42 protein-coding genes, 1 tRNA gene and 1 other annotated feature (1 of these 44 only partly in view) are annotated in these 57,671 nt (G+C 35.4%); of the genes, 40 read left to right on the forward strand and 3 right to left on the reverse strand.

The window, feature by feature from the left end; all coding sequences use genetic code 11:
* The 27 genes from G600_RS13595 to G600_RS14915 all read left to right on the forward strand — a co-directional run.
* Positions 1-1,593, forward strand: the 3' portion of a protein-coding gene (locus G600_RS13595; protein WP_051195334.1) for a pectate lyase family protein. It extends 654 nt beyond the left edge of the window; 1,593 of the gene's 2,247 nt are visible here — the last part of the coding sequence; its start codon lies off the left edge, out of view; the stop codon is at positions 1,591-1,593.
* 535 nt (positions 1,594-2,128) lie between these two features.
* Complete coding sequence (locus tag G600_RS15810) at positions 2,129-6,505, forward strand: pectate lyase family protein (protein ID WP_081669392.1); 4,377 nt, start codon at positions 2,129-2,131, stop codon at positions 6,503-6,505.
* A gap of 426 nt (positions 6,506-6,931) precedes the next feature.
* Positions 6,932-8,020 (forward strand): aspartate-semialdehyde dehydrogenase, encoded by a 1,089-nt coding sequence (asd, locus tag G600_RS0102760; RefSeq protein WP_027430561.1) that lies wholly within the window; start codon positions 6,932-6,934, stop codon positions 8,018-8,020.
* 355 nt (positions 8,021-8,375) lie between these two features.
* Positions 8,376-8,981, forward strand: a complete 606-nt coding sequence (gene yfbR / locus G600_RS0102765) for a 5'-deoxynucleotidase (protein ID WP_027430562.1) — start codon at positions 8,376-8,378, stop codon at positions 8,979-8,981.
* Between the two features lie 27 nt (positions 8,982-9,008).
* Positions 9,009-10,436 carry an ATP-binding protein gene (locus G600_RS0102770; RefSeq protein ID WP_027430563.1) on the forward strand — a complete coding sequence of 476 codons (1,428 nt, stop codon included), beginning with the start codon at positions 9,009-9,011 and terminating at the stop codon, positions 10,434-10,436.
* A 103-nt stretch (positions 10,437-10,539) separates the two neighbouring features.
* A complete protein-coding gene (locus tag G600_RS0102775) occupies positions 10,540-12,546 on the forward strand; it encodes a DNA topoisomerase (RefSeq protein ID WP_027430564.1) in 2,007 nt (668 codons plus the stop codon).
* A 27-nt stretch (positions 12,547-12,573) separates the two neighbouring features.
* Entirely contained in the window at positions 12,574-14,394 is a 1,821-nt protein-coding gene (gene glmS / locus G600_RS0102780) for a glutamine--fructose-6-phosphate transaminase (isomerizing) (protein WP_027430565.1), read from the forward strand.
* Between the two features lie 17 nt (positions 14,395-14,411).
* On the forward strand, positions 14,412-15,074 hold the full coding sequence (locus G600_RS0102785) for an LbetaH domain-containing protein (RefSeq protein WP_027430566.1): 663 nt from the start codon (positions 14,412-14,414) through the stop codon (positions 15,072-15,074).
* A 26-nt stretch (positions 15,075-15,100) separates the two neighbouring features.
* The gene (locus G600_RS0102790; RefSeq protein ID WP_027430567.1) at positions 15,101-15,601 is read left to right on the forward strand and encodes a GreA/GreB family elongation factor; all 501 of its coding nucleotides are present in this window, start codon (positions 15,101-15,103) and stop codon (positions 15,599-15,601) included.
* Positions 15,602-15,709: 108 nt separating this feature from the next.
* Positions 15,710-17,596, forward strand: coding sequence for an ATP-dependent helicase (locus G600_RS0102795; RefSeq protein ID WP_027430568.1), 1,887 nt, complete (start codon positions 15,710-15,712; stop codon positions 17,594-17,596).
* A gap of 61 nt (positions 17,597-17,657) precedes the next feature.
* Complete coding sequence (locus G600_RS0102800; RefSeq protein ID WP_034245350.1) at positions 17,658-17,975, forward strand: DUF1292 domain-containing protein; 318 nt, start codon at positions 17,658-17,660, stop codon at positions 17,973-17,975.
* A gap of 158 nt (positions 17,976-18,133) precedes the next feature.
* Entirely contained in the window at positions 18,134-18,589 is a 456-nt protein-coding gene (locus tag G600_RS0102805) for an Lrp/AsnC family transcriptional regulator (protein ID WP_027430570.1), read from the forward strand.
* Between the two features lie 82 nt (positions 18,590-18,671).
* On the forward strand, positions 18,672-19,619 hold the full coding sequence (locus G600_RS0102810; protein WP_027430571.1) for an AAA family ATPase: 948 nt from the start codon (positions 18,672-18,674) through the stop codon (positions 19,617-19,619).
* Positions 19,619-20,749: a DUF58 domain-containing protein gene (locus G600_RS0102815; protein WP_027430572.1), complete on the forward strand. Its 1,131-nt coding sequence runs from the start codon at positions 19,619-19,621 to the stop codon at positions 20,747-20,749. Before G600_RS0102810 ends, G600_RS0102815 begins: the two co-directional genes overlap by 1 nt.
* A complete protein-coding gene (locus G600_RS0102820) occupies positions 20,749-22,110 on the forward strand; it encodes a hypothetical protein (RefSeq protein WP_027430573.1) in 1,362 nt (453 codons plus the stop codon). Before G600_RS0102815 ends, G600_RS0102820 begins: the two co-directional genes overlap by 1 nt.
* Before the next feature lie 54 nt (positions 22,111-22,164).
* Positions 22,165-22,405 (forward strand) — a binding site (T-box leader).
* A gap of 150 nt (positions 22,406-22,555) precedes the next feature.
* Complete coding sequence (locus G600_RS0102825; RefSeq protein WP_027430574.1) at positions 22,556-24,217, forward strand: 2-isopropylmalate synthase; 1,662 nt, start codon at positions 22,556-22,558, stop codon at positions 24,215-24,217.
* A 166-nt stretch (positions 24,218-24,383) separates the two neighbouring features.
* A complete protein-coding gene (locus tag G600_RS0102830) occupies positions 24,384-25,007 on the forward strand; it encodes a Maf family protein (protein WP_027430575.1) in 624 nt (207 codons plus the stop codon).
* 1 nt (position 25,008) lies between these two features.
* The gene (locus G600_RS13610; protein ID WP_034245353.1) at positions 25,009-25,794 is read left to right on the forward strand and encodes a Cof-type HAD-IIB family hydrolase; all 786 of its coding nucleotides are present in this window, start codon (positions 25,009-25,011) and stop codon (positions 25,792-25,794) included.
* An 83-nt stretch (positions 25,795-25,877) separates the two neighbouring features.
* Entirely contained in the window at positions 25,878-26,534 is a 657-nt protein-coding gene (locus G600_RS0102840; RefSeq protein ID WP_169449135.1) for an IS607 family transposase, read from the forward strand.
* Positions 26,464-27,624 (forward strand): RNA-guided endonuclease InsQ/TnpB family protein, encoded by a 1,161-nt coding sequence (locus G600_RS0102845; protein ID WP_034245356.1) that lies wholly within the window; start codon positions 26,464-26,466, stop codon positions 27,622-27,624. The genes G600_RS0102840 and G600_RS0102845 overlap by 71 nt, the downstream gene beginning before the upstream one ends.
* A gap of 190 nt (positions 27,625-27,814) precedes the next feature.
* The gene (locus G600_RS0102850) at positions 27,815-28,081 is read left to right on the forward strand and encodes a glyoxalase (RefSeq protein WP_027430578.1); all 267 of its coding nucleotides are present in this window, start codon (positions 27,815-27,817) and stop codon (positions 28,079-28,081) included.
* 12 nt (positions 28,082-28,093) lie between these two features.
* The gene (rlmH, locus tag G600_RS0102855) at positions 28,094-28,573 is read left to right on the forward strand and encodes a 23S rRNA (pseudouridine(1915)-N(3))-methyltransferase RlmH (RefSeq protein WP_027430579.1); all 480 of its coding nucleotides are present in this window, start codon (positions 28,094-28,096) and stop codon (positions 28,571-28,573) included.
* Positions 28,574-28,760: 187 nt separating this feature from the next.
* Complete coding sequence (locus tag G600_RS0102860) at positions 28,761-29,756, forward strand: foldase protein PrsA (protein WP_027430580.1); 996 nt, start codon at positions 28,761-28,763, stop codon at positions 29,754-29,756.
* A 61-nt stretch (positions 29,757-29,817) separates the two neighbouring features.
* Complete coding sequence (locus tag G600_RS0102865; protein ID WP_027430581.1) at positions 29,818-31,752, forward strand: DNA gyrase/topoisomerase IV subunit B; 1,935 nt, start codon at positions 29,818-29,820, stop codon at positions 31,750-31,752.
* 45 nt (positions 31,753-31,797) lie between these two features.
* Complete coding sequence (locus G600_RS0102870; protein ID WP_027430582.1) at positions 31,798-34,104, forward strand: DNA gyrase/topoisomerase IV subunit A; 2,307 nt, start codon at positions 31,798-31,800, stop codon at positions 34,102-34,104.
* 103 nt (positions 34,105-34,207) lie between these two features.
* Complete coding sequence (argH, locus tag G600_RS0102875) at positions 34,208-35,584, forward strand: argininosuccinate lyase (protein ID WP_027430583.1); 1,377 nt, start codon at positions 34,208-34,210, stop codon at positions 35,582-35,584.
* A 493-nt stretch (positions 35,585-36,077) separates the two neighbouring features.
* Entirely contained in the window at positions 36,078-37,745 is a 1,668-nt protein-coding gene (locus tag G600_RS14915) for an EAL domain-containing protein (RefSeq protein WP_162141493.1), read from the forward strand.
* Positions 37,746-38,141: 396 nt separating this feature from the next.
* On the opposite strand, the gene G600_RS13620 is transcribed toward G600_RS14915, so the two are convergent.
* Complete coding sequence (locus G600_RS13620) at positions 38,142-41,114, reverse strand: YfhO family protein (RefSeq protein WP_051195335.1); 2,973 nt, start codon at positions 41,112-41,114, stop codon at positions 38,142-38,144.
* Between the two features lie 248 nt (positions 41,115-41,362).
* Here G600_RS13620 and G600_RS0102890 point away from each other — a divergent pair, with 248 nt between their 5' ends.
* From G600_RS0102890 to holA, 6 genes are all read left to right on the forward strand, one after another.
* Positions 41,363-42,010 (forward strand): helix-hairpin-helix domain-containing protein, encoded by a 648-nt coding sequence (locus tag G600_RS0102890; RefSeq protein ID WP_034245362.1) that lies wholly within the window; start codon positions 41,363-41,365, stop codon positions 42,008-42,010.
* A 23-nt stretch (positions 42,011-42,033) separates the two neighbouring features.
* Positions 42,034-42,723 (forward strand): response regulator transcription factor, encoded by a 690-nt coding sequence (locus G600_RS0102895; RefSeq protein ID WP_027430586.1) that lies wholly within the window; start codon positions 42,034-42,036, stop codon positions 42,721-42,723.
* 17 nt (positions 42,724-42,740) lie between these two features.
* The gene (locus G600_RS0102900) at positions 42,741-44,219 is read left to right on the forward strand and encodes a sensor histidine kinase (protein ID WP_034245365.1); all 1,479 of its coding nucleotides are present in this window, start codon (positions 42,741-42,743) and stop codon (positions 44,217-44,219) included.
* Positions 44,220-44,230: 11 nt separating this feature from the next.
* The gene (locus G600_RS13625; protein WP_051195336.1) at positions 44,231-45,130 is read left to right on the forward strand and encodes a GerMN domain-containing protein; all 900 of its coding nucleotides are present in this window, start codon (positions 44,231-44,233) and stop codon (positions 45,128-45,130) included.
* Positions 45,131-45,206: 76 nt separating this feature from the next.
* Positions 45,207-47,669 (forward strand): DNA internalization-related competence protein ComEC/Rec2, encoded by a 2,463-nt coding sequence (locus tag G600_RS0102910; protein WP_027430588.1) that lies wholly within the window; start codon positions 45,207-45,209, stop codon positions 47,667-47,669.
* Between the two features lie 64 nt (positions 47,670-47,733).
* A complete protein-coding gene (gene holA / locus G600_RS0102915) occupies positions 47,734-48,711 on the forward strand; it encodes a DNA polymerase III subunit delta (RefSeq protein ID WP_027430589.1) in 978 nt (325 codons plus the stop codon).
* Positions 48,712-48,896: 185 nt separating this feature from the next.
* Here the strand turns inward: holA and rpsT are convergent, their stop codons facing one another.
* Positions 48,897-49,175, reverse strand: a complete 279-nt coding sequence (gene rpsT / locus G600_RS0102920; protein WP_034245369.1) for a 30S ribosomal protein S20 — start codon at positions 49,173-49,175, stop codon at positions 48,897-48,899.
* A gap of 129 nt (positions 49,176-49,304) precedes the next feature.
* Positions 49,305-50,210, reverse strand: a complete 906-nt coding sequence (locus G600_RS0102925) for a DUF5688 family protein (RefSeq protein ID WP_034245372.1) — start codon at positions 50,208-50,210, stop codon at positions 49,305-49,307.
* Between the two features lie 187 nt (positions 50,211-50,397).
* Between G600_RS0102925 and G600_RS0102930 the strand changes: the two genes are divergently transcribed.
* The 7 genes from G600_RS0102930 (at position 50,398) to G600_RS13630 (ending at position 57,580) form a co-directional block, all read left to right on the forward strand.
* Positions 50,398-50,471, forward strand: a tRNA-Arg gene (locus tag G600_RS0102930).
* Between the two features lie 31 nt (positions 50,472-50,502).
* Positions 50,503-51,207 carry a pseudouridine synthase gene (locus G600_RS0102935; RefSeq protein ID WP_081669395.1) on the forward strand — a complete coding sequence of 235 codons (705 nt, stop codon included), beginning with the start codon at positions 50,503-50,505 and terminating at the stop codon, positions 51,205-51,207.
* A gap of 87 nt (positions 51,208-51,294) precedes the next feature.
* On the forward strand, positions 51,295-53,280 hold the full coding sequence (ligA, locus tag G600_RS0102940; RefSeq protein ID WP_027430593.1) for an NAD-dependent DNA ligase LigA: 1,986 nt from the start codon (positions 51,295-51,297) through the stop codon (positions 53,278-53,280).
* Between the two features lie 213 nt (positions 53,281-53,493).
* Positions 53,494-54,411, forward strand: coding sequence for a homoserine O-acetyltransferase MetA (gene metA / locus G600_RS0102945; protein WP_027430594.1), 918 nt, complete (start codon positions 53,494-53,496; stop codon positions 54,409-54,411).
* 170 nt (positions 54,412-54,581) lie between these two features.
* On the forward strand, positions 54,582-54,968 hold the full coding sequence (locus tag G600_RS0102950) for a hypothetical protein (protein ID WP_027430595.1): 387 nt from the start codon (positions 54,582-54,584) through the stop codon (positions 54,966-54,968).
* 728 nt (positions 54,969-55,696) lie between these two features.
* Positions 55,697-56,383, forward strand: coding sequence for a hypothetical protein (locus G600_RS0102955; protein ID WP_027430596.1), 687 nt, complete (start codon positions 55,697-55,699; stop codon positions 56,381-56,383).
* Positions 56,384-56,392: 9 nt separating this feature from the next.
* Positions 56,393-57,580 (forward strand): iron-containing alcohol dehydrogenase family protein, encoded by a 1,188-nt coding sequence (locus tag G600_RS13630; protein WP_034245375.1) that lies wholly within the window; start codon positions 56,393-56,395, stop codon positions 57,578-57,580.
* Positions 57,581-57,671 lie beyond the last annotated feature (91 nt).

Genomic DNA, 57,671 nt, shown 5'->3' on the forward strand with positions numbered 1-57,671 from the left:
ATGATGGACGGTGACATTTTAATCAAGGGCAGCAGCTCTTCAAAGAGACTAGCTTGTGGTGTTACATTTGAAGGTGTAGGCGAGGATGCAACTTGCGATGGTTGGGGTCTTCGTATTGCAAATGCATCAAATGTGGAAGTTAGAAACTTAGGTTTCATGAATTGTAATTCAGGTGAAGGCGATGATGTTGGATTACAGCAAAATGATGACCATGTTTGGGTTCACAACTGTGATTTCTTCTACGGAGATGCAGGCTCTGATGCAGATCAGGTAAAGGGCGATGGCGCTCTTGATACTAAGACATCAAGCTATATTACACATTCTTACAACCATTTCTATGACAATGGAAAATGTAATCTTCAGGGTATGAAGTCAGAATCTACTGAAAATTACATCACATACCACCACAACTGGTATGACCATTCAGATAGTAGACATCCAAGAATTCGTACTTGTACAGTTCACATCTACAACAATTACTATGATGGTAATGCAAAGTATGGTGTAGGTGCTACAATGGGTTGCTCAGTATTTGTAGAGAACAACTACTTTAGAAATTGTAAGTATCCAATGCTAAGCTCAATGCAGGGATCTGATATTGCTAATGGTACAGCTAATGCCACATTCTCAGGTGAAAACGGCGGTATTATTAAGTCTTACGGCAACACAATTGTAGGCGGTAAGGGCGTCATTACATATCAGCAAAATAGCCAGAGCTTTGACGTATATGAAGCAGCTTCTAGAAACGAGCAGATTTCATCATCAGTTAAAACAAAGCAGGGCTCTACAACATACAATAATTTTGATACAAACTCTTCACTTATGTATTCTTATACAGTTCAATCAGCAGAAGCAGCAAAAAATTCTGTAGTTGCTTATGCAGGTAGAATTAATGGTGGTGATTTTAAGTGGACATTTACATCTGCAGATGATGAGGCTTATGTTGTAAATGAACAATTAAAGGCAGCACTATCATCATATAAGACATCACTAGTTTCAGTGGGGGGTAACGCATCAGGCGTTAGTTATGAGGAAACTAGCGAAGAGACAACAAATGCAACTGAGAATACAACACAAACAACAACCGAAACTACTACAGAAACACAGACAGAGGCTACAACAAGCCAGCCAGAAACAACTGCTCCTAGCTCTACAGCAAGCAAGCTAGTTCTTTCTGCTAACGATTTAGCAACTGGTACTTATAAAAATGCTACAACAGTTGATGGCTTCAAGCTTTTAGCTAATAGCTCTAATAGTGTAGTAGTAGAAAGTGATACACAAAACTTTAAGGATATTGATTTTACAAGAAAAATTAAATTATCAGGCGTTGGAAATAATGCTTATAGAAGCATTGCATTTAACGCTGCAGGAGAGACTAAGGTAAAGATTTATGCTATTTCTGATGGTTCAAAGAAGCAGACACTTGCACTTCTTGATGCCAATGGAAATACAGTGGCAACAAAGAATGTATCTTACGAGAAGTTAGTTTCTATGACTTTAACAGTTCCATCTGATGGAGTTTATTATTTAGCTTCAACAACAGGTGCTATTAATATTTATTACGTAGAACTATCTAGTGGTTATGCATATTAATTTGCTTACAAGATTTTACTTCTCCTAATAAATGGGAGCGAAAGGGTAACCTTTCGCTCCTTTTTTTGAACGCAGTGTAAGCAATCCCCCGCTTCAAAAGCGTAAGCTTTAAGCGGGGGTATAAAGCTTACTAGTGTCAGAAGGGGTTAAAGCCCCTTCTGACAGGTGGCACAAAGTGCCACTGCGTTCATGAGGAAGTAGCGAAGCGGATTCCGAATGTCCGCTTTACGATAAGTCTATATTAACTTTTATAAAATTAAGGATGTTGCTTTTATATAATACAAAATTACTAGTAAAATTGCACAAATAAATTATAAAAATATATCAAAAAATATGCACAGTGCAACCCTACCAAAAGTATGATTCTTATTTAAAACTAGTACCTTGTCAATAAAATAGGTACCAAAGAACTAGCATAGTCCTATTTGAAGATATGGTAAATATTGATAATATAAATGCATTGATGCAGTTTCATATGTAAAAGTTGCACAATGAAAGCTACGGATAATGAATAATTTATTGGGAGGAAAACAAAATGATTGGTGCTTTTAAGAGAACGACAAGAAAGCGCCTTGCATCGCTTTTAGCTGTTGTAATGACTTTGTCTATTATCATTACAGCATCGATTGCGACAGCAAAGGCAAGTGTAGCGTCTGTAGTATTTACAGATGCCGCAGGTTATTTAGAGTCAGCATACGCTGAATGGACAAGCGTAGAGGGGGCTGACGGTTACGTTGCTTATGTGAAGGAGGCAACAAAAAGTGATAATTCGTATATTAAGTTAGACAACGAGCTTATTAGGGAGTATACAAATTATTGGAGAGTTGATGCACTTGGTTTATCAGCAGGTGAATATGTAATTAAGGTTGTACCTTATGTAAACGGCCAGGAAGTCAGTGATAAGGCTAGTGTTACAGATACACTTACAGTAACTGCTTATGATAGATCAGGTTTCGCATTTTCAAGCGATTCTACTTATAAGACAGGATCTGGTGCTTATAACGAAGACGGAACATTAAAGTCAGATGCTATTGTCTTATATATCTATGGCGATACAGCTAAGACTGTAACTGCAACAATCCAGACTGGTAAGAATAAATATACAGAAACTACTGGTTTACAGGCAATTATTGCAGCATATCAGAAGGGTTATGAAACAAGACCTCTTGATGTAAGAATTATTGGTAATATTGATGCTGATTCTGTTGATTCTTTTGGTAGTAGCTCTGAGGGTATTCAGATTAAGGGTAAGAATGCTTATTCACAGCTTAACATGACAATCGAGGGTGTAGGTGAGGATGCTTCAGTTCATGGTTTTGGTTTCTTACTTAGAAATGCAGGCAATGTAGAAATTAGAAACTTCTCAATCCTTTATTTCATGGATGATGGTATTTCAATTGATACAGACAACTGTAATATCTGGGTTCATAACATGGATCTTTATTATGGTAATGCTGGTTCTGATTCAGATCAGGCAAAGGGTGATGGCTCAGTTGATATCAAGGGTAATTCACAGTATGTAACAGTTTCATATGTACATTTTTATGATTCAGGAAAATGTTCACTTTGTGGTATGAAGTCAGAATCTGGTCCAAATTACATTACATACCATCACAACTGGTTTGACCATTCAGATTCAAGAATGGCAAGAATTAGAACTATGTCAGTACATTTATACAACAACTACTATGATGGAAATTCAAAGTATGGTGTTGGTGTAACAACTGGTTCGTCAGCTTTCGTTGAAAACAACTATTTTAGAGGATGTGCTAATCCAATGCTTAGCTCACTTCAGGGTACAGATGCTTTAGGTGATGGTACATTTTCAGGTGAAAACGGCGGCGTAATTAAGGCCTTTAATAATTTCATGGAAAATTCAGGCTCAGTAATTTACGCTAATACAGAAGACGGAAATTCAACTAGCTATGATGCTTACCTTGCAAGCTCAAGAGACGAAGTCGTTTCAGACAGCTACAAGACTTTAGTAGGTTCAACAAGCTATGATAACTTTGATACAACTAAAGACCTTGGCGTTGACGAGTCTAACATTGACGCGGCTGAAGATGTTAAGACAATCGTTACTGCAAACGCAGGTAGCCAGGGTGGCGGCGTAATTGATTACACATTTAGCGAGGAAGATGACAGTAGCTACGCAGTAGATAAAGAATTACTTGCACTTGTAAGAAATTACAAAAATACAGAATTAGTTTCAGTATTAGGCGTTAAGTCAGGTGCTTCAAGCGAGGAGACAAGTACAGAGGCTGAAACAGAAACAACTAAGGAAACAACAACTGAAGAGACAACAACAGCTGAGGTTGCTGCTGATACATCTGTTTCATATGTTCATAACTTCACTGCTGATGGAACAACTAGTGATTTTTATACAATTTCTGGTAATCTCTCAACAGATAAGGGAAAAGTTACATATAATGGTTTAAGCCTTACTAGCTGTTTAAAGATGGAATCTAAAACATCTATTACATTTAAAGCAGCAAAGGATGGTAAGTTAACTTTAGTATTTGGTGGTTCGACAGATGCTAATGGTAAGAAGGTCAAGATAAATGGTACAAGCTATAAAGTTGGTTCTTCTAATGTGCTTACAGTAGATGTAGCTGCTGGTACTGTTACAGTAACAAAGGGTGATTCAATCAACCTCTTCTATATGGTTTATTCATATGGTGATGCTGAGACTGAAACAACAACAGAGGCCGAAACAACAACAGAGGCCGAAACAACAACAGAGGCTGAGACAACTACAGAGTCTAAGGATGATGCAGCTTCAACAGCTTCAACAGTAAGTCTTGCTAACTATGATAAGACAAATACAACATATTCTGGTTCATATACAGATTTAAGCCAGGCTTCTGATTCAGATTTTGCTAATGCAATTTATGTATCAACATCTGAAGAATTAGTTAATGCTTTAGAAAATGTAGTTGCTGGTCAGGCAATTATTGTGGCTGACGGTAAATATAAGTTTAGCAGTACAATTCTTATTTCAGAAGCTAATAGCGGCAGTGAAGGAAATTATAAGATTTTACGTGCTGCAGATAATGCAACTGTAGTGCTTGACTTCTCTGCAATGGAAGAGGAATCTTCTAATAGAGGCGTTATACTTGATGGTGATTACTGGTATGTAAACGGCATTACATTCTATGGTGCTGGTGATAACGGTATGTTACTTTCAGGTAGTAACAACATTATCGAAGGTTGTATTTTTGAAGCAAACCATGATACTGGTTTACAGCTTTCAAGATATAATACAGCTTATGCTGATATATCACAGTGGCCTTCAAACAACTTAATTTTAAACTGTACTTCATTTGATAACTGTGATTTAAAGACACAGGAAAATGCAGATGGTTTCGCTGCTAAGTTAACATGTGGTGAAGGCAATGTATTTGATGGTTGTATTTCATATGCTAATTCAGATGATGGTTGGGATTTATTTGCTAAGAAAACTACAGGACCTATTGGTGTAGTTACAATTAGAAACTGTGTAGCCTTTGCAAATGGTAAGACTAGTTCAGGAACATCTTTTGGTAGTGGCGATATGAATGGATTTAAGCTTGGTGGTTCTGGCGTTGGAACTGCTCATTACGTATTTAACTGTTTAGCTTTTAATAATGGTGCTACAGGATTTACAGATAATAACAATCCTTCAAATCTTACAATTATGAACTGTACAGCAGCTTCTAATGGCGGTGGTGATTCAAGTAAGGCTAACTTTATGTGTTACAGATCAGCATCAGGAGCTCTTTATAAGAACCTTGTTTCTTATAACAATTCTGGCAGTGATAAGTTTACTGGTGTAATTTCTTCATCAGTTGTATCTTATAATAAGAAAAATTACATTTTTAAAACATCTCTTGGTGTTTCAGTTAACAATAGCAGCAAGCTAAGTAGCTTAGCTTCAGCAGCTTACACATTATCAGCTTCTTCATTTAAGAATGCTAATAACAACATTTCAGTAAATCAGGATATTGATAGTTTATTTAGAAATGCTGATGGCACAATCAATGTAAATGGTTTATATGAAACTGAAGCAACTAGTGATATTAGCTCACTTGGTGCACACTACAATGTAGCAAGTCAGAAGATTACACTCCTTTCTTCAAGCAGCACAGAGCCTGCAACAGAAGAGAGCACAGAGGCTTCAACAGAGGAATCAACAGAGGCTCCAACAGAGGAATCAACAGAAGCACCAACAGAGGCTTCAACAGAGGAATCTACAGAGGCACCAACAGAGGCACCAACAGAGGCAACAGAAGCTTCAACAGAGGAATCAACAGAGGCACCAACAGAGGCAACAGAAGCTTCAACAGAGGAATCAACAGAGGCTCCAACACAGGCTCAGGAAGAGACTTCAACAGAAGTAGCTGCTGACACGGATACTGCTTATGAGATGCTTGAAGGCGATGGCGTTACAGTTACAGGAACTGAAAAGCTTGTATTAAGATCTAGCGCATCTTTTGATTTATTCCTTGGTGTTAAGGTAGATGGCGTGCTTATTGATCCTTCAAACTATGTTGCTTACTCAGGTTCTACAATAGTTGAAATTAGCGCAGATTACATGGCTAGCTTATCAGCTGGTGTTCATGAATTTATAATCCTTTCAAAGGATGGTAGCGCTAGCACAAATGTAACAATCACTGCTAATGCTGCAGGTGAAGTTGCAGCTGATACAGATGTAGTTACTGCTAATGATGAAATAGTTTTAGCAGACACAACAGTAACAACAACTAATAATTCAGCAAACACAACAACTAACAATTCAGCAGATACAACAGCTACATCAACTTCACAAACAGGAGATACAGCTAATGTAATTCCTTACATCATCCTCCTTGTAATTGCAGGGGTTGCAATTGCAGTAGGTGTGGTAGTAAGTATTAAGAAGAAGCATAACTAATTACTAATTAAAGATAACAAGAAGAAAATATTGTGGGTCAATAATGTGTAGTAAAAAACTACAGCTAGACCATTAAAATTGCTTGCAAGATTTTACTTCTCCTAATATTTTTGAAAACGGGGTTTAAGACCCCGTTTTCTGTTTTTATGGTTGTTAAAAATGAAATTAATTCATGTAAAGAGCAGGCTTTAAATCAATGTTTAAAGTTGTGTTATTTTCGTATTGCCTAAGTAAATTTTTATGATAAAATTATATGGAAAATGGCTTGCCAAATAGCTTTTATTATGATAATATTCTTTAGTGAAAATACAAATGTCCGCCACAGAAAGACAAAAGGATAAAGAGTGTTTTTGAACTCTTTTATTGTATTTTTTAGGAATTATGTAGTAAATGTCTAAGTTAAGTGGCAGAGGAAAGAGGTAGACGATGAGTGAGAAATTAAGAGTTGGTATTCTTGGTGGTACAGGTATGGTAGGACAGAGATTCATTACATTACTTGAGAATCATCCTTGGTTTGAAGTAGTATTACTTGCAGCTTCAGGACGTTCAGCAGGAAAGTCTTATGAGGAGGCTGTTGATGGACGTTGGAAGATGACTACTCCAATGCCTGAATTTGTTAAGAAGATGCCAGTTTATGATATGGATAAGGATTTTGATAAGATCGTTGAGTCAGTTGATTTTGTATTCTGTGCAGTTAATATGCCAAAGAATGAAATCAAGGCTTTAGAGGAAAGATATGCTAAGGCAGAAGTTCCTGTAGTTTCTAATAACAGTGCTAACCGTTGGACAGAGGATGTTCCTATGGTAGTACCTGAAATTAACCCAGAGCACTTAGAGGTTATTGAGGCTCAGAGAAAGAGACTTGGTACTAAGAGAGGCTTTATCTGTGTTAAGCCTAACTGTTCAATTCAGAGCTATACACCAGCTTTAAATGCTTTAAAGGAATTTGGTCCTAAGCTTGTAGTTGCTACAACATATCAGGCTATTTCAGGTGCTGGTAAGACATTTGCTCAGTGGCCAGAGATGGTTGAGAACATCATCCCATACATTGGTGGTGAAGAAGAAAAGTCTGAGAAGGAACCTCTTAGATTATGGGGTGAAGTAAAGGATGGTAAGGTAGTTCCAGCTACAACACCACAGATTACTTGCCAGTGTATCAGAGTTCCAGTTCTTGATGGACATACAGCTGCAGTATTTGTTAACTTCGAGAAGAAGCCAACAAAGGAACAGATCATTGAAAAGTGGAGAAACTTCAAGGGAGTTCCACAGGAATTAGAGCTTCCAAGCGCTCCAAAGCACTTTATCCAGTACTTAGAAGAAGATGACCGTCCACAGGTTAAGTTAGATGTTAACTATGAGAACGGTATGGGCGTTTCTCTTGGTAGATTAAGAGAAGATGCTGTATTTGACTATAAGTTTGTTGGTTTATCACACAACACACTTAGAGGTGCAGCAGGTGGTGCCGTATTAATCGCTGAGTTACTTAAGGCAAAGGGCTATATTACAGCTAAGTAATTGTAGATTTAAGACTTTTGAATAATAAATTTTACAAAGGGCAAAGATAGGACTTTACACTAATTAAAAGTCTTATTCTTGCCCTTTTTTATTCTTAAAATGTCTTGATAAAAGCCTCGCTTTAGTTTAAACTTAAATTTAGATTTAGTTGAACGCAGTGTAAGCAATCCCCCGCTTCAAAAGCGTAAGCTTTAAGCGGGGGTATAAAGCTTACTAGGTGTCAGAAGGGGTTAAAGCCCCTTCTGACAGGTGGCACAAAGTGTCACTGCGTTCATGAGGAAGTAGCGAAGCGGATTCCGAATGTCCGCTTTAATTTAATAATTCATTTTTTCATAAATAATTAGGGAGGGATTTTATGAAAAGTAATCATTTCTATGCCATGTTGTCTAGAATGAAGTACATCAACCGTTGGGGTCTAATGCGCAACACTAGGGAAGAAAACCTTAGTGAGCATAGTTTAGAGGTTGCCTTCATTGCACACGCACTGGGCGTCATTAATAACGAAATTTTTGGCGGGACAATTAATGCCGAAAGATTAGCTATTCTTGCTATGTACCACGATGTTACAGAAATTATAACAGGAGATATGCCAACTCCAGTAAAGTACTATTCTCCAGTAATTAGAAATGCCTATAAGGAAGTAGAGCATGTGGCAAAGGACGAGATTTTAACAGGCTTGCCCCTTAATTTACGAAAGGTTTATGAGCCACTTTTACTTGAGACTAGTAAGGAAGAGGAGCTCTGGGCTTATGTTAAGGCTGCAGATAAGATTTCAGCCTATATAAAATGTATCGAAGAAATTAACACTGGAAACCTAGATTTTTCAAAAGCTAAGGAGTCTACTTATCAAGCTATTTTAAAGCTTGACTTAAAGGAAGCGAATTATTTTCTTGAAGAATATATTCCAGCTTATAGTCTCACACTTGATGAGTCTAAGAATGAGGAAGAGGATAATAACTAGAATATTTAGCTAGAGGGAGAAAGAATTATGCTACTAGGAAGAAGCACAGAATTAAGCAAATTAAACGATGGTTATACATGTAATGAAAGTACACTTACTATTTGCTATGGTAGAACAAATATAGGTAAAACAAGCCTTATGAGAGAGTTTATAAAGGACAAGGATGCTTTTTATTACCTTGCTTGTCAGGCATCAGAGGAAGAGCAGATAAGGCTTTTAAGAAAAGAAATGATAGAATCTAACCTCATTAGTAAGAGTGAGGATATGGAGATAGATTTTGATAAAGAAAAGGAAAAATTAAAGCTTCCAAAGAAGGATATGTATAGTGAATATGCACATTTGCTAAATAATATTACAAAGCTTTCAGGGGACACTAAGCTTGTAATCATTGAGGAATTCCAAAATATCGTCAAGTCTAACAAGGACTTTATGGCAGTAATTAATGCCATGGTTTCAGGTAAGCTCTTTGATGATAAGGTTTGCATAATCCTTACAAGTTCTTCTATTAGCTGGGTGGAAAATAGTATGGTTAAGGCAATCGGTGAGAATGCTAACGCAATAAGTGCCTTCCTTAAGCTAAAGGAACTTGATTTTGTAGATATAGTTAGAATGTTTCCAAAGCACTCTGTCCTTGATGATTTGGCAATTTATGCCATTACAGGAGGCGTGCCAGGTTATTTAAGTGAGTTAAGCGACAAGCTAAGCCTTGAGGAGAATATTATTGAAAATGTATTAAAGCCTGGAAAGTTACTTTATAACGAGGGAGCAAACTACATTAAAGAGGAGCTTCGTGAGACTTCTCTTTATAATACAATCTTATACTGTGTGGCAAACGGCGAGAATAAGTTAAACGAGCTACATATGCACACAGGCTTTGGTAGAGATAAGATTAGCGTTTATCTAAAGAATTTAATTGAGCGTGAAGTGGTGGAGAAGGTCTTTTCTTATGATATTGCTGGTAAAGAGCACACAAGAAAGGGCTTATATAACATAAAGTCAGGCTACACAAAGTTTTGGTTTAAGTACATTTATGCCAATGAATCAAGACTTTCAAAGCTAGGTGCTAAGGAATTTTATGACAAATACATCGCTCCAACAATTTATGAGTTTGCAGGAGAGGCCTTTGTTACTGTAGGTACTGAGTTTATCGAACTTCTTGATTCTATGGGCAAGCTTGAAATTAAGATTAACAGCCGTTCTAGATGGTGGGGTAAAGATGGCAATATTGACATTATTGTTAGCGATGCTGCCGGTAAGTTCTTAGTTGGTAAGTGCAATTGGTCTGATGAGGCCTTTAGTATGGAGGAGTATAATAATCTTTTGGAAAATGTATCTCAAGCCGAGATTAATGCAGATTATATCTATCTTTTTGCTAAGGAAGGCTTTTCAGAGGAGATTAATCAGTTATCCCGTCAAAACCCTAATATTAAGCTAATTAGCCTTAATGATTTCTAAAAGGATTTGCTTTAGTTTAAAGGATGGTTTTACATTTTTTTAAATTCGTTTTATAATCTTATGGCGCAGTCTAAGAAAATAATTAAATTAATTGGAGGAAATAATGGGAAAATCCGTATTTATAGCGGAGAAACCGAGTGTAGCCCAGGAATTTGCCAAGGCGCTACATGTTAGCTTGTCTAGAAGGGACGGATACCTTGAGGGTGGAGATGTGATTGTAACTTGGTGTGTTGGACATTTAGTTACAATGAGCTATCCAGAGGCCTATGATCCTAATCTAAAAAGATGGAGTTTAGATACGATTCCTTTTATTCCACAGGAATACAAGTATGAGGTTTTACCTGCTGTTAAAAAGCAGTTTGATATAGTTAGCTCTTTGCTTAACAGAGAAGATGTAGAAACAATTTATGTCTGTACCGATTCGGGACGTGAAGGAGAATACATCTATCGATTAGTCAGACAGGAAGCTAAGGTTACTGGTAAGAAAGAAAAGAGAGTTTGGATTGATTCTCAGACAGAGGAGGAAATCCAAAAGGGTATAAAGAATGCCAAGGACATTTCTGAATATAATAATCTTTCCGATGCCGCTTATTTAAGGGCTAAGGAAGACTACCTAATGGGTATTAATTTTTCAAGAGTCTTAACTCTTAAATATGGAAGAAATGTGGCAAATTACCTACACGAGGATAGAGCAAGTATTGCAGTTGGTCGAGTTATGACCTGCGTACTTGGTATGGTGGTTAAAAGAGAACGTGAAATTAGAGCTTTCGTAAAGACACCCTTTTATCGTGTTATAGGTAGTGCCAACCTTGAAGGACACAAGTTTGATGCAGAATGGAAGGTAAGTGAGAAGAGTAAGTACTATAACACTCCTTATCTTTATAATGACAAGGGCTTTAAAGATAAGGAAAAGGCTACTGAGCTTTTAAATTTTCTATCAGATCCTTTGCCACAAACAGCGGTGGTTGAGTCCATTGAAAGAAAGAAGGAGACGAAAAATCCTCCACTTTTATACAACCTAGCTGAAATTCAGAACGAGTGTAGTAAGCTTTTTAAAATCAGTCCTGATCAGACACTTAATATCATTCAGGAATTATACGAGAAAAAGCTTGTAACATATCCTAGAACTGACGCGAGAGTGCTCTCAACCGCCATTTCTAAGGAGATTAATAAAAATATTGCTGGTCTTCGTAATTTCGCCCCTGTGAAGGAATTTGCAAGCGAAATACTAGAAAAGGAAAGCTTTAAGGGCATTGAAAAGACAAGATATTGTAATGACAAGGCTATTACAGACCATTATGCTATTATACCAACAGGTCAGGGCTTTAATAATTTAGGCAGTCTCTCGCAGACAGCACTAAAGACCTATGAAGTAATATGCAGAAGGTTTTTAAGCATTTTCTATCCAGCAGCTATTTATCAAAGAGTAGCAATGAACTTAAATGTTAAGGATGAAAATTTATATGCATCCTTTAAGACATTAGCGGACGAGGGCTATTTAAAGGTAGCGAAGAACTCATTTTCAAAGGCTTCTAAGGCTAGTAAATCAGAAGAAGATGAAGCTGATGAGGATATTAATGATACAGCTTTCTTTGAACTATTGAAAAAGATTAGAAAAGGGGCTAATATAGACTTTACTGAGTTTAATATAAAGGAAGGCGAAACAAGCCCTCCAAAGAGATATTCTTCTGGTTCAATGATTCTTGCCATGGAAAATGCAGGACAGTTAATTGAAGATGAAGAACTCAGAGCTCAAATAAAAGGTAGCGGTATTGGTACTTCTGCCACAAGAGCAGAAATTTTAAAAAAGCTAGAGACAAAGAAATATATTTCTATAGCTAAGAAGACTCAGATCATTACTCCAAGCCTTTTTGGAGAGATAATTTATGATGTAGTGGCTAATTCGATTAAGGCCTTGTTAAACCCGGAACTTACCGCAAGTTGGGAGAAGGGCTTGACAATGGTTGCCAATGGCGACATTACAGCAGATGAATACATGGAAAAGATGAATGCATTTGTTGTTCGCAGAACTAATGGCGTTAAGATGCTTAATAATCAAGGCATGCTTTATGGCTTGTTTAATGAAAGCGCGAAGAATTACAAGAAATAGTGGCTATTATCAAGGAGGATATTTTTTATGTGTGGTATTGCAGGTTATGTAGGTAGTAGAGATAGTGCTGACGTTTTAATTGGCGCTTTATCTAAGTTAGAGTATAGAGGCTATGATTCAGCTGGTATTGCTGTTTCTGAAAATGGTTCTATTAAGGTAAAGAAGTGCCAGGGCCGTTTAAAGAATTTAGTAGACAAGATGGATAGAGAGGGTAAGCCAGTAGGTCACGTGGGTATTGGTCACACACGTTGGGCTACACATGGTGAACCATCAGATATTAACTCTCATCCACATGGTAATAAGAGAGTTTCAATCGTACACAATGGTATCATTGAAAACTATAAGCAGATTAAGGACTTCCTTTTAAAGGAAGGTTATAACTTTGTATCAGAGACAGATACAGAAACAGTAGCTAAGTTACTTGATTACTACTATGATGGTGATCCAATTGCTACAATTACTAAGGTTTTAGCAGAAATTAAGGGTTCATATGCCCTTGGTATTATGTTTAGAGATTTTCCAGATGTAGTTTATGCTGTAAGAAAGGAAAGCCCATTAATCGTTGGTATTGGTAAGGGTGAGAACTTTATTGCATCAGATATGACTGCAATCTTAGAGTATACAAGAAATTACATTTTACTTGAGCAAAACGAAATCGCAATCGTAGAAAAGTCAGGTGTTAAGGTAGTTGATATCCACGGTGAAGAAGTTTCTAAGGAAATGAACGTTGCTGATTGGGATATTGATGCAGCTCAAAAGGGTGGATACGAGCATTTCATGCTTAAGGAGATCCATGAACAGCCAGAAGTTGTTAAGACTACAATTACACCAAGAATTTCTAATCATATTCCTACATTTGAGAATGAAGGTATATCACTTGATAAGCTTTCAAGCTACAACAACATTTTCATAGTTGCTTGTGGTACTGCAATGCACGCAGGTATGGTGGGTAAATATGTTATTGAGAAAATGGCTAGAGTATCCGTTACTGTAGACATTGCCTCAGAATTTAGATATAGAGATCCTTTAATTAACGAGGGAGATTTAGTTATTCTTATTTCTCAGTCAGGTGAAACAGCTGATACAAAGGCTGCTCTTGAACTTGCTAAGGAGAGAGGGGCTGAAACTCTTGCTATTGTTAACGTTAAGGGCTCTTCAATTGCTAGAGCTGCAGATTATGTTTTATATACACATGCAGGTCCAGAAATTTCAGTTGCCTCAACAAAGGCTTACATGGTTCAGGTTTCAGTGATGTACTTACTTGCCTTCCAGTTAGCTTATGCAAAGGGTAAGATTACTAAGGAACAGTTAGTTGAATACACTAAGTTATTAGAGAACATTCCAGAGCAGATTGAGGAAGCTATTAATCTTAAGCCAGCTTGCCAGTTTGCAGCTTCAAAGCTTCTTAATGCAGATAGCTTATTATACATTGGTAGAGGCCTTGATTATGCCTTAAGTATGGAAGGTTCATTAAAACTTAAGGAAATTTCATATATTCATTCTGAGTCTTATGCAGCAGGTGAATTAAAGCATGGTACAATCTCACTTATTGATGACGGAATGCCAGTAATTGCCATTGCTACACAGAAGGACTTAGTAGAAAAGACAATTAGTAATATTAAGGAAGTTAAGGCTAGAGGCGCATTTGTCGTACTTATAGCTGCTCCTGGCGTTGACGTTGAAGATGGCGTTAGCGACGTAACAATTTGCCTTCCAGAAGCTAATCAGCTACTTATGCCTATGGTTGCAGCTGTTCCATTACAGCTTATTGCTTATTACACATCAGTACTTAAGGGTAATGACGTTGATAAGCCAAGAAACCTTGCTAAGTCTGTTACAGTAGAATAAAAGCTTTGGAGGACAATATGAATTTAACAATTGATAATTTATTTGATTTAAACGAAACAATCGCTAAGGATATCTTTAAGGGTTGCACATACCCTTGGGAGGTCCTAGCTAAGATTGGTGACTTTATTATAGAACTTGGAAAGACACTTCCAGCCGATGAATACGAGCTTAGAGGTGAAAATGTATGGGTACACAAAACTGCTAATGTTTTCCCTTCAGCCTACATCGCAGGTCCAGCTATTATTGGCAAGGACGCAGAAGTTAGACACTGTGCATTTATTCGTGGTAAGGCCATTGTGGGTGAAGGCGCAGTAGTTGGTAACTCAACTGAATTAAAGAATGTAATTCTCTTTAATAAGGTTCAGGTTCCTCATTATAACTATGTTGGTGACTCAATCCTTGGTTTTAAGGCTCATATGGGAGCTGGCTCAATTACAAGTAATGTTAAGTCTGATAAGAAGCTTATTGTCATTAAAAATGGTGACGAAAGAATAGAGACTGGCATTAAAAAGATTGGTGCCTTCCTTGGTGATAATGTAGAAGTTGGCTGCGGTAGCGTACTTAATCCAGGTACAATTGTTGGTAGAGAATCTAACATCTACCCACTTTCAAGTGTACGTGGTGTTGTTGAGGCTAAGTCAATTTATAAGAAGGCTGGAGAAGTTGTTTCTAAGAATTAGGATAAGGATTTAAGAGGGTGATTTATATGCGAAATGAGTTAACAGAAAATGACATTAAGAAGATGGAAGAGGAAATCGACTATCGTATTAGCGTTGTTAGAAAAGAGGCTCTTGAGGATGTAAAGACAGCACGAGCTCAAGGAGATTTAAGCGAGAATTTTGAATATCATGCTGCTAAGAAGTTTAAGAACCAGAATGAAAGTCGTATCAGATATCTTCAAAGAATGATTAAGTCTGCTACAGTTATTAAAGAAACTGCCGCAGAGGATGAGATTGGTGTTAATAATACAGTTGAAGTTTACTATGAAGATGACGATGAAAGCGAGGAGATTAAGCTTGTTACAACAGTAAGAGAAGATTCTTTACTTGGACTTATAAGCATCGAATCCCCACTAGGAAAAGCCCTACTTGGTCACAAAGTAGGCGATAGAGTGCTTATTCATGTTAATGATAATCTTGAGTATTACGTAGTAGTAAAGCGCATCGATAAAACAGATGATGCAGACGATAAGATACAACGTTATTGACAACAATTGCACTAGATAGTATATTTAATGGGCTTAATTTTTTAAGCCCATTTATTTTTAAATAGCAATAGATTTTACGAAAGAAAACAATTGAAAGGAAGAACACACATGTCTTTTAACGAGGCTCAAAAAAGAGCAATAGAATTTAACAAGGGTCCTTGTCTTGTTATTGCAGGCCCTGGTAGTGGTAAGACTTTTACCCTGACTAATCGAATAAAGAATCTAATTAATAATCATGATGTGAGTCCACAAAACATTCTAGTAATCACTTTTAATAAATCCGCAGCAATTCAAATTAAAGAGCGTTTCTATAAAGAGAACAATAATCAAGGCATTGGCGTATTTTTTGCCACCTTTCATTCCCTCTTTTTTACCATACTTAAGCATGCCAACAACCTAACAAATGATGCAGTTATAACTCTTAATCTACAAAGAAGCATTATAAGAAAAGAGATTCTAAAATACGAGCTAGAATACGATAACGAAGACGAACTAATTGATTTAGTTCTTGCAGAAATATCTAAGATAAAAAATGACAATCTTAATATCAATAATTACAAGTCCAAAACAATCCCAGAACAGACCTTTAAGAATATATTTAGAGTTTACGAATTTGAAAAAAAGCGACATGGTCTATTAGACTTTGATGATTTCGCTCTTAAGCTAGTTTATCTTTTAAAGGAAAATGAAGAGCTACGTCAGAGTCTAATAAAGCGCTTTAAATACATTTTAATAGATGAATTTCAAGATATTAATAAGGTGCAGTTTGAAGTAATAATGCAGTTACTAGGGGAAGAATGTAATCTTTTTGTGGTGGGAGATGATGATCAAAGTATTTACGGCTTTAGGGGCTCTAAGCCAGAGATTATGCTATCCTTCCTAGATATATTTTCAAAGGCCAGTAAGTTTGAATTAAATATAAATTACAGGAGTGAGTCAAATATCGTGGAACTTGCCAATAAACTTATAGCTCATAATAAAGTAAGATTTGAAAAAAATTTACATACGCCGGAACGGAGTAAAGGAATAATTACTTACCTTAGACCAAAGGATCAAAAGGAAGAGAGGGAGTTTTTAGTTAGTGAGATTGTAAAACTAAAGGAGCAGGGGATAAATTATAGGGATATTGCTATATTTTCAAGGACCAATGAATTAAATAAGGTCTTTGTAAGAGAACTTATGGCTATGGGAATTAAATGCAAAAATGATTTTAAGATGTCTTCTTTTTACAATAGTAATGTGGTGGAGGAAGTCCTTGCTTACCTTGAAATTGCCCTTGGAGATAGGACTAGAGAGAAGTTTTTAAAAATAATAAATAAGCCCATGAGGTATATTACAAGGTCTTATCTTACAAGTCCCGTGTCTTTGATTTCTTTAAAGGAGATTTATGAGAAGGCGGAAAAGCCTAATTATACTGTTATAAAAAATATTGATAGCCTTATCTTTGATATTAATATGCTTAAGAAAATGACTAGCTTTGCGGCGATTAATTACATTAGAAAGGGCATTGGCCTTGAGGATTATATTGAGGAATATGCTAGAAAAAATAAAGCCAATAAGGAGCTGATACTTGAAGACCTTGAAAAGATAACAGAGCTTTCAAAGGAATTTACTAAGATAAGTGATTTTGTAGCCTTTGTAAGGGAAAAGCAAAAGGAAAATGGGGAGGCAGCAGCTGATGGAACTGGAGTTGGTGCAGGGACGAAAGATAAGGACTACTCTAATTTTGATGGGATTAACTTCTACACTCTTCATAGAAGTAAGGGCCTAGAGTTTAAAGTGGTTTTTATTATGGATGTTTGCGAGGAAATTATTCCTCTTAATAAGGCGACACTTGAAGAGGAAATAGAGGAGGAGCGAAGGCTTTTCTATGTAGGTATTACAAGGGCTAAGAAACATTTGTATATACTTTCTCCTAAGCATAGATATAACAAAGATTATCTTCCTTCAAGATTTATCGAGGAAATAGGTCTTGAGGAAAATCAATTATTGTGATACCCTTTTAAAAGGTTACATAAAGAAAAGCTTATGCAGTAAGCATGAAAAGGAGATAATTATGGCAAATAATTCAGAATATAGCACAGTTACACTTGCGCTTGATGGCGGTGAGACATGCGAATGTGCAATCGTTAGAATTTTCCCAGCTGGTGAGAATACATATATAGCTCTTTTACCACTTGAGGGTGAGGCAGCAGATAACGATGAGGTTTATCTTTACAGATACGAAGAGGATCCAAACGGTGAGCCAGTACTAGAGAATATCGGCTCTGATGAGGAATATGAGATAGTTTCAGATGCTTTTGATGAAGAGCTTGATGCTATGGAATATGAAGAACTCTACGAAGCTGAAGATATTGAAGAAGAGAATAAGTAATAAATAAACTATATCATAAGAAAACTTATTTAAATTAACAAAAAGCACTTGATAATTAATTAAATTAGGTTTATTATAGAAAAGTATTAATGAATGTCAAAGGAGACAATTTTAGCCGCGATAGCTAGAATTGTCTCTTTTTGTTTTAAGGAGGAATTATGGATAAGATTGATAAGAAGATAATCACATTATTACAGCAGAACGCAAGAATGCCACTTAAGGCTTTAGCAGAGAACGTATTTTTATCATCACCTGCTGTATCAGCAAGAATTGAAAGACTTGAAAAAGAAGAAATCATTGAAGGCTATGAGGTTAAGATTAATCAGTTAAAGCTTGGATATCATATTACAGCTTTTATTAATCTTGAAGTAGCACCTGCACAGAAGCCAGAATTTTATCCATTTATTAAGTCATGCGCTAATGTTGTAGAATGTAATTGTGTAACAGGTAATTATTCAATGTTACTTAAGGTTATCTTCCCAAGTACTTTAGAACTTGATACATTTATTGGACAGCTTCAGAAATTTGGTCGTACATCAACTCAGATCGTTTTCTCAACACCAGTTCCACCAAGAGGAATTGACGTTAACCAAGATATGCCAATGGAAGAATAATTTTATTTTCTTTTTATTGAATGAATAATCTCTGCTTGCTATACTAAAAAGCGTATGAAACAAAGACAATCGGAGGTTTTTCATGTTTAATAATCAGGATAAATGTAAACTAGTTTTAGATAACGTCAATAAGGTTATCGTAGATAAGGAGGATGTTACAAAGTTGATTTTAACAAGTGTTTTAGCATCTGGCCATGTACTACTAGAGGATGTTCCAGGAACAGGCAAGACAATGCTTGCTAAAACATTTGCTAAAAGCATAGAGGGTAACTTTAAGAGAATCCAATTTACACCAGATTTACTTCCATCAGACATTACAGGTATTCATATCTATAACCAGAAGGAAGAAGAGTTTAAGTTTAGAAGAGGTCCAATTTTTACTAATATTTTATTGGCTGATGAGATTAACAGAGCGACACCAAGAACTCAGTCAGCACTTCTTGAATGTATGGAAGAAACACAGGTAACAGTTGATGAAACTAGTTTTAAGCTAGATGCACCATTTATCGTTATTGCCACTGAGAACCCTATTGAGACTGCTGGTACTTACGAGTTACCAGAGGCTCAGTTAGATAGATTTTTAATGAAGATTAATATGGGTTATCCAAGCGAGGAAGGTGAGAAGGAGATTCTTACTAGATTTTTAAAGGCTAGCCCTATTGAATCCATTAGAAGCGTAGTTACTACAAAAGATATCTTAGAGATGAGAGAAGAGGTAAAGGAAGTCTTTATCCATCCATCTTTAATTGAATATATTGTCAATATTGCTACTAAGACTAGAAATAGCGTGGACATTTCCATTGGTATTAGTCCTAGAGCGTCAATTGCTATGGTGAATGCTGCGAGAGCATTTGCATATGTATCAGGAAGAACTTATGTTGTACCAGAAGATATTAAGTCTTTAGCTAGAGTTTGCTTTGCTCATAGACTTTCACTATCATCCGGTGCCTTTGCTCGTGACAACAAAGAGCAGATTATTGATAGAATCGTTAGCGAAATTAATGTGCCTACAGAGGAATGGGATAAGTAATGAATATTATTTTGATGATAGTAGCTGTGGCACTTGTTTACTCCTTTGTTGTTACTCTTTATAGAAAGAATTGGTCTAAGAATTTGAAAATGAATCTAAATTTCGAAAGCAGAAATGTGATTCGTGGGGATTCAACCAATTTAGTCTTAACTGTTAGCAACGCTAAGAAATTGCCCTTAGCTATGATTAATACTAAATTTCAATTAGATAAGAGTTTGTATTTTACAGATATTGATACTAACTCTACAACTACAGATAGAACCTATAGAAATGACGTGTTTTCCCTAGGTCCTAATCAGAAGATCACAAGACGTATTCCTATTAAGTGTCTTAAAAGAGGTGTCTTTACACTAGATAATTTAGAGATTGTCTTTAACGGTGTATTTATGGATGAGGTAAATGTATGCAAGCAGGACGCTACTGCCTTTATTACAGTTTACCCACAGGCCATTGACGTTAATAAGCTTGGAATTATTAATAATAGTCTTGAAGGGGACTTAACTAAGAAGAAGTACCTATTCGAGGATAAGTTCGCTTTCCGCTCAATTAGAGAATACAACTATAATGATAATTTAAAGTCCGTTAACTGGAAGGCTTCTGCTAAAACCGGTCAGCTTATGGTTAATGAATGTGATGAGACTATGAGTAGAAATGTATGCATTTTACTTAACTTAGAAAAGGACAGACAGCTTGAATCCCTTGAGATTATTGAGAATAGTATTGAGCTTTGTTCAGGCTTTGCCACTAAGTTTTTAAAGGAAGGGGTTAATTTATCCCTTTACTCAAATGCTAGAGATTATCTTGAAGGAGCTGAGATTAAGCTTTCTGCAGGTTCTGGTGTTGCTCATTTAAAGACTATTAACGCGCTACTTGCTAGAGTTGATGCAAGCAAGGAGAAGCGTGACTTTAAGGAAATCATCAACGAACTTCAAATTAAAAGAGATTCAATCTATGTAATTATTTCTGCTAATAGACAGAAGGAATTAGTAGACTTAATTAACGAGAAATTTAAAAACGATAAGGATTCTCTCTGGGTTGTGCCACATTTTAGGGGAGAAAATATATCGCAGTTTACAGAGCTAAAGAGCTTGGAGTTTGAGATTGATCAGAATATAGGAGGTAAGCTTTAATGGGACAGCCAACAAAGATTAGTAAAACTAACAAAAGGCTTAACGTATTAGAAACCTTCCTAGAAATTTTCACACAGTTTGTGGTATTTTTTGCCATTGAAGTTATGGCTATTATTGGTATTGCCAATAGGCCAAATACTGATATAGTCCTATGTTTACTGTGTATTATTCCAACAGTAGCTCTTTATATTGTTAGACGTAAGGTTAATAATTTTACAGCCTTTATGATAATTAATTTGATATTCCCGCTAGTAAGCCTTGCCTTTGCAAGAAATGACCTTGAGATTGTGACTTTTTTCCTTGCTACACTTGTAATATCACTTCGTTCAATTAGAATTAAGAATGCCATGAATAAGCTTACAGAGCTTGCTAATAATTCCCCTGTTTCTAAGGATTTTGTATCTAATTTAAAATCTGCTGCAGACGAGGATGTTTACTCAAGTTCTGTAATTAAAGAAAGAATGCATCCAGCCTACGCCCTTGTAATGTTTGTGGGATACGTGCTTGGTGGCAGCAATAATAATGATGGCCTTGTGGGACTTATGGTGCTTTTATTTGTAGTATTTGTCCTATCTAGCCTAATTTATAATCAGGTAAAGGAACTTAATAAGGTTATTAAGGTTAACTCCGGAAAGTCAGAGTTTCCCCTTAATAGAATTATTAATGCAAATGTAACCGTAACCTTTGTAATTGCCTTAGTTATGGCGGTTTTCATGTACCTTTTCTATTACGGTAAGTACGGAAATTTATTTAGTATAATCGGCGGATTTTTATTTGCCATTGTAAAGCTAATTATTAAGTTTATTCTTATACTTTGGGGATCTGGTGGGGATTCAACAGATTCAGCTTCTTCTAGTGATGAGGCAAGTTCAGGTTATGATATTAGCTTTGCAGATTCCACACCAAATGATAATGCAGCTATCTTTAATGCTATTTTTGAGGCCTTTGCCCTTGTGCTTGTGATAGCCTTGGCAGTTTCAGTAATTTACCTAGTATTTAAGTATGCTAAGAGCTTTAAAAGGACTAAGCTTGATGAATTTGATGAAGTGGAGTTTTTAAAGGAAGAAAAGATTTCAAAGGATAAGGCTTACGAGACTTTAAAGAAGGAGTCATCTAAGGGTTTATCTAATAATGACAGCTATAGAAAGATTTTCAAAAAATACGCCAAGTCAAAGAAGCGTTATACTAAATATAAGAAAAATGGTCTAAAGCCGGATAAATTAATGCCTGGCGATATTTCTTCTAAGCTTATTATTGAGGATGAAGAAAAGGCGGCTAAGATAACTGAGGCTTATGAAAAGGCTAGATACTCAAGAGAAGAGGTAACTAAAGAGGAAATTAGTTATTTAAAGAAGTTATAAAACTTATTGACAAACAAATATTGTTAGTTTATAGTTTTAATATAATTCAATATTTAAAATGCGATGAAGAGGAATAGTAGTTATGAATCGGAATACAGAGAGCTATCGGTTGGTGAAAGATAGATAAAGAGAAGTAATGAACTCGCCTTGGAGCAGCTACCTGAAATTATTTTTTAATAACTGTAGGGCTAGACGGAATGCCAACCGTTATAATGGTCAGAATATGAAAGTATTTGGTGAGTGCATAGTTTTACTATGAATAAGAGTGGTAACGCGGATTTTATTCGTCTCTTAAAGGGAAACCTTTAAGAGACGTTTTTTTATAGCCTCTTTGGGAAGGGAGACTTTTTAGCGTTAGGATAAAGATAAATTAGTGGCTTTATTTGTCTTTAGGCTTTTGACACATTTTCATAAGTAAGAGCACTAGAATTAGGAGGAAAGGTTTATGTTTAATTACAAGCAGTACAAGAGAGGCTACTTTATGCCACCAGTTGAGTGCAATGACTGGGTTAAGAAGGAATACGTGGATAAGGCACCAATTTGGTGTTCTGTTGATTTAAGAGATGGCAATCAGGCTTTAATAGAACCAATGAGCTTGGCTGAGAAGTTAGAGTTTTACAAGATGTTAATTAAGGTGGGCTTTAAGGAAATCGAGATTGGTTTTCCAGCAGCATCAGAGACAGAGTATGAGTTTTGCCGTACTTTAATTGATAATAATATGATTCCTGAGGATGTTACAATTCAGGTGCTTACTCAAGCTAGACCTCATATTATTAAGAAGACTTTTGAGGCAGTTAAGGGCGCTCCAAGAGCAATCATCCATGTTTACAATTCTACATCTCTTGCACAAAGAGAGCAGGTATTTGCTAAGTCTAAGGAAGAAATTAAGAAGATCGCTATTGAAGGTGCTAAGCTTTTAAAGGAATTAGCTGAGGCAGATGGCGGAAACTATTTGTTTGAATACAGCCCTGAGTCGTTTACAGGCACAGAGCCAGAATATGCCCTTGAGGTTTGTAACGCAGTTATTGACCAGTGGCAGCCAACAGCAGACAAGAAGTGCATCATTAACTTACCGGTAACTGTTGAGATGTCTCTTCCTCATGTTTATGCTAGTCAGGTAGAGTACATGTGTAAGAACATGCATAGTAGGGAAAATGTTATCGTATCCCTTCATCCACACAATGACAGAGGTACAGGCGTTGCCGATTCTGAGCTTGGCTTACTTGCTGGTGCTGATAGAATTGAGGGTACACTTTTTGGTAATGGTGAGAGAACTGGTAATGTAGATGTTATTACACTTGCTATGAATATGTACTCACATGGTGTTGATCCAAAGCTTGATTTATCTGATATGCCTGAGCTTGCACAGACTTATGAAAAGCTTACTCAGATGACAATTTCTGATAGACATCCATATTGTGGTAAGTTAGTATTTGCAGCCTTTTCAGGTTCCCATCAGGATGCTATTTCAAAGGGAATGCACTATAGAATCGACCACAATCCAGATCTTTGGACTGTGCCATATCTTCCAATTAATCCAGAGGATGTTGGTAGAACTTATGATTCTGATGTTATTAGAATTAACAGCCAGTCTGGTAAGGGTGGCGTTGCCTACGTATTAGAGAGAAACTTCGGTATGCTTATTCCAAAGGCTATGAGAGAGGATTTAGGCTATGCTGTAAAGGATGTTTCTGATAATGCTCATAAGGAATTAGCTCCAGACGAGGTACTTGAAATCTTTGAGAAGAGATATAAGAAATACACTCCAAACTTTAAGATTACAGAGGTACATTTTAAGCAGGAAGATGGAATTCAGACAGCAGTTACTATTGAAGAAAATGGACAGTCTCTTACAGTTAATGCAGCTGGTAAGGGTCGTCTTGATGCAGTAAGTAACGCACTTGCTAAACATTTTAATAAGCCATGTAATATTACAGTTTATGAAGAGCATGCCTTAAAGAGTGGTTCAGGTGCTTCGGCTATTGCTTATGTAGGTATTGAGGGCGATGATGGCAAGGGCTACTTTGGTATTGGTATTGATCACGATATTATTAGAGCTTCTATTGATGCGGTTGAGTCAGCTATGAATAGAAGTCTTGATAAGTAGGATTTAACAATAATGTAGTTTGTTTTTAATAAGGAATTAGCTAAGGGATAGGAAAATGTTTCTATCCCTTTTCTTTAGATTAGAAACGAACAAAATTTCTTTTTGGACTTTTATTTTTCATAAAAGAATGTTAATATAGGACATGGTAGGTCGAGAAAGGAATTTAATTATGAGAATTATTTTAGCTTCTGCTTCTCCTAGAAGAAAGGAACTTTTAGAGCAGGTCGGTATTAAATTTGAGATTATAACTAGTAAGGCAAGTGAGGACATTGAACTAATGCCTCCTTACGATTATGTGAAGGAACTTTCAAGAAGGAAGGCAAGAGCTGTATTTGATATGCTAAAGGAAAGAGGGGAAGACCTCTCTGATTGTGTGATTATTGGCGCAGATACAGTGGTTTATCACAAGGGCGAGATTCTAACTAAGCCTAAGGATAAGGAAGATGCTAGAAGAATGATTAAGGGACTTTCTGATAATGCTCATCAGGTTTACACAGGAGTTTGTCTTATTAAGACAAGTGGCGTGGGCGATAAAGTGGAGGCTAAAGAGATTAGCTTTAGTGAGAAGACAGAAGTTTTAGTCTATCCTTTAACAGATGAGAGTGTGGAAGCCTACATATCAACTAAAGAGCCTTATGATAAGGCAGGGGCATATGGAATTCAGGGGCTTTTTGCCGCCTACATTAAGGCTATTGAGGGCGACTATAATAATGTAGTTGGTTTGCCAGTAGCAAGAATATGTCTTGAACTTTATAAATTAGGATATAGAATAGATTGCGAAAGGTGTTAATATGATACGATTTATAGCAAGTGACTTAGATGGTACACTACTTCTTAATGGGGCACAGAGTGTAGATGAAGAAACTTTAAGAGCAATAGCTAAGCTTTTAAAGTCGGGAATACATTTTGCTGCTGCATCAGGTAGACAGATTACCTCTCTAAAGAGACTATTTGAGCCTGTTTCAAAGGATTTGGTATATATTGCTGAGAACGGTGCATTAGTAGCTTATAAGGACAAGGTAATAGCTAAGACAGCTATGGAGAGAGACTTAGCCCTTGAAATAATTGATGATGTTTATAATAGAGCTAATTGTGAGGTCTTAGTTTCAGGACAAAAGACTGCCTATATTAAGCCTAAGACTAAGGAATATCATCACAGAATGACGGAGGTAGTTAACTATCATACAACTCTAGTAGAGGATTTTAGTGAGATTAAGGAAGATATTTTAAAGGTGGCTGTTTGTGACCTTTCAGGTATCTCTAATTCTAGAGACTATTTCTTTGATAGATGGCAGGGTAAGGCAAGTATTGCAGTATCTGGTGATCTTTACCTAGATTTTATGGAGACTAGCGTTTCTAAGGGTAAGGCTATTAATCAGATTAAGGAATATTTTAAATTACAGTCTAATGAGTGTATGGCATTTGGTGATAATTATAATGATATTACTATGCTTGATAATGTTAAGTATTCTTATGTCATGGAGAAGGCTGTAGCAGATGTTAAGAAACATGGTAACTACGAGGCCAAGAGAGTAGTTGATACATTAAGGGAGCGTTTCCCACAAATTTTATCATAAGGAGATTGAGTTAAGTAATCAGAATTATTGATAAATGTGTTTAAATATACTCAAAGGAGTAAACTACTATGAACACATCAAATATCACAAATTATAAACCAAAAGATTTTGCTGAACTATTAGGTGTATCTGTTAAGACATTACAACGCTGGGATAGGGAAGGAATATTAAAAGCAAACCGAACTCCAACTGATAGGCGTTATTATACTTATGACCAATATCTTCAGTTCAAGGGCATAAATACAGAAAATGATAATCGTCAGACTGTTATTTACGCCAGAGTATCTACAAGAAACCAAAAAGATATTTTACAAAATCAGGTATATTTTTTACGGCAGTATTGCAATGCTAAGGGTATTATTGTAAATCAATGTATTAAGGATTATGGTAGCGGTTTAAATTACAACCGTAAGAAATGGAATGAACTATTAGATGAAGTAATGGAACAAAAAATCAAAACTATCATAGTAACACATAAAGACAGATTTATCAGATTTGGCTATGATTGGTTTGAAAAATTCTGTATGAAGTTTAATACAACCATAGTGGTAGTAAACAACGAAGAACTATCACCACAGGAAGAACTTGTACAGGATATTGTTTCAATCCTTCATGAGTTTTCTTGTAGGCTGTACGGACTTCGTAAGTATAAAAAACAAATAGAAAGGGATGAGGAAATTGCTAAAGAGCTTCAAGACGGAAATAAATCCGTCAAAGCAGCAAATAGCCAAAATCAATAAAACTATCGGAACTTGTAGATATATTTACAATTTCTATCTCGCTCATAATAAAGAACTTTACGACAAAGGTGAGAAGTTTATGAGTGGCAAGAGTTTTAGTGTTTGGCTAAACAATGAATATCTTCCTAATAATCCTGATAAATTATGGATTAAGGAAGTAAGTTCTAAATCAGTAAAGAAATCTATTGAAGATGGGTGTACTGCTTTTAGAAAATTCTTCAAACATCAAAGCGGATATCCTAATTTCAAGAAAAAGTATAAGTCCGATGTAAAGATGTATTTTGTAAAGAATAATCCAAAAGACTGTGCCTGCGAAAGACATAGGATTAACATTCCTACTCTTGGTTGGGTAAAACTAAAAGAAAAAGGTTATATACCTACAACTAAAGATGAATGGAAAATTAAAAGCGGTACAGTTTCTAAAAAAGCGGATAGATACTATGTTTCGGTTCTTGTAGAAGTCCCTGACAACAAGATTGCCAATAATTCTAATGAGGGAATTGGTATAGATTTAGGATTAAAGGATTTTGCAATCATTTCTAATGGTCACACTTACAAGAATATTAACAAGTCAGTAAAACTTAAGAAACTTGAAAAACAATTACGTAGAGAGCAAAGGAGTCTCTCACGTAAGTATGAGAATTTAAAGAAAGGAGAGTCCACTCAAAAAAATATACAAAAACAAAAGCTCAAGGTACAGAAAATTCATCATAGGATAGACAATATTCGAACAGATTACATTAACAAAACGATAGCGGAGATAGTGAAATCCAAGCCGTCTTATATAACTATTGAAGATTTAAATGTATCAGGAATGATGAAGAACAAGCATCTTTCAAAAGCCGTTGTATCACAGAAGTTCTATGAATTTAGAACTAAACTTAAAGCAAAATGTGATGACAATGGCATTGAATTAAGAGTTGTAGATAGATTTTATCCATCATCAAAACTATGTCACTGCTGCGGCTCTATCAAGAAAGACTTAAAGCTTTCAGATAGAATATACAAATGCAGTTGTGGCTATGTTGAGGATAGGGATTTCAATGCCAGTCTAAATCTAAAAGATGCTTTAACTTACGAAGTTGCATAATCAAGCAAACGCAAGTATGTACCGAAGGCTATTTTCGGGAATTAACGACTGTGGAGTGTACAAGAACTTGTGAGTAGTGTGTTACTTGTAACCACAAAAGCATACACGTTGAAACAGTAAGTAATGTTCGTGAGAACTTACAACATCTCGATGTGAGTATACTTAATCACATTTTGAGTGGCAGATTATTATGGACGAGAAGCATTTAACAGCCTGTGCAGAGGTTTTCTTAAAAGAGCAAGCTAAACTTTTTATGGAGGATGTAGTCTTTGATCTTGATGAGGCTAAGGATTTTCTTGAAGAGTCTTTTGCTTTTGTTTGTAAGGACATTAAGGAATTAAGAGATGCCCTAGCAGAAGAAGGTATGGATGTTAGTTCTATGTCTGATGAAGAATTAGAAGAGCAGCTAGAAGTTTTTAAGCTTCCTAGTGGCGAATATTTTGTAGTTGAAGGTTAGAGGTGAATATGCTTGAAGATTAACATTGTATGCGTTGGCAAGGTGAAAGAGAAGTTCTTTACAGGTGCTATTGATGAGTATTCTAAGAGACTTTCAAGATACTGTAATTTAAAGATTATAGAGCTTCCTGATGAGAAGACACCGGATAATGCAAGTGATACTGTTAATGACTTAATCAAAAGAAAAGAAGGGGAGAGAATTTTATCTAATATAAAAGACGACTCCTATGTTATAGCCCTTGCCATTGAAGGCAAGATGTTAGATTCTGTTGAGTTATCAAAAAAGATTGATGAGTTAGGAATTTCTGGAAAGAGCGATATTAGCTTTGTGATTGGTGGTTCCCTTGGCTTATCAAGTGAGGTCTTAGCTAGAGCAGACTATAAGCTTAGCTTTTCTAAGATGACCTTCCCACACCAGTTAATGCGTGTGATTTTACTTGAACAGATTTATAGAAGCTATAGAATTATGAAGAACGAGCCATATCATAAGTAGCTCTTCCAAAGGAAGAGCTACACGTGTGCGAGCTGCGGCTTTGCCGCATCTAATGCGAGCACTTCCCCCCTTGTGGTGGGGAAAGAGCTACACGTGTGCGAGCAGCGGCCCTGCCGCATCTAATGCGAGTACTTCCACATCTATAGCGAACATATTACAGAAATTATGGACTAAAGGAGTAGGGATTTTGAAGACTAACAAGAAGAGATTAATTGCTTTAGTGTCTGCAGCGGTTTTAGTTGCAGCATGTTTAATTTTTATGATTTTTTTCAATGGCCACTTTGTTTATATATCAACAGGGCTAAATTCTAATACTATTCTTAAGCTAGACGGTATTACAATGACTAAGACCGAAGCTAAGATTTTAATGTCTGATGCTAGAAGCCAGTATGAAGAGCTTTTAGGTGAGGATATCTGGAATGAGACAATTGATGGAGAATCTTTTTATTCTTATGTTAATGATCAAATTAAAGTTAAGTTAATAAGAGTTGCTATGCTAAATAAGCTAGCAAAGGAAAGAGGCGTTGTTTTAAGTAGAGATGAAGAGAACAACGTAGAGGCAGCAGCTGCTGAGTATTACAATAACTTATCCGATGATGATAAGAAGCAGTTAGATGTAAGTTTAGAGGATCTAGAAGAGATGTATACTAAATTTGCCATTGCTAATAAGTTATATGAGGATATTATTTCTGAATATGACATTGAGGTAAGTTATGATGATGCTAGAGTTATTGATATTCAGTATATTGTAAGCGATTCTAAGGAAGAGGTGGAGAATGCCTATAATAGCATTCAGTCAGGTAGCTCTTTCTTTGCCCTTGCAAAGGAAATCAATGACGATGGCAATTATGAAATGGAATTAAAGAAGGGTGAAATGGATCAGACATTTGAAGACATTGCCTTTAACCTATCTACTGGTGATATGAGTGAGGTTTTTGAAGTAAATGGACTTTATTATCTAATTCGTTGTACTTCTGATAATGATAAAACTAAGACTGAAGTCAATAAGACAACAATCTTAGAAAGCAAGCAATTAGAGCAGTTTAATGAGTATATGAATGAGTACGAATCAAAGTATTATGTAGATTTTAATACAGGAGTTTGGGCAAAACTTAGCGTTCGTTCTAATTCAATTTATTCATCAAATTTTGAAAGTATTTTTAATTCTTATTTATCTAATTAAGATTTATATGAATTTATTATTGAAAGCGAAGCTTTCATTTAAATAAAAGGGAGAAAATTTTATGGCAACTAAGAAATATGATGCTAATAGTATTTCCATTTTGGAAGGACTAGAAGCGGTTAGAAAAAGACCTGGTATGTATATTGGTTCAGTAGGCACTAAGGGTCTTAATCATCTTATATATGAAATCGTAGATAATTCTGTAGATGAGCATTTAGCGGGCTTTTGTAGTGAAATAGACGTAAGCCTTAATGCAGATGGTACAGCTACTATTAAGGATAATGGTAGAGGTATTCCAATAGGAATTCATCCTAAGGCTGGTATTCCAGCAGTTGAGGTTGTATTTACTGTGCTTCATGCTGGCGGTAAGTTTGGCGATGGCGGTTACAAAATTTCTGGTGGTTTACATGGTGTAGGTGCATCTGTTGTTAATGCTTTATCAGTTTGGTTAGAGGTTGAAATCAGACTTGATGGAAAAGTTTATAAGCAAAGATATGAAAGAGGTAAGGCAGTAGCTCCTCTTAAGGAGATTGGTACTTGCAGAAAGCATGATACAGGTACAACAGTTACTTTCCTGCCTGATGGTGAAATCTTTGAAAAGACTAGATTTAAGGCGGATTCAATCAAGTCAAGATTACATGAAATCGCATATTTAAATCCAGGACTTACAATTAATTTTAAGGACCTTAGAGGGGAAGAACCTGAAGAGGAAACTTTCCATGAAGAAGATGGTATTTTAGCTTATGTTAAGGACTTAAATGTAGGTAAGGAAACTGTTTGTGATATTGTTTATTTTAAGAATAAGCAGGATGACATTGAAGTGGAAGTTGCTTTCCAGTATGTAAATGAATTCGAGGAAAATATACTTGGTTTTTGTAATAACATTTACACTCAAGAGGGTGGTACCCATATTACAGGTTTTAAGACTAAGTTTACAATGATTATAAATCAGTATGCTAGAGAGTTAGGAATTCTTAAGGATAAGGATAATAACTTTACTGGTCTTGATGTAAGAAATGGTATGACAGCTATTGTAGCTATTAAGCATCCAGCACCAAGATTTGAAGGTCAGACAAAGACTAAGCTTGATAATCCTGATGCTTCAACAGTTGTATCAGCTATAACTAACGACGAGGTTCAGTTATATTTTGATAAGAATTTAGAGGCTCTAAAGGCTGTTATTGCTTGTGCTGAAAAGTCAGCTAAGATTCGTAAGGCTGAGGAAAAGGCTAAGACAAATCTTCTTACAAAGCAGAAATTCTCAATTGATAGCAACGGTAAGCTTGCTAACTGTGAAAGTAGAAATCCTGAAGAGTGCGAAGTATTTATTGTAGAGGGTGATTCTGCCGGCGGTTCTGCAAAGTCTGCTAGAAACAGAAGAACTCAGGCAATCCTTCCAATTAGAGGTAAAATCTTAAATGTTGAGAAGGCAACAATCGATAAGGTTTTAGCTAATGCAGAAATTAAGACTATGATTAATTCCTTTAATTGTGGCTTCTTAGAGGGTTACGGTAATGACTTTGATATTTCAAAGCTTCGTTATGACAAGATTATTATTATGACTGATGCCGATGTGGATGGTGCTCATATTGATACACTTTTACTTACATTCTTCTATAGATTCATGCCTGAGCTTATTAATCAGGGTCATGTCTATATTGCAACACCACCTCTTTATAAGGTAGTGCCAAAGAAGACTAAGAAGAAGTCTGGGGATGAAGGTATGTATCTTTATGATGACAAGGCTCTTGAAAATTATAGAAAGAATCATGAAGAAGGTAGCTTTACTCTTCAAAGATATAAGGGACTTGGTGAGATGGATCCTGAGCAGCTTTGGGAGACAACTCTTAATCCTGAAACTAGAATTTTAAAGCAGGTGGAAATTGAAGATGCAAGAATGGCAACAGAAGTAACTTCAATGCTTATGGGTAGTGAGGTTCCACCTAGACGTGCATTTATCTATGCTCATGCCAATGAAGCTGAGATTGATGCTTAAATTTACGAATATATGATTTACTAATAATAATTTTTTGGAGGAAGTATGGCTGAACAGATAGTAAAGACTGAGTATTCTGAAATAATGCAGAAGTCTTATATAGATTATTCCATGAGTGTAATTACAGCAAGAGCTTTACCAGATGCAAGAGATGGTTTAAAGCCTGTTCAAAGAAGAGTTTTATACGCTATGGACCAATTAAATTTAGGACATGATAAGCCCCATAGAAAGTCAGCAAGAATTGTTGGTGATACCATGGGTAAATATCATCCACATGGTGATAGCTCAATTTATGAGACATTAGTAGTTTTATCACAGGATTTTAAGAAGGGAATGGCTTTAGTAGATGGTCATGGTAACTTTGGTTCTATTGAAGGTGATGGAGCCGCTGCTATGCGATACACTGAGGCTAGACTCCAGAAGTTTACAGAGGACGTTTACTTAACAGATCTTGATAAAAATGTAGTAGATTTCCTACCAAACTTCGATGAAACAGAAAAAGAACCAGAGGTTTTACCAGTTAGAGTACCTAATTTACTTATTAATGGTGCTGATGGTATTGCCGTTGGTATGACAACTAATATTCCACCTCACAATCTAGCTGAGGTTTGTGATGCAGTTTGTGCCTATATGGATAACACTGAAATTACAACTAAGGAATTACTTGAAATTATGCCAGGACCAGATTTCCCTACAGGCGGTATTGTAATTAATAAGTCTGACTTAGAGGACATCTATGAAACAGGTCAGGGTAAGGTAAAGCTTCGTGGTAAGGTGGTTTACGAGCCAGCTACAAAAAGAAGTGAAAGAGATAAGTTAGTTATTACAGAGATTCCATACACAATGATTGGAGCTAATATTTCTAAGTTTATCTCAGATGTTCTTGATTTAATTGAAACTAAGAAGACAAGTGATATTGTGGATGTTTCAAATGAATCTTCTAAGGAAGGTATTAGAATCGTTCTTGAACTTAAGAAGAACGCTGATTACAAGAACTTAGAGAACATGCTTTATAAGAAGACAAAGCTTGAAGATACTTTTGGTGTTAACATGCTTGCTATTGTTAATGGAAGACCAGAAACACTTGGTCTTAAGCAGGTTATTAAGCATCATGTAGACTTCCAGTTTGATCTTGCCACAAGAAAATATACAACTCTCCTTAAAAAGGAAAGAGACAATAAGGAGATTAAAGAGGGTCTTATTCGTGCCTGCGACATTATTGATTTAATTATTGAAATCCTTAGAGGAAGTAAGAATTTAGCTCAGGCTAAGGATTGCTTAGTTAACGGTAATGTTGAAGGTATTAATTTTAAGTCTGAAAAATCTAAGGCAAGTGCAGCTAAGCTTGATTTTACAGAGCGCCAGGCTACAGAGATTTTACAGATGCGTCTCTATAGATTAATTGGTCTTGAAATTTTACAGCTTCAGAAGGAATTCGAAGAATGCTTAAAGAAGATTGAAAAATATGAGAAGATCCTTTCATCTAGAAAAGAAATGGCAAAGGTAATTAAGGCTGAACTTTTAAGAATTAAGAAGGAATATGCTAGAGCTAGAAGAACTCAGATTCTTGATGCTAAGGAAGCTGTTTATGAAGAAAAGAAGATGGAAGAGAAGGAAGTAGTCTTTATTATGGATAGATTTGGCTATGCTAAGACTATTGATATTTCTGCCTATGAGAGAAATAAGGAAGCAGTACATGCAGAGAATAAGTATGTCTTTACATGTATGAATACCGGTAAGATTCTCATTTTCACAGACACAGGTAATATGCATCAGGTTAAGGTAAAGGACTTACCATATACTAGATTTAGAGACAAGGGTACTCCTATTGATAATGTTGGTAATTACGATAGTAGTGGAGAAAATATTTGCTTCCTCGGTTCTGAGGCAACAATCAAGAATAAGAAGCTCCTCTTTGTTACAAAGAATGGTATGGCAAAGCTTGTGGATGCTTCTGAGTTTGAAGTTAATAAAAAGACAGTTTCGGCTACAAAACTTGGTGAGGATGATAGTTTAGTAGGCGTTTATACAACAGATGCTAAGATTGCTATTTATTCTAAGTTTACCCTTGAGGGTGGCATTGTAGAGGAAGAGGTAGTGGAAAGTAACCAGAACGTTTGCCTTGCTAGTGCTAATGGTAACATTTTAAAATTCCCTCTAACTGACATTCCTCAAAAGAAGAAGAATGCTCTTGGCGTTCGTGCTATGAAGTTAGCTAAGGATGATCATATTGATGAGGTCTTCTTAGTTACTGATGGAGATGAGGTAACGGTTGAGTATAAGAAGAAGGAACTTAACCTTACTAACTTAAAGTTAGCTCATAGAGATTCTAAGGGAAGTAAAATTAAATAGCTTAAATCCTAAAAGGAGGTTTACATCCTAGTAAACATTTGCTAAATTAGTAGTGATTACATTTTAATGAGTTAAATCGTTAAAACATTAGGAGGAAATGAAAATGAAACTTTGGGGCGGTCGTTTTACAAAGGAGACTAATGAGTTAGTTAATAACTTCAATGCATCAATCTCCTTTGACCAAAAATTTTATAAACAAGATGTTAGAGGTAGTATTGCACATGCCACTATGCTTGCTAAATCAGGGATTATTAGCGAAGAAGAAGGCGAGATAATTGTTAATGGATTAAAGGCAATTTTAGCTGACATCGATGCAGGAAAGCTTGTTATAGATGATGAATATGAGGACATTCATACATTTATGGAAGCAAACCTTATTGAAAGAATTGGTGATGCTGGTAAGAAGCTTCACACTGGTAGAAGCAGAAATGATCAGGTTGCACTTGATATGAGACTTTATACAAGAGATGAGATTTTAGCTGTAAATGAAGAAGTTAAGGAATTAATGCAGGTTATTCTTCGTATTATGAAGGAAAATGTTACAACATTTATGCCAGGCTTCACTCATTTACAAAAAGCTCAGCCTGTAACTGTAGCACATCACTTTGGCGCATACTTTGAGATGTTTAAAAGAGATAGATCTAGACTTTCAGATATCTATGAGAGAATGAATTACTGTCCACTTGGCGCAGGGGCTCTAGCTGGTACAACTTATCCTCTAGATAGAGAGTTAACTGCTAAGTTACTAGAATTTAATGGACCTACACTTAATAGTATGGATTCAGTTTCTGATAGAGATTATTTAATTGAATTCTTATCAGCACTTTCAACTATTATGATGCATTTAAGCAGATTCTCTGAAGAAATTATTATTTGGAATTCTAACGAGTATAAGTTTATTGAGCTAGATGATGCATTTTCAACAGGAAGCTCAATTATGCCACAGAAGAAGAATCCAGATATTGCAGAGCTTGTAAGAGGTAAGACAGGTAGAGTTTATGCAGCACTTATGGGACTTTTTACAACAATGAAGGGAATTCCTCTTGCTTACAATAAGGATATGCAGGAAGATAAGGAATTGACTTTTGATGCCATCGATACTGTAAAGGGCTGTGTCAGCCTCTTTAAGGGTATGATTGATACAATGAAGTTTAATGATAAGAGAATGGCTGATTCTGCTAAGCATGGCTTTACAAATGCTACAGATGCCGCTGATTATTTAGTTAAGAAGGGCGTACCATTTAGAGAAGCTCATGGTATTGTTGGCCAGTTAGTTCTTCTTTGCCTTGATAAGGGAATCGCACTTGATGACCTTTCTCTTGAAGAATATAAGAAGATTAGCCCAGTATTTGATGAGGATATCTATGAGGCAATTAGCTTAGAGACTTGTGTTAATAAGAGACTTACTCTTGGCGCACCAGGACCTGAGGTAATGAATAAGGTTATTAAGTTAAATGAGGAATATTTAGCTAATAACTAAGTTAAGATTATATAAAACTTTAGATTAAGATATAAGATTTAAACCAGAAATTAGCCTAGGCTAGTTTCTGGTTTTTTATTGCCTTGATGCATTTTCCCTAAGAATAAGGCTTTATATTAATTGTAGAAATATATGTTAAATGATATAATGAAAATAGTTTTTAAGGTAAATCTATAAGGAGATTTCTTATATGATAAGAATTATATATTTTGATGTTGCAGCGCTTTTAGTAAATGCCATCATTGTGTTTTCTTTCTTTTATAGAAAGATGACTAGGGGAGCATCGAATAAGTTTTTTATATTTAATGCTATATGGGAAATTATAACTTGCATTTTTGATATATGGGCTATAACTATTGATACGAGCATGCATAATAGTTTGTTTGAAATTAGGACTGCCTTTATACCTAATTCCCTTTATTTTCTATTTCATTTGTCTAATATTTTCATATATACTTTGTATAATATTAGCATTATAGACTTGTGGCAAATTATGTTTAAGAGGCATGGCTTCTTGATTTTTCATATTCTTTCAATTCTAGCTATCATTATTTTATTGATTGTAAATCATTATAATGGCATGATTTTTAGAATTGATGAAATGGGACATTATATTAGAGGAAATTATATACTTCTAATGTATTTTATTGGTAGTCTGAATTTCTTTTATTCCTTTTTCTTTGTAATTCAACACAGAGATTGGTATGCACAGTCACACTTTAATAGTATTGTTTTGATGTATCCTATTAGTGTACTTGCAATTGGAATTCAATGGTTCTTCCCGTATTTAGTTGTGGAGCCCTTTGCCCTATCTTTAGTTAATCTTTTGGTAAGCCAGACGGTTCAAAGGCCGGAGGTTTTAATTGATGGAGTTACAGGTTTTCACAATATGAACTCCTTTATATCTGATACGAAAAGATACGAAAAGACTAAGTCTAATCGAATGATACTTCTAGTTAAATTAAAGAATTCTTCAATGCTTAGGGGGCTTTTATCTTATGAGCACTACAATTCCTTAATTAGAAGAACTGCAGGTATGATTCAGAATTCGACTAACTTAATTAAGGGTAGATATATTCTTTATTATTTAAACGATGGCAAGTTTGCAATTATTGTTAATCATATTGATGGAAACAGGGTTAAGGCCTTAGCTGAACTAATTGATCATGAGCTTTCAAAGCCTATTAGTTTTAATCATATTAATGTAAATATAAACGCTTACCTTTGCAGTCTTGTATTCCCAGAGGATATTGCTAGCGTGGAGGATTTGATTACATTTTCCAATAGCTTTTACAATAATAGCAAGCTTATGGGAAATATTTACGAGGCTAAGGACATTATTAATGATAAGGAAGTAAGTATAAATACAAACATTGATAAGATCATTGAAAAGGCTTATTTAACGGATAATTTCATGGTTTATTATCAGCCAATTTATTCTGTTAAGGAAAAGAAATTTAAAAGTGCCGAGGCTTTGTTAAGACTATATGACAAGGAATATGGCTTTGTATCTCCAAAGGTATTTATAAAGGCAGCGGAGAAGAGTGGGGCGATTCTAAGAATTGGCGACTATGTTTTAGATGAGACCTTTAAATTTATTGCTAGTGAAGATTTTGAAAAAAGTGGACTTGAATTTGTGGAAATTAATCTTTCAATCCAGCAATGTCTTCAGGTGAATTTGGCGGATGATATCATAAATAAAATGAAGTGTATGGAGATATCTCCAGATAAAGTAAACTTTGAAATTACAGAAAGTATTGCTGGTTATTCTCAGGCTGTGGTTATGAACAATCTTATTAAGCTAAACGATTATGGCATTAAGTTTTCTCTAGATGACTTTGGAACGGGTTATTCTAATCTTAGAAGACTTGGAACCCTGCCAATAACTATTGTTAAGCTTGATAAGCTCTTTGTAGATGAGTATAAGAATGAGGTTATGCAAACCATAATTAAAAATGTAATCTCTATGTTTAAGGAACTAGATTTAAGAATTTTAGTTGAGGGCGTGGAGAATAAAGATCAGCTAGAGTCTTTTATTGGCTATGGTTGTGATGAGATTCAGGGCTTCTTTTTCTCAAGGCCTATAAAGAAGGGAGATTTACTAGATTTCCTAGAAAACTTTAGGGCAGAGGAGCAGGAGAAGTTAGAAGATAATTTCTAGAAATTATAAGTAGAATACAGTTTATCCACTAGAATAATATGAACGCAGTGTAAGCAATCCCCCGCTTCAAAAGCGTAAGCTTTAAGCGGGGGTATAAAGCTTACTAGTGTCAGAAGGGGTTAAAGCCCCTTCTGACAGGTGGCACAAAGTGCCACTGCGTTCATGAGGAAGTAGCGAAGCGGATTCCGAATGTCCGCTTTACTAAAACTAAAGGGATGCCCTAGAGCATCCCTTTAATTTTGTATTTAATTTACCGATTTAAATTGCTAGAGTCAAGACTCGCTCGCGAGTCTTGCGCGCCGGATTCGGGTCTGCTTCAGCAGACAAATTCCTGTCCGAATCCGTGCGCATCCTCGCGGAGCGTTTAACTCAGTCAGAGCTTGTGCCCTGACTGAGTTAAATATTATCAAAATCATCAAGTGAATCTAAATCATCTGGACTTACAATTTTATCAACCTTATTTTCAACCTTATCTTCTTCATAGTCTTCGACTTTGTTTCCTTTATCTTTGTTTGAAGAAACGGCTTTGTTTTCATTTTCAACACCATCTAATATCTCTAACTCTTTTACAGAATCCGGATCATCTTCGAAGTACTCTTCAAAGAATTCTTCCTCTGGAATGTCATCGATTATGATGCTGTCGTTGTCCTCATTATCAATAATGATTTCTTCACGAAGCTTTTCCTTAATAAGCTTTTTCTTAACATCTTCACCTAGGATGATTGACTGTAAGAATACTGGTAGCTTATCTAATTTGCTCTCTTTTTTTCTAATCTTTTTTGAAATAATATAGAGAACAATCAAAATGATAATACTTATAATGCTTACCACAATTCCTAGGATTGAATTAACTGGTGTGTACTTAAGGCTTACTGTATGTGAGCCCTCAGATACGCTTACCATAAGTAGAGCATCCTTAAAGGCGCTTGTTTCTACCTTCTTGCCATCAATGTAAACTGTCCAGCCATCATCGTATGGAATTGAGAAGAGGATATTTCCATCTTCGCTAGCATCAATAGTGCCTTCAATGCTTGTGCTTGAATAGTCTGTGACATTTAGTCCTGACTCATTTAGCTGCTCCATAGCTGATACATAGCGGCTCTCTTCAAGAGTATAAACCACAAGGCCCATAGAACTATCAGATTCAATCTCAATGTCATCCTCAGTTGTGTAGTAGCCTAAATCAAGGATTGTACCTGTCTTAATATTGGTAAAATCTCTTGTTGTTGAATCATTAATAGTTACATGTATTGATGAGCAAGCAGAATTCTTAGTAATTAGGTAAAGGTGTCCGTCCTTTACAGGATTAAAATAAACCCAATTATCATTGCCGTATTCATATGTAAGTGTAAATACGTTTGAAATTCCAGTTAAGCTCTCAACTAAGCTATTAGTATTAACAATGCCATCGCTTGACTTAGTAGGATTCCAGTTATCCTCTGCGTCGGATGGAATTAAGTATCCTACAGGAAGTACATTTTCATTCTTATAAATGAACTCACCGTTGTTGCCAGTTACATAGCTAATTAATGGTCCTTCGTTTAGAATCTTATTGCTAATTAGGTACTTAACTGAGAAAAGTGAGTTAGTAACTAGTGTTGAACCGTTGTAACCATAAGCGTTTGTGGAACTTTCAATTCCAAGGAAGCCAAAGAGCTTTGACATTCCAGCATTACTTGTGGAAGAGAAGTTTGAGATGGAATGGTAATTATGCCAAGCACCATCGTTTTTAGTTCTAGCACCAACCACCTTGTCCATTCTGTAAAATGTATCATCTTGACTTGCAACTTCTTCTGTAACATTTTCAACAGCATCAAAATCAATCTGATAAGATGAAAGGGATGTTGTGCCAAGGCCTGTATTATCCATGTTTATAGTTGCCTCAATGATACAAAGGGAATAGCAGGCAATTAGTAAAATCGGGCTCTTAAATTTCTTATTTCGCTTTAGATAGATTAAAAGGGCGTAGAGTAAAATAAAGGCGCCACTTATATAAACTGTCTTAAAATCATAGGTTTCATCGGATACAAAGAGCTGCTCAACAATTACTAGGAAGCCCATACTTATCCAGAAAGCAAGGGCAAGTTCTTTATTATTGAAGTTCTTTATATTATTAAAGGCCTCAAAGCAAATAATTAATACAAAGAAAATGTAAATAAAGGACTGACGTGCTGGCAAACTGTTTGGATAGTGGAAACCATGCCAAATGTAGTTTGGAATATTTAGGTTAAAGGAAATTAAAAAGATGAGTACTAGGGCCATCTTTGTGATCTTTTCCTTAGGCTTAACCTGTTTTGAAATAACGTAGAGTGGAAGTAAAATAAGGATTGCCACTCCGCAGTAAATATTAGGATGATGTTCTAGGGCTGTGTGCACTGGAATATTAATTAAATGTCTTGTAAATTCCTTGATTATGCTAAAGTAGTTTGACCAAGTTGATGGGAAGGTCGAATTACTTGAAGCGGATAAGGAAAATGTATAAATCTCAGGAAGGAGTAGAATTGCTGCTAGTCCTCCGGCTAGGAGAGAATAGAAGGCAAAGCTATACATTTTCTTAAAATATGCATAAAAAGACTTCTCGCCCTCGTAACAAATAATGAGCACGATAAAGTATAAAACCACGCTAATACAAACCATAATGGAAATGTAGTAGTTTGTGTAAATGCAAAGGCCAAGCATAATGCAGTAGAAAATGCCCTTATTTTGATTTACTAATCTTTCAAGACCAAGAATGATTAGTGGGAATAAAATGATGCAATCAAGCCACATAATATTCCAGCTATAAGCTGCTAAAAATCCACTAAAAGCATAGAAAATACCGAAAGGTACAATGCTTAATTTCTTAGTGTTAAAGTGCTTGGAAATGTAGAAAACAATTGCAAGGCTGGCTATTGAAAGCTTTGTTGCAATAATGTAGTCCATTACAACTGGTATGAATTTTTGTGGGAAAAATGCAATAATAAAATTCACTGGGCTTGCTAAATAGTAAGCAAATAAGGATATGAAGTTAGTTCCCATACCAATATCCCAGGAATACCACAAAGAGTCACCAGATTTAATCTTTTCCCATAGTTCTGAGAAGAATGGGGCATATTGATGATAACAATCTGATCTTAAGTATACATTATTGCCAAAGGGATAAATCTCTTTAATATAGTAAAGAGCAATATACATTATCAGTGGCAATACAAAAGCTACAATGTAAGTTATATTTCCTGAAGGCACAAGACCTGTGCTTTCTTCAAGTAGTCTAAATCGCTTTTTCTTTCTTGTTTTTATATTAGATTTAGTTTCTCTTGATGAATCATGTTCTTGATTCAAAGTGTTTTTCTCTGTTTTTCCTAAGTTAAGATGACTTATATCTAACACTTTAAACTTCCCCCGTTTTAATTTATTTGGGGATTATAAAAATGTATCAAAAAAAGACGTATTAAAGTCAAAATCCCCTAAACGACTGTAATACTCTTACTATTTTAACAAAAAGAGCAATTAGTGTAAATAAATATAAGGATTATATACAAATTATTCTGTAATATTGTCTTGTAAATTTTGTAACATTTTTGTAAAATATTATTTGTACGCAGAGGGACCTTTATGTAAATTAAAGGAGCGTATAAATGAAACTTTTAAAAATATATAATAAATATAGATATTGGCTAAGATATGTAATTATGGGCATTGCGATAGTTGTCCTTGGAATAATTTATATTTTTAGCAGGGATTTTGATAAATTAAACATAAATAATAATGACATTCAAAACGATGTAGAGGAAAGCACAGAATTTGTAACATTTTCTCAAACACAGACAGAGGAGACTAGTAAGATTTACGTATACGTCTGTGGGGAGGTGCAAAATCCTGGGGTTTATGAATGTAATAACGGTGATAGAGTGATTGACGCTATTAATTTAGCAGGCGGTGCTCTTGAAGGCTCAAATTTAACGAATTTAAATCTAGCAGATAAGCTATCTGATGGATTAAAGATATATATTCCTAATATTAATGAAGAAGGGTCAGAGTATTCTTTTAGTGAGACGGGTGGATCATCTAATGGTTTTTCTAATGAAAAAACTAAGAAGGTGAACATTAATAGCGCAACTAAAGAAGAACTTATGACTCTTAAAGGCATTGGAGAATCAAAGGCTGAGGCGATTATTTCCTATAGAAAGGAAAAAGGCGCCTTTAAATCTATTGAGGATATTAAGAATATATCTGGGATTAAAGAGCAAGCGTTTGATAAAATCAAAGATTTTATTTGTGTTTAAAATAAAATAGTAGGAGATTTGGTATGGCTGACAAGGTTTTAGTAGTAGATGATGAAAAGTTGATTGTAAAGGGATTAAAGTTTAGTCTTCTTCAGGATTATAAGACTGTTGATGTGGCTTATGACGGGGAAGAAGCGCTTAATTTAGCCAAAGAGAATAATTACGATATTATTTTACTTGATATTATGCTTCCGAAGATGGATGGACTTGAAGTTTGTCAGCAGATACGTGAATTTTCAGATGTACCAATTATTATGTTAACTGCTAAGGGCAATGACATGGATAAGATTTTAGGTCTTGAATACGGGGCTGATGATTATATAACAAAGCCTTTTAATATATTAGAGGTTAAGGCTAGAATGAAGGCTATTCTTAGAAGAAATAAGTCTAAGAGCCAGGAAGAGAAAAAGTCAAACCTTATTACTGCAGGAGATATGAAGATTGATATTGATGGACGTAATCTCTTTATTGAGAATAAGGAAATCTATCTTACTGCTAAGGAGTTTGATTTACTTGAAATTCTTGCTTCAAACCCAACTAAGGTTTACTCCCGTGATAGCCTCTTAAAGAAGGTTTGGGGAAGTGATTACCCAGGAGATGCAAGAACTGTAGATGTCCATGTTAGAAGACTAAGAGAAAAGATTGAAAAGAATCCATCAGATCCACAGTATGTACATACAAAGTGGGGCGTGGGTTATTATTTTAATGTCTAATAGTAAGTGGTATATATATGGTGAAGGTAAGAAGAAAAAGAAAGAAAATAAGTATTACAAAAATAAGGAAAAGGTTAGTTGCCTTTTTTAAACGATTGTCGGTTATCGAATACATTTTCATAAGCCTTATTTCTTGCGGAACCCTATTCTTGGCGACTTTTGTAATTGATAAGGCATATTATGATGCTTTGGTAGATAAATATATTTCCAACCTGCAGAATACTACAGTAATTGCAGCGGCGGAATACTCTAATTATGCTAGTTTAGAAGATGCAGTTGAAAGTGGTATGAATAATAGGCTTAATGTAGCTTCAGCCATTGGTAATGTTAGACTTAGACTTGTAAATTCTAACTTAGAAGTTACTTGGGATACCTATGGAACGGATACTTCTAAGACTTTGATTAATTCTAAGATTCTTCAGATTTTTCAAAATGAAAAGACAATATCGGAATTTGACAAGGAGAACGGCAAGGTAGAAACAGCCACTCCTGTTTATAATTCTAGTGATGAATTAATCGCGGTTTTAATAGGTGACCTAGATGAATCAGAGGTTGCAGATGTATTTGAATATGTGGATGACATTGATTTTGCCCTTCATATTATTCTTGTGACTGTTTTGCTTGTGATTTTATTTATTAACATCCATTTGATTTATAAAAAGCTAAATAAAAAGTTAGATCTTGTGGCAGATATTGCTCAAGGTCATACAGATAGACGTTTGCCTGAGGGCAAATTAACAGAATATAAAAGATTTGCTAGTGATTTTAATAAGATTTTGGATGCGGCTAGTAAGGTGGATGATTCAAGGAGTGAGTTTGTGTCAAATGTATCTCATGAATTAAAGACACCTATTACTTCAATCAAGGTTTTAGCGGATTCTCTTAATACAGGAGAGGATTTCCCAATTGAAGTCTATAAGGAATTTATGGCGGATATTGTTACTGAGATTGATAGAGAAAGTAAGATTATTGATGATTTATTAGCACTAGTTAGAATGGATAAGTCAGCTTCAGCACTTAATATTACAGCAGTTAACATGAATGAAATGTTAGAGCTGGTTTTAAGAAGACTTCAGCCTATTGCTAAAAAGAAGAATATTGACGTCTTATTTGAAAGCTTTAGACCAGTAATTGCCAACATTGATGAAGTGAAGATGACTAGAGTTATTACGAATTTAGTAGAGAATGCTATTAAATATAATGAGAGTAATGGCTGGGTTCATGTTTCCCTTAACGCCGATCACCAATACTTCTATATAAAGGTGGAGGATTCAGGCATGGGAATTCCAAAGGAGAGCCAAGACAAGGTATTTGATAGATTTTATAGAGTCGATAAGGCTAGATCAAGACAGACAGGTGGTACAGGACTTGGTCTATCAATTGTCAAAAATATTATTCTTATGCATCATGGAACAATTAAGTTACATAGTGAAGAAGACGTGGGAACAGTATTTACCATTAGAGTTCCAATTAACTATGTAAAAGAAGTTAAATGATAGGGGACAATATGAAAAAGATAACTGGTATGATTTTAATCGCAACTATGTTAATAAATTTAGTGGCTTGTCAGACTAGTGGCAGCAGCTATTTTTATTATTACACTAATACAAGTTGCGTAGAACTTATAAAGAAGGAAACAAAGTTAAAGACTGACTCGAATGAAGAAATAATCAAGGCTTTAATTGATTGCATGGGCACTAAAAGCAGTGACAAGAAGGAATGTGTTATTAAGCCAGATTATGTAACAGATCCTACAGTTTCAATTTCAAACGACTATTGCTTACTTGATTTTGATAGTAGTTATTATCAAATGGATTCCTATACGGAAGTTTTATATAGAGCTGCAATGGTTAAGGAAATCACTCAGCTAAAGGACATTGAATACGTGGAATTTAATGTAGATGGCGAGGATCTTGTAAAGAATAATAAAGAAGTTGGGGTAATGACAGCCTCTGACTTTGTAGATGATGCCAATAACGGCGATGATTCCGTTGAGTGGACTAATGTTACCCTTTATTTTGCAACAAAATCCGGGGACAAGTTAATTAGATACAATAGAACTCTTTCTCATAGCAGCAATGTTTCGGCTGAAAAGCTAGTGATTGAGACTTTAATAAAGGGTCCAACCCAGGCAGGTTTTTATAGAACCCTTCCAAGTGATGTGAGAGTCCTTAGCGTATCTGTAATCGATGGAATTTGCTATCTTAACCTTTCAAGCGAATTTGTTGATGAAATGGTAAATGTTACAAGTGAAATTCCAATTTACTCAATTACAAATTCTCTTTGTAGTTTAGAGGGCATCGACGCAGTAAGAATTCTAGTTAATGGTGACTCCTCAATTTCCTTTAGAGAGTCCATTAGCCTAGATACAGAGTTTGAATTTAACGAATCATTGATTAATGAATAATAACTAATGAGAAAGCTATTTTGTAATCTTAGATTAAAAAAAATAGATTATAGTTTGAGAGTATATAGGAAAGATTATGGAAAGACCAATTTTTATTGCAGCTATTTTTGCATTAATAACTGCATTTACATCTATATTTCTAGGGCAGGAATTGACTATTTTTGTCCTAATTACAGGACTTCTTATACTTCTAGCTTTAAGGGAGTATAAGAAAGTCTCTTATCTATATTTAATAATTCTATTAATAATTCCCATTGTAAGTATTAGGTCGTATTTTTACAAAAACCAAGCTAAGTTAATTTCTAATCTAGAAGTTAAGGAGGAGCTTAATACAAATGTATCAGGTTACGTAACTTGTATCACCAAGACGGAAAACGGAATAAGCTTTAGGCTTATGAATGTAAGGGTTGAGGTGGATAAAGATGTTTACCATGCTGATGATCATGCTAGTGATTATGGTAGCGAAAAGACTGCTTCTGAGAAGTTTTCAATTCTAGTTTATGCAGAGGCTAATACAGACCTTTTAGAGGGAGATTATATTGAGGCTAGTGGTAAATTAAAGAGGCTAAATACTAGTAGAAATGAAGGAAATTATAATCAAGAAGAATATTATAAATCCCTTGGAATAAGGGCATCTTTTACGATTTCAGATTTGAAAAAAATAGACAAATCTAAAACGGGGATCTACCCAGAACTTTTTAGACTAAAGGGGAATTTAATTAGAGTTTACGATAAAATTTTTACAAAAGACAAAGCAGCTATTGTAAAGGCCATGACCCTTGGAGTAAGAACAGATTTAACAGAACAACAAAAGCTAGATTTTAAGGATAGTGGAATAGCTCACCTACTTTCAATTTCAGCCCTTCATGTATCCTTACTTGGCCTTACAATTTATAAACTACTAAAGAGAAAACTGGATTATTTAGTTGCGGCCATTATAGCTGTATTTATTATGCTATCTTATCTAATAATTACTAATAATGGTATTAGCTGTAGAAGAGCGGTAATTATGTTAATTGCTTATTGTATTGCGGATAATCTAGCTAGGTCTAATGATTTAATTACAACTATTTCTTTAAGCTTGATAATTTTAATAGTAGATGATCCTTACGTTATAACTAATACGGGTTTTTTACTATCCTTTTTATCCATGGCAGCTATCGCCTTTATTTATCCAATAGTTATAAATGATGAGAAAATCCTTATGCTTTTTAAAAGAGAAGAATTGAATAAAAAGGACATGAAACAAAAGATAAAAAGAAAGCTTAGTGAAGCTTTTTGCCTTAGTCTATCTATTCAAATCGCTACACTTCCTGTAATTATTCTAATGAATTATGAAGTTGCTTTACTTTCTGTACTACTTAATTTAATTGTAATTCCCCTATTTAGCCTTCTTATGGTAAGTGCTTTTCTTTCTGGAATCATAGGACTTTTTAATATATTTTTATCCTTGCTTTTTGCAGGAAGTTCAAATTACATATTAGATTTTTATAGCCTACTTATGAAGATTAGCACAAGCTTTAAGGGTTCCATAATTCTAACGGGGGCTCCAAGAAGAGAATTTGTAATTGCGTATTATCTAATCCTTTTGGTAATTATAATTTTGGCTAAACTACTAAGAGATGAGATTCTATTTAAATATGTCTCTTTCTTTCAAAAAACTCTATTTGGCGCATACATTTTACTAATAATAATTGGGCTTAATCTTCACTACAAGGAGCTGTCAGGCCTTAATATTGTTAGTCTTGATGTGGGGCAGGGGGATTGCCAGCTAGTTAGCTTAGAGGGAAAAAATTTCCTACTTGATGGTGGTAGTACTGATGTTAAAAATGTTGGAGAGTATCGCATTTATCCTAGCCTTAAATATAGAGGAATTAAAAGTCTTGAGGCCATAACGGTGAGCCACTTTGATTCAGATCACGTAAATGGTTTAATTGAACTTCTTGAAAAGGCAGATAGACTTGAAATAAAGAAAATCGTAATTCCGGATGTAGAAAAGCTAGAGGAGAACGAAAATTATCTAAAAATGATAAAGCTAGCAAAGGAGCGAGGTATTAAGCTAGAATATATTAAGGCTGGGGATGTCTTATATTTTCAAAAGAATAAGGGCTTTAAAATCACATGCCTGCATCCCCTTAAAAATTTTAATTATGAGGATGCTAATGATTACTCCACATCCTTTTTAATAAATTACGGGGACTTTAAGGCTTTAACTATTGGTGATGCAACTGCTTTAGCTGAAAAAGCTATAATGGATAATGCTATGGCTTTTGGAGTAGATATTAGTAATATCAACCTTTTAAAGGTGGGGCATCACGGCTCAAAGACAAGCTCAAGTAAGGAATTTATTGATTTTACAAAGCCAAGTTTTAGTATAATTTCTTGTGGCATTAAGAATAGATATCATCATCCAAATGAGGAGACCTTAGATAAATTAAATGCTATAAATTCTAAAATTTATATTACAAGTAAGATTGGCGAAATTATGATAAATACTAAGAATTCCGGGAAATTAACTATAAGGGGATACTTAGATTAGTTTTGATTCTTGCCCTAATACATGGTATAGTTGAAGGGATTAATGGATAATTAGGAGTGACTAAATGAAAGAAATTGCTAAGGATATAAAATCTGGGGAATTTAAGAAGGCATATTTAATATATGGCGAGGAGACCTATTTAATAAAGCGATATAAGGAAAAGTTAAAGCAGGCTTTAGTAGGAGACGACACAATGAATTACGTCTATTATGAGGGCGAATCCATTGATGTGGACGATTTAATTTCTAGTTGCGATACAATGCCATTCTTTAGTGATAGAAAGACGATTATCGTTGAGAATAGCGGCTTTTTTAAGAAGTCTAATGATAAACTTGCAAATTATATTAAAGAATTGCCAGACTATCTTGTTTTGATATTTGTTGAAAAAGAAATAGATAAGAGAAATAAGCTATATAAGGCTGTGCAGTCCATTGGCTACGTTTCAGAGATGAGCTTTCAGACAAGTGCGGTTTTGAAAAAATGGATCGTTACCGTACTTGGGGCAAATCAGATTAAGATTACTTCTGAGGCTTGTGATGAGATTATCTTTAGAACTGGTTCTAACATGGAATTAATTAAGATGGAGCTTGATAAGCTAGAAGGTTATGTGGCGGATAGTAAAGAGGTTACAATTAATGAGGTTAGAGAAATTGTTTCAAGCCAGACAGAGAGTCATATCTTTGAAATGATTGAGGCCCTTGCTAATCACAATCAAAAAAGAGCCCTTAGTCTTTACTATGAATTGTTAATGCTAAAGGAAGCGCCATTAAAGATTTTATTTTTAATTGTTCGTCAGTTTAATGGAATATTACAGACTAAGGAATTAACTAATAGACATCTTTCAAATAAAGAGATAGCATCAGCCCTAAAGCTTCCGCCTTTCGTTATTGGAAAGTATCAAAGCCAGGCTAAAAATTTTAGTCTAGAGGAAATCAAGGATGCCCTTGAATTCTTTGCCGAAATTGACGAGAGTGCAAAGCAGGGTAGAATCTCAGATAGAATGGGTGTTGAGCTTGCAATTGTAAAGTATTCATCAAAGTAGAATTAAATCTAAAGGATTAGATTAAATAAAAAAAGCCAAATTATTAGGGCAGTGCATTAATAATTTGGCTCTTTTAGATTTAATTGTTGGCTTTTTAGATTATTAGACTTAAATAGACTTAAAAAAACCTCGTTGTGAGTGGGCTCCAACGAGGTTTTCATTAATCATATTATTAATCAAGTCTATTAAGCTAATGTGTTAACAGCCTTTGTAATACGAGATACTTTTCTAGCAGCTGTATTCTTGTGGAAAATTCCCTTTGAAGTAGCCTTAGAAATCTCGCTAATAGCAACAGTAAGAGCAGCTTCAGCAGCAGCCTTGTCACCAGCAGCAACAGCAGCTTCTACCTTCTTAATATAAGTCTTAACCTTAGACTTAATAGCCTTATTTCTCTCAGCTCTAACCTGACTTGTAATTACTCTCTTCTTAGCAGATTTAATGTTAGCCAATCCGTACACCTCCATTTAATAAAAATTATAATTTAGAATTTATACTGTTTCGCATTAAAGCCGGACACGGACGATCTAATGTAAACATACTCATATATATTAAAGTAGATTGAGAGGAATGTCAATATAAAATGGGAAAAAGATTTATTTAGTAAGTATTTTATCGTCGAAGTCGTAAATATAGACATTGTCTGAGAGTATCTCAGTTTGAGCAAGTTCAGATTGATTAACTGTATTAATTAGGAAATTAAGATCATCTTTTTTGATATTATCAGTTTTTCTTAGGATTAAAACCTCGTGAATTGAGGATGGAATAATGTAGAGATCACTATCAAGTTTTGTAGCGATTTTTTCAAGAACCCCAGGATAGAAGATACATGAGGCACCATTTACTTTATTTTCATTAGTAAGAATTAGTAAGTCGTCATCATCAAGCCTTACCTCGTCTAGCTCCATAAGCTCCATGTGCTTCTTTTCATAAACGGTCTTAAATAGGGAGTAGCAGTTTGGCTTTAAAAATGTTGGCGCATTAATAAGGGCATCTGCAAAAAGCGTGTCTTTATCAATATTCCAAAACTTAAGATGGGAATTCTTAATTAGTACAGAAGCGCTCTGCTTATCATCCTTGTCAATGACGCAAAGAAATACAAGGGCAAGGTCTAATCTTCTGATATGAGGGATATTTTCTAAAGTCTCCTTATTTCTTTCGTAATTAATAAGCTTAATGGCAAGGTGTTCCTTAACAAAATCGTAATCCGTATATCTATCGGCTTCCTTGGCAAATTCTGGAACCTTGGCATTAGCGTAAGTTTCATTAATTTTCTTAGTAATAGCATCAAGGCTTAAACCGCTTTTATATTCTTCGTATAGGGGATTTAGATAGATGGTTGGGGATACAACCTGGCCGGGACTAATAATTACAAGGCCGTCAAGCTTTAGATTGTTGTTTTTAGTTACCTGATTGATGTTAATCTTCACATCTTCATCAAACTGTGTCTGTAGATTCTCCTTAATAGACTGGGTGAAATCTTCGTAGTTTAATAATTTCATAGAGTTTCTCCTTTTTCTTATCTTTTTGTAAAAATGAAATGTGGTAAGAACTTTACCAATGATTATAGAAATGAATTTTTGAAAATTCTTATGTAGTATATACTAAAGTTTTCATATTGGCAAGTAGAAAATAAATGAAAAAATTTGATAGAAGCGCAAGAATATAGTAATATTAATTAGTATGTCGACACATGTAGCTCAGCTGGATAGAGCGTTTGCCTCCGGAGCGAAAGGTCGCGGGTTCGAATCCCGTCATGTGTATTTTTGCATATGCAAATAGAAAGGAATCAAGATGGAACGAATTAATAAATATTTAAGTGCCATTGGAGTATGTTCAAGACGTGAAGCAGACAGATTAGTTGAGGCTGGAAGGATTTTAGTAAACGGCGAACTTGCTAGCCTTGGAACTAAAGTTAGCGATGAAGATGAGATTAAAATAGATGGAAAACTTGTGGCAAGTAAAAATACAGAAGATGTATTAATTGCCTTTAATAAACCTGTTGGCCTACTTTGCACCACAGCAAGGGACCAGGGAGATAATATAGTAGATTTTATAAATTATAAGACACGAATTTATCCTGTGGGTCGACTAGATAAGGAGTCATGCGGTCTTATTTTACTAACTAATAATGGTGAGATGATGGATAAGCTACTTCGTTCTTCTAATCATCATGAGAAAGAGTATATTGTCAGTGTTGATGGTAAGGTGGATGATGCATTTTTAAAGAAAATGCGCTCCGGTATCTACTTAGAAGAACTAGATAGAACTACAAATAAATGTAAGGTGGAGAAGGTGGATGAGCACACTTTCACAATAATTCTTACTCAGGGCCTAAATAGACAGATTCGAAGAATGTGCAAGGCCTGCAATAGAAAGGTTACAAGCCTTAAAAGACTTAGAATCCTTAATATTAATCTAGGAGATTTAAAGACTGGAGAGTATAGGGAGATTACAGGTAAAGAAAAGGAAACTCTTTATAAGATTTTAGATGATTAGTTGACTTTTGATTTGTAGTTTAGACTTTAAATTTGAATAAAAGCGACATATTGCTTTGTAAAAATGCGACATAAGGGAGAAAATAAAATGGATAAATTAGATAGAATTAAAGAATTAGTTGAGATATTAAATAAGGCGGGGGAAGCCTACTATTCAAAGGGTACAGAGATAATGTCAAATTTTGAATACGACGCCCTTTATGATGAGTTGGTGGCCCTTGAAAAGGAAACTGGTCATGTGCTTTCAAATAGCCCAACAATTAATGTAGGTTTCGAGACACTTTCAGAACTTCCAAAAGAGCGTCACGAGTCTCCAATGCTTAGTTTGGATAAGACTAAGTCAAGAGAAGCTCTTAGAGACTGGCTTGGTGATAATCTAGGTGTCCTTTCTTGGAAACTTGATGGCCTTACTATCGTTTTAACTTACGAGAATGGTGAGCTTAGCAAGGCAGTAACTCGTGGAAACGGTGAGATTGGCGAAATCATTACTAATAATGCTAAGGTTTTTAAAAATATACCTCTAAATATTCCTTACAAGGGAAAGCTGGTGCTTCGTGGTGAGGCAATTATTTCTTACTCAGATTTTGAAAGAATCAACGAGCAGATTCCTGAGGCAGATGCTAAATATAAGAACCCAAGAAATCTATGTTCAGGTTCAGTAAGACAGCTAAATAACAAGATTACAAAGGAAAGAAACGTGCAGTTTAGAGCCTTTAACTTAGTTTCTGCCAATGATGTAGATTTTCAAAATTCTAGAAAATGCCAGTTTGAATGGTTAAAGAGTCTTGGCTTTGACGTGGTGGAATACAAGATGGTTACTAAGGAAACTATACTTGATAGCATCCAGTGGTTTGCAGATACTATTAAGACAAATGATTTCCCATCGGATGGTCTTGTTATTCTTTATGATGATATTGCCTATGGAAATTCTCTTGGTAGAACAGCGAAGTTCCCTAGAAATTCCATGGCTTTTAAGTGGTCTGATGAGACTGCAAAGACAAATTTACGTGAGATTGAGTGGAGTGCTTCAAGAACAGGTCTACTAAACCCTGTTGCAATCTTTGATACAGTAGAGCTTGAGGGTACAAATGTATCTCGTGCAAGCGTTCATAACATTAGTGTTATGGAGGGCTTAGAGCTTGGAATCGGTGATGAAATCGAGGTTTTTAAGGCCAACATGATTATCCCTCAGATTGCTAAAAATCTTACTAGAAGTTCTAAGTTAGAAATTCCAGCTAACTGTCCTGTTTGTGGTGGTGAAACTGAGATTAGATCTGTAAATGAAGTAAAGTCTTTATACTGCATAAATCCTGATTGTCAGGCAAAGCATGTAGGTAGATTTACACATTTTGTAAGCCGTGATGCCATGAATATTGATGGCTTATCTGAGGCTACTCTTGAGAAGTTTATTGGAAAAGGCTTTATTCATGATTTTGTAGACTTATACCATCTTGAAAGACATGCAGATGAGATTATTTCTATGGAAGGTTTTGGTCAAAAGTCATATAATAATCTAATAGAAGCCGTGAACAATTCAAGAAAGACAAATTTAGTTAGAGTAATCTATGGACTTGGTATTGATAACATTGGTTTATCAAATGCTAAGATGATGGTTAAATCCTTAAAGGGTGAGAATAACAAGGAGACTATTGAAAACATTTTAAATGCAACAGTTAAGAGATTAACTGACATTGACGGTGTTGGGGAAATCATTGCAGCCTCTTTAGTGGACTTCTTTAAGGAGGAGAAGAATTTAGACCTATTTAATCGCTTATTAGCTGAGTTAGAATTAGAAGAGATGCAGGAAACTCAGACTTCAAATATTCTAGAGGGCAAGGTGCTAGTAGTAACTGGTACTGTTAACATTTTCCCTAATAGAAATGCAGTCAAGGATCTTGTAGAGTCTCTAGGTGGCAAGGTTACAGGCTCTGTTACTTCAAAGACAAATTATTTAATTAATAACGATTCTAAGTCTCAGTCAGCTAAAAATAAAACAGCAGCTAAGCTAGGAATTCCAGTTATTACTGAGGAGGAATTCATTAAGCTTATTGGAAGAGAGGACCTTCTTTCATAAGATTTTGAACGCAGTGTAAGCAATCCCCCGCTTCGAAAGCGTAAGCTTTAAGCGGGGGTATAAAGCTTACTAGTGTCAGAAGGGGTTAAATCCCCTTCTGACAGGTGGCACAAAGTGCCGCTGCGTTCATGAGGAAGTAGCGAAGCGGATTCCGAATGTCCGCTTTACAATGTGCAGCTTAGTTACTAGAAGTTAGTTTAGGAGGAAAATATTATGCCAGTAAAAATCGCTAACGACCTGCCTGCAAGGTTAGAATTAGAGGAAGAAAATATATTCGTCATGGACGAGGATAGAGCCCTATCTCAGGATTTCAGAGCTCTTGAAATTTTGATTCTTAATCTTATGCCAATTAAGCAAGATACAGAATTACAGCTACTTCGTTCCATGTCTAATACACCACTTCAGTTAGATGTCACATTTTTACAATTAGAAAGTCATGTGTCAAAGAATACATCGGCTTCGCATTTACGTAAATTCTATCAGACATTTTCTGAAATCAAAAACCGCAACTTTGATGGAATGATTATTACAGGGGCACCGGTGGAAAAGCTTGAATTTGAAGAGGTTAACTACTGGGAAGAGCTTACTGAAATTATGGAATGGTCAAAAAAGCATGTAACTTCAACTCTTCATATTTGTTGGGGCGCACAGGCCGGACTTTACTACCATTTTGGAGTAGGTAAGGTGGAATTTGAAAATAAGTTATCAGGTATTTATAAGCACAAGGTAATGAACCGTAAAGAGCCTTTGGTGCGCGGCTTTGATGATATTTTCATGGCACCACATTCAAGATATACAGAAGCCTCAAGACAAGATATCCTTAAAAATAAAGAATTGATGGTACTTGCAGACTCAGAAGAAGCTGGAATCTATATCGTTATGACAGAAGATGGTAAGCAGATCTTTATTATGGGACATCCAGAATATGATAGATACACTCTAGATCAGGAATATAAAAGAGATTTGGAAAAAGGCATAGATCCTGCCCTTCCAGTAAATTACTATCCTGATGATGACTGCAATAGAAAGCCAATCCTATCTTGGAGGAGTCACGCAAATAACCTTTACACAAATTGGTTAAATTATTATGTATACCAGCAGACACCATATGAGCTAGATAAATTGTCATAAAAAGACATTTTCTAAAAAAATAAATTTGGGAAGTCCCATGAAATCTAGCTTCGACTTTTCTATACTAATAATATTATTAACAGTCCAACTATTTTCTGTTAAAATAACTTCTTGTGCGACAAAATCGCTTATAAGTATGAAATGATATAGAAATAGAAGGAGAGACGGTTATGAGTGAATCACCAGTTAGAAAAAGATTAGGTTCTAGACTAGAATATTTGGGATTTGACCTTGTGAAGTACGAGAATGGTAACAAGTACATTCAGGTTAAATGTAAAAGATGTGGTGAAATCTACGATGACGAAGTTAATGTAATTATTAACAAGGGACGTGTCTGTACAAATTGCGGTTCTTTAAAGAAAAAGTCAGAAATGACAGACGAATGGGATAAGAACCTTTATTTTAATGTTATAAGAAACACAAAGGGCAAGGTTAAGGTAAAGAAAGTGTTAAACAATGGCCTTTTCAAAGCTCAGTGTACAAATTGCAATAAAATTTGGGAAACATCAGTAAAGGAAATCGCAAATTTCCAGGCATGCCCAAATTGTGCATACTAAAATAAGCCGTGAGGCATTATATGAAAAAATAGGTGGAGCAAAGCTCCACCATTTTTTTACCTTATTTTTCTTGACAAAATGTACTAAATTTCCATCGTAAATCATAAGTCCTTCGGCATTGTAACTTAAAAAATACATCCATGCCGTAAGTCATAAGCCATCCGGCGGTACCTTCTCAAAAAGAGGGAAAAACCAGTGGGGCATCGCCACACCGTTTTTCCATCCTTATTATTCAAACATTGCATACATCAACACCCTCCCGTTATGTGATACCCTACCTATAATTCCCAAACCTCCCGTACTTTCAATAAACTTCCTATAAGTCTTAATTCAATCCGTCTTTCGATAATCTTCATATAATTCTTACACCTCCCGGCATCTAAACGCTCTCACTGCCCACAGTAGCCAACCGCTAATGCATCCCAGCCGTAGTGGGGCGAGGGGGAGTAGGCTAGGGTTGTAAGCTTAAAGCTTATCGATTTTTTTAAGACAATTCTAGCAGCGTTGGTAGTTAGGCTTTCCGAGCCCGTAGGGCAATGGAAAGTCTTATCTACCACTACGCTGCTAGCTTAGCGGGAGCGTGTCCTTAAAAAAATCGGATAAGCGCAAAGCGTACTCCCGGGTCTCACCCCCTTGCCTCACCCCTCTTGCCTCACACCCTTAAATTTGTTAAAATATACACATAGGGTGATAAAATTTAATATCGATATACGTTTGGAGGAGTTATTATGGAGATTAGAGATTCTAAACCAATTTCTAAGAGCAATAAGACTTTCATGCTTTTACTAATTGCTGCAGTGGTGCTTTTTGCAACATTTGCTATGGCTTACTTTAAAACCACATGTGTTGGAATTTCTGAAGAGGAGACAGAATCAAAGATACAGGTGGCAGCAGATGAGGGAACTATTTATAGTCCAGATAATGAGACTAGTATAGATGCCCTAGATATAGACAGCATTGATGGTATCTATATTGCTGGCTACAACGACTTTGAAATCTTAACAAATTCAGGTTATACAAAGCTAAACTTAATCGATGAATCTTTTATTGTTGATGCGGAATGCGAAAGAATTGTAAATTTACTTGCGCTAGCGGCTATTAAACTTGATAAAAATCAAGAGGGCTATTATTATAATATTCAGCCGGCAATTACAGAGTTATATGGAGGTTCAAAGGAAGTTGAACTAAAGGAGATAACAGAGTTTTACAATTATTCCCCAAGTGAGATTTTAGCTAGTGAGGTAATAATTGATAAGACTAATTTATCTGTGTCAGATGCTTTAGTTCAAACTAGTAACGATTTACTTCCAGATGGCTGTAGGCTAGAGCAAAAGGCTGGAGGAGTGTTGGTTCTTACAATTCCGCAATATCAGGAGAGAATTACATTTCGAAAGGTCAATATAAAGATTGATTAGGGAGACATTATGGCAACTTATTATATGCCTGTAAAGGTTTTTGAAGAGACAGATGTAGTTAGAAAAAAAGCGGGAGAAATAGCTAAACTTGGTAGCAAAGCATTAATTGTTACAGGTAAGCATTCAGCTAAGGCTAATGGTAGCTTAGATGATGTAATAGCGGCACTTGATGAATATAATATTTCTTATATACATTTTAATAAGATAGAAGAAAATCCACTAGTTGAGACCGTTATGGAGGCAGTGGATTTTGCAAAGAATGAAAATGTAGACTTTGTGGTGGCTATTGGCGGCGGCTCACCTCTTGATGCAGCAAAGGCAATTGCACTTATGTTAAAGCATCCAGAGGAGGATTCCTCATATTTATTTAGAGCAGGCGGCGACGATAGTCACCTACCTTTATGCCTAATTCCTACAACTTGTGGAACAGGCTCAGAGGTTACTGGAGTTTCAGTGCTTACAAGAAATGATATTAAGACAAAGCAGTCAATTAGCTTTAAGATCTTTGGCGACATCGCTTTACTTGATGGAAAATATTTAGAAAGTCTTAGCACAAAGGTGCTTAAAAACACTGCAATGGATGCCTTTTGTCATTTAGTGGAGAGCTATGTAAACAACAATGCAACTATCTATTCTAGAATTGTATGTCTTGATGGTCTTAGTTCTTTTAAAAATGTATTGCCAGTAGTTAAGGGTGAGAAAAAGCCTGAACTTAGCGATTATTTTAACTTACTTCGTACTTCTACATACGCAGGTATGGCAATCGCTCAAACTGGTACTGCAATTCCACACGGTCTTAGCTATGCATTTACTTATAATTTAGGCGTGGAGCATGGTAGAGCTTGTGGATATTTTCTTGCGGGCTATTTAAAGATGGCTTGTAAAAAATGGACATGTCTTTCACAGGAGTTATCTGATTATTTCAAAACAAATTTGAACAATCAATTTAGCACAGTAGGCGAAGCTGAGGTTAATTTAATCCTAAACACTGCAGGAATTGCCTCTGTTGAAGAGTTTGAAAAACTATATGCATTAGTATGTGAAAAAGTAGAAGTGGAAGAGGCTAAGCTAAATAAAGAGCTAGATAATACAGTTAATGACTTATTTAATAATAAGGCCAAGCTTTCAGTGGCACCTTTTACAATTACAAAGGAAGAATTAACTGAAATAGCTTATGATATTTCAAGAAAGAACTAAAATGTAGAAAAGAATTAACATTTTCTAAAAAATTCTCTAATAATAAAGATTGCATAAAATATATCATTAGCAAGCTAGACGAGAGCTAAAG

The organism is Lachnospira multipara ATCC 19207, from assembly GCF_000424105.1.
GTDB lineage: Bacteria > Bacillota > Clostridia > Lachnospirales > Lachnospiraceae > Lachnospira > Lachnospira multipara.

Excerpts from the sequence above, each read along its gene's own strand:
- G600_RS15810 (WP_081669392.1), top strand. The coding sequence starts at position 2,129 with ATGATTGGTGCTTTTAAGAGAACGACAAGAAAGCGCCTTGCATCGCTT.
- asd (WP_027430561.1), top strand. The coding sequence starts at position 6,932 with ATGAGTGAGAAATTAAGAGTTGGTATTCTTGGTGGTACAGGTATGGTA.
- yfbR (WP_027430562.1), top strand. The coding sequence starts at position 8,376 with ATGAAAAGTAATCATTTCTATGCCATGTTGTCTAGAATGAAGTACATC.
- G600_RS0102770 (WP_027430563.1), top strand. The coding sequence starts at position 9,009 with ATGCTACTAGGAAGAAGCACAGAATTAAGCAAATTAAACGATGGTTAT.
- G600_RS0102775 (WP_027430564.1), top strand. The coding sequence starts at position 10,540 with ATGGGAAAATCCGTATTTATAGCGGAGAAACCGAGTGTAGCCCAGGAA.
- glmS (WP_027430565.1), top strand. The coding sequence starts at position 12,574 with ATGTGTGGTATTGCAGGTTATGTAGGTAGTAGAGATAGTGCTGACGTT.
- G600_RS0102785 (WP_027430566.1), top strand. The coding sequence starts at position 14,412 with ATGAATTTAACAATTGATAATTTATTTGATTTAAACGAAACAATCGCT.
- G600_RS0102790 (WP_027430567.1), top strand. The coding sequence starts at position 15,101 with ATGCGAAATGAGTTAACAGAAAATGACATTAAGAAGATGGAAGAGGAA.
- G600_RS0102795 (WP_027430568.1), top strand. The coding sequence starts at position 15,710 with ATGTCTTTTAACGAGGCTCAAAAAAGAGCAATAGAATTTAACAAGGGT.
- G600_RS0102800 (WP_034245350.1), top strand. The coding sequence starts at position 17,658 with ATGGCAAATAATTCAGAATATAGCACAGTTACACTTGCGCTTGATGGC.
- G600_RS0102805 (WP_027430570.1), top strand. The coding sequence starts at position 18,134 with ATGGATAAGATTGATAAGAAGATAATCACATTATTACAGCAGAACGCA.
- G600_RS0102810 (WP_027430571.1), top strand. The coding sequence starts at position 18,672 with ATGTTTAATAATCAGGATAAATGTAAACTAGTTTTAGATAACGTCAAT.
- G600_RS0102815 (WP_027430572.1), top strand. The coding sequence starts at position 19,619 with ATGAATATTATTTTGATGATAGTAGCTGTGGCACTTGTTTACTCCTTT.
- G600_RS0102820 (WP_027430573.1), top strand. The coding sequence starts at position 20,749 with ATGGGACAGCCAACAAAGATTAGTAAAACTAACAAAAGGCTTAACGTA.
- G600_RS0102825 (WP_027430574.1), top strand. The coding sequence starts at position 22,556 with ATGTTTAATTACAAGCAGTACAAGAGAGGCTACTTTATGCCACCAGTT.
- G600_RS13610 (WP_034245353.1), top strand. The coding sequence starts at position 25,009 with ATGATACGATTTATAGCAAGTGACTTAGATGGTACACTACTTCTTAAT.
- G600_RS0102845 (WP_034245356.1), top strand. The coding sequence starts at position 26,464 with ATGAGGAAATTGCTAAAGAGCTTCAAGACGGAAATAAATCCGTCAAAG.
- G600_RS0102850 (WP_027430578.1), top strand. The coding sequence starts at position 27,815 with ATGGACGAGAAGCATTTAACAGCCTGTGCAGAGGTTTTCTTAAAAGAG.
- G600_RS0102865 (WP_027430581.1), top strand. The coding sequence starts at position 29,818 with ATGGCAACTAAGAAATATGATGCTAATAGTATTTCCATTTTGGAAGGA.
- G600_RS0102870 (WP_027430582.1), top strand. The coding sequence starts at position 31,798 with ATGGCTGAACAGATAGTAAAGACTGAGTATTCTGAAATAATGCAGAAG.
- argH (WP_027430583.1), top strand. The coding sequence starts at position 34,208 with ATGAAACTTTGGGGCGGTCGTTTTACAAAGGAGACTAATGAGTTAGTT.
- G600_RS14915 (WP_162141493.1), top strand. The coding sequence starts at position 36,078 with ATGTTTAAGAGGCATGGCTTCTTGATTTTTCATATTCTTTCAATTCTA.
- G600_RS0102890 (WP_034245362.1), top strand. The coding sequence starts at position 41,363 with ATGAAACTTTTAAAAATATATAATAAATATAGATATTGGCTAAGATAT.
- G600_RS0102895 (WP_027430586.1), top strand. The coding sequence starts at position 42,034 with ATGGCTGACAAGGTTTTAGTAGTAGATGATGAAAAGTTGATTGTAAAG.
- G600_RS0102900 (WP_034245365.1), top strand. The coding sequence starts at position 42,741 with ATGGTGAAGGTAAGAAGAAAAAGAAAGAAAATAAGTATTACAAAAATA.
- G600_RS13625 (WP_051195336.1), top strand. The coding sequence starts at position 44,231 with ATGAAAAAGATAACTGGTATGATTTTAATCGCAACTATGTTAATAAAT.
- G600_RS0102910 (WP_027430588.1), top strand. The coding sequence starts at position 45,207 with ATGGAAAGACCAATTTTTATTGCAGCTATTTTTGCATTAATAACTGCA.
- holA (WP_027430589.1), top strand. The coding sequence starts at position 47,734 with ATGAAAGAAATTGCTAAGGATATAAAATCTGGGGAATTTAAGAAGGCA.
- rpsT (WP_034245369.1), bottom strand. The coding sequence starts at position 49,175 with ATGGAGGTGTACGGATTGGCTAACATTAAATCTGCTAAGAAGAGAGTA.
- G600_RS0102925 (WP_034245372.1), bottom strand. The coding sequence starts at position 50,210 with ATGAAATTATTAAACTACGAAGATTTCACCCAGTCTATTAAGGAGAAT.
- G600_RS0102935 (WP_081669395.1), top strand. The coding sequence starts at position 50,503 with ATGGAACGAATTAATAAATATTTAAGTGCCATTGGAGTATGTTCAAGA.
- ligA (WP_027430593.1), top strand. The coding sequence starts at position 51,295 with ATGGATAAATTAGATAGAATTAAAGAATTAGTTGAGATATTAAATAAG.
- metA (WP_027430594.1), top strand. The coding sequence starts at position 53,494 with ATGCCAGTAAAAATCGCTAACGACCTGCCTGCAAGGTTAGAATTAGAG.
- G600_RS0102950 (WP_027430595.1), top strand. The coding sequence starts at position 54,582 with ATGAGTGAATCACCAGTTAGAAAAAGATTAGGTTCTAGACTAGAATAT.
- G600_RS0102955 (WP_027430596.1), top strand. The coding sequence starts at position 55,697 with ATGGAGATTAGAGATTCTAAACCAATTTCTAAGAGCAATAAGACTTTC.
- G600_RS13630 (WP_034245375.1), top strand. The coding sequence starts at position 56,393 with ATGGCAACTTATTATATGCCTGTAAAGGTTTTTGAAGAGACAGATGTA.